Source organism: Citrobacter sp. CK199, from assembly GCF_030333285.1.
GTDB lineage: Bacteria > Pseudomonadota > Gammaproteobacteria > Enterobacterales > Enterobacteriaceae > Citrobacter_B > Citrobacter_B koseri.
Genome location: NZ_JAOWGF010000020.1, coordinates 1 through 54540, shown reverse-complemented (window position 1 = coordinate 54540; position 54540 = coordinate 1). Strand labels below are relative to the sequence as shown.

Genomic DNA, 54540 nt, shown 5'->3' with positions numbered 1-54540 from the left:
GTAAGCGCAGCGATGCGTTGAGCTAACCGGTACTAATGAACCGTGAGGCTTAACCTTACAACGCCGAAGATGTTTTGGCGATTTGAGAGACGATTTTCAGCCTGATTACAGATTTTGCGAAAACGAAAGATTTTACGCTGAGACAAGGCGGCAAGCGAAGGAAAGGAAGGAGCATACACAGGTATGTGACTGAGTTTACGGGCGCAGCCAACGCAGTATCAGGGTAAAAGATTCGTTTTAAGGGCACAAAGAATTTGCCTGGCGGCCGTAGCGCGGTGGTCCCACCTGACCCCATGCCGAACTCAGAAGTGAAACGCCGTAGCGCCGATGGTAGTGTGGGGTCTCCCCATGCGAGAGTAGGGAACTGCCAGGCATTAATTAAGTGAAGAGGCCATCCTGAGGGATGGCCTTTTTGCGTTTATGCGTCCGGGCGCAGCCGGATGTCGGCTGCGCCTTATCCGGCCTACGTATGAACCAGATTCAATAACGGATACGGTCTGCCAAGATCGTCTACCTCTGAACGTCCTGTCACTTTAAATCCCATCTTTTTGTAGAACCCAACCGCTTGTTCATTCTGTTCGTTAACGTTGGTTGTTAACTCGGGGGCCAGCGTAAACGCATGCTCAACCAGCAATTTCCCTACGCCGCAGCCACGAACGTCGGGATCGACAAACAGGGCATCCATGTGCTGCCCGGTCAGCAGCATAAACGCGACGGGCTCATCCTGCTCTGTCACTGCCACCCATAACGGCGCTTCTGGTAAAAAAGAACGCACCAGCTCTTCCAGCTCGCTCCGATAGGATGCAGACAGAAAATGGTGCGTAGCATCAACAGAACGACACCAGATAGCAATCAGTTTTTCCCCTTCATCCTGCCGCGATCGGCGAATGCTAATAACCATATTATCTCCTTTTCTTTGTGCTTATATTCTATCGTAAACACCGCCGTGAAACTTTCTCACCTTCAACATGCAGGCTCGACATTAGAAGAATTTCTGGGTATCTTCAGCTATCTGGATGTCTAAACGTTTAAACGTATGTAGTGAGGTTATCAGGTTATGCCAATTCGCGTGCTGGACGAGCTACCCGCCGTCAATTTCTTACGTGAGGAAAACGTCTTTGTTATGACGACATCCCGCGCTTCTGGCCAGGAAATTCGTCCGCTGAAGGTGCTTATCCTCAACCTGATGCCGAAGAAGATCGAAACGGAAAACCAGTTCCTGCGCCTGCTGTCAAACTCACCGCTTCAGGTCGATGTTCAACTCTTGCGGATTGATGCTCGTGAATCGCGTAATACACCGGCAGAGCATCTGAACAACTTCTACTGTAACTTCGAGGATATCTGCGATCAGAATTTCGATGGGCTGATTGTCACCGGCGCGCCTCTGGGTCTGGTGGAGTTTAATGATGTTGCGTATTGGCCGCAGATTAAGCAGGTGCTGGAGTGGGCAAAAGATCACGTCACCTCAACGCTGTTTGTCTGTTGGGCGGTACAGGCCGCGCTTAATATTCTCTATGGCATTCCGAAGCAAACCCGCACAGATAAACTTTCCGGCGTCTACGAACATCACATCCTTCATCCTCATGCTTTACTGACTCGTGGTTTTGATGATTCATTCCTTGCTCCGCACTCACGCTATGCCGACTTCCCGGCGGCGCTGATTCGGGACTATACCGACCTTGAGATCCTCGCAGAAACCGAAGATGGAGATGCCTACCTGTTCGCCAGCAAAGATAAACGTATCGCGTTTGTAACCGGTCACCCGGAGTACGATGCCCATACGCTGGCCAGTGAATATTTCCGGGATGTTGAAGCAGGTTTAAGTCCGAATGTACCGTACAACTATTTCCCGAAAAACGATCCGCAAAACAAACCTCGCGCGACCTGGCGTAGCCACGGTAATTTGCTGTTTACCAACTGGCTCAACTATTACGTCTACCAGATCACGCCATATGATCTGCGTCACATGAATCCAACGCTGGATTAATCTTCTGTAGCGCACGATCCTAAAGCGTTTCAGCATGTTGAAACAGGCACCTTCGGGTGCCTTTTTTATTTCTGAAATGCCGCTCATCTTGTAATTAAACTTTATTTTTATTGTTATCAATAAGTTAATTGATAATTAAATTAAAAATGGAAATTGTTTTTGATTTTGAAATTTAATTGAGTAGTCTTAGTTGTGCTGAACGAAAACCACACAACGATCCTTCGTTCGCATTGGGGATGTATTCGGATCAATGACGAGGAGCTGCATAATGAATCAACAGGCAACGACAACCGATGAACTGACCTTTACCAGGCCTTATGGTGAGCAGGAGAAGCAAATTCTGGCCGCAGAAGCGGTAGAGTTTCTGACCGAACTGGTGACGCGTTTTACGCCAAAGCGTAACAAACTCCTCGCTGCTCGTATTCAGCAACAGCAGGATATTGATGACGGTAAGTTGCCTGATTTTATTTCGGAAACAGCTTCCATTCGTGAAGGTGACTGGAAAATTCGCGGTATTCCTGACGATTTACAGGATCGTCGCGTGGAAATCACCGGCCCGGTAGAACGTAAAATGGTGATTAACGCGCTGAATGCTAACGTGAAAGTGTTCATGGCTGACTTTGAGGATTCACTGGCGCCGGAGTGGAGCAAAGTGATTGATGGCCAGATCAACCTACGTGATGCGGTGAACGGCACCATCAGCTACACCAACGAAGCCGGGAAAATCTATCAACTCAAGCCGGACCCGGCGTTACTGATTTGTCGCGTACGCGGTTTACACCTGCCGGAAAAACATGTGACCTGGCGTGGTGAAGCCATTCCTGGCAGCCTGTTTGATTTCGCTCTCTACTTTTTCCACAACTATAAAGCGTTGCTGGCAAAAGGCAGCGGCCCGTATTTCTACCTGCCGAAAACTCAGGCCTGGCAGGAGGCAGCCTGGTGGAGCGAAGTCTTCAGCTATGCCGAAGACCGTTTTAATCTGCCGCGCGGCACCATCAAAGCCACCTTGCTGATTGAAACGCTGCCTGCCGTCTTCCAGATGGATGAGATCCTGCACGCGCTGCGTGACCATATTGTTGGTCTTAACTGCGGCCGCTGGGATTACATTTTCAGCTATATCAAAACACTGAAAAATCACCCGGATCGCGTCCTGCCGGACCGTCAGGTGGTGACGATGGATAAACCGTTCCTCAGCGCCTATTCACGGCTGTTGATCAAAACCTGCCACAAGCGCGGCGCATTTGCGATGGGCGGCATGGCGGCGTTTATCCCGAGCAAAGACGCCGAGCGCAACAATCAAGTGCTCAACAAAGTGAAAGCGGACAAAGCGCTGGAAGCCAATAACGGTCATGACGGCACCTGGATCGCGCATCCGGGGCTGGCGGACACCGCGATGACGGTCTTTAACGAGGCGCTGGGCGAAAACCAGAACCAGCTGTTTGTTACCCGTGATGAAGATGCGCCCATTACTGCCGAACAGCTGCTGGCGCCCTGCGAGGGCGATCGTACCGAAGAGGGGATGCGCGCCAATATTCGCGTGGCGGTGCAGTACATCGAAGCATGGATCTCCGGCAATGGCTGCGTACCGATTTATGGCCTGATGGAAGATGCGGCAACGGCTGAAATCTCCCGCACCTCTATCTGGCAATGGATTCATCACGAGAAAACCCTGAGCAACGGCAAACCCGTCACGAAAGCGCTATTCCGCCAGATGCTGGCCGAAGAGATGCTGGTGATCCAGGACGAGCTGGGAGAGCACCGCTTCAGCAGCGGGCGCTTTGATGAAGCCGCGCGCCTGATGGAGCAGATCACTACCTCTGATGAACTGATCGATTTCTTGACCCTGCCAGGCTACCGCCTGCTGGCTTAACTCACCACATAACAATATGGAGCATCTGCACATGAAAACCCGTACCCAACAAATCGAAGAGTTACAGAAAGAATGGACGCAACCGCGCTGGGAAGGCATCCGTCGCCCGTATAGCGCGGAGGAAGTGGTGAAATTACGCGGCTCGGTCAACCCGGAATGTACGCTGGCGCAGCTTGGCGCGGCCAAAATGTGGCGTCTGCTGCATGGCGACGCGAAAAAAGGCTACATCAATAGCCTCGGCGCACTGACCGGCGGCCAGGCGCTGCAACAGGCGAAAGCGGGCATTGAGGCGGTCTATCTGTCCGGCTGGCAGGTGGCGGCGGACGCTAACCTGGCCTCCAGCATGTACCCGGATCAATCGCTGTACCCGGCAAACTCTGTTCCGGCGGTCGTGGATCGGATCAACAACACTTTCCGTCGTGCGGATCAGATCCAGTGGGCATCCGGCATTGAGCCTGGCGATCCGCGCTTTGTCGATTACTTCCTGCCGATCGTTGCCGATGCGGAGGCCGGTTTTGGCGGCGTACTGAACGCGTTTGAACTGATGAAATCGATGATCGAAGCCGGTGCAGCGGCTGTTCACTTCGAAGATCAGCTTGCGTCGGTGAAGAAGTGCGGTCATATGGGCGGCAAAGTTCTGGTGCCGACGCAGGAAGCCATTCAGAAACTGGTGGCTGCGCGTCTGGCGGCTGACGTGATGGGCGTACCGACGTTGCTGATTGCCCGTACCGATGCGGATGCGGCAGATCTGATAACCTCCGACTGCGACGCGTACGACAGTGAATTTATTACCGGCGAACGCACCAGCGAAGGCTTCTTCCGCACGCGTGCCGGTATTGAACAGGCGATCAGCCGTGGGCTGGCGTATGCGCCTTACGCAGACCTGGTGTGGTGCGAAACCTCCACGCCAGACCTTGAACTGGCGAAGCGCTTTGCCGATGCCATCCATGCGAAATACCCGGGTAAACTGCTGGCCTACAACTGCTCGCCGTCGTTCAACTGGCAGAAGAACCTGGACGATAAAACCATCGCCAGCTTCCAGCAGCAGCTGTCGGACATGGGCTACAAGTACCAGTTCATCACCCTGGCGGGCATCCACAGCATGTGGTTCAACATGTTCGACCTGGCACATTCCTATGCGCAGGGTGAAGGCATGCGCCACTATGTTGAGAAGGTTCAGCAGCCAGAATTTGCGGCGGCCAAAGACGGTTACACCTTCGTGTCCCATCAGCAGGAAGTGGGGACAGGCTACTTCGACAAAGTGACCACCATTATTCAGGGCGGTACCTCCTCAGTGACGGCATTAACGGGTTCTACTGAAGAATCGCAGTTCTGATTCATGCCGGATGGCGCTTACGCTTATCCGGCCTACCCCGAACCGTAGGCCGGATAAGGCGCTTGCACCGCCATCCGGCAACTGATGAGGACAAACCATGTCGCGTGGCCTGGAATTACTGATTGCTCAAACCATCCTGCAAGGCTTTGACGCGCAGTATGGTCGATTTCTGGAAGTGACTTCCGGCGCGCAGCAGCGCTTTGAACAGGCCGACTGGCATGCCGTGCAGCAGGCGATGAAAAACCGTATCCACCTCTACGATCATCACGTTGGTCTGGTGGTGGAACAGTTGCGCTGCATTACTGACGGCAAAAGCACCGATGCGGCCTTTTTACTGCGTGTCAAAGAGCATTACACCCGGCTGTTGCCGGATTACCCGCGCTTCGAGATTGCGGAGAGCTTTTTTAACTCCGTCTACTGTCGGTTATTTGACCACCGCTCGCTCACTCCCGAGCGGCTTTTTATCTTTAGCTCCCAGCCTGAACGCCGGTTTCGCACGATCCCGCGCCCGCTGGCGAAAGATTTCTTCCCCGATCACGGCTGGGAACCGCTGTTGACGCGTATTCTCAGCGATCTACCGCTGCGTTTGCCCTGGCAAAACAAAAGCCGTGATATTCATTACATCATTGCTCACCTGACGGAAGCGTTCGGAGCGGAGGCTTTGCACCGTAGCTATTTGCAGGTGGCGAATGAGCTGTTTTATCGCAATAAAGCCGCCTGGCTGGTGGGGAAGTTGCTGACCCCAGCCGGCACGTTGCCGTTTTTGCTGCCGATTCATCGCACCGATGAAGGCGAACTGTTTGTCGATACCTGCCTGACCACCACGGCTGAGGCCAGTATCGTGTTTGGTTTTGCCCGTTCCTACTTCATGGTGTACGCGCCGTTGCCCGCCGCGCTGGTTGAGTGGCTGCGTGAGATCCTGCCAGGTAAAACCACCGCCGAGCTGTACATGGCGATTGGCTGTCAGAAGCATGCGAAAACCGAGAGCTATCGCGAGTATTTACTGTATCTGGCGAACAGCGATGAGCAGTTTATTGAAGCGCCCGGTATTCGTGGCATGGTGATGCTGGTGTTTACGCTGCCGGGCTTTGACCGGGTGTTTAAGATCATCAAGGATAGGTTTGCCCCACAAAAAGAGATGTCGGCCGCCCATGTGCGCGCTTGCTATCAACTCGTTAAAGAACACGATCGCGTCGGGCGGATGGCCGATACGCAGGAGTTCGAGAACTTTGTGCTGGAGAAGCGGCGAATCGCGCCAGCGCTGATGACGCTGTTGCGCCAGGAGGCGCCGGAGAAAATCATCGACCTTGGCGATCAGATAGTGATTCGCCATCTCTACATTGAGCGTCGTATGGTGCCGCTGAATATCTGGCTGGAGCAGGTGGAGGGCCAGCAACTGCGTGACGCGATTGAAGAGTACGGCAATGCGATTCGCCAGCTTGCCGCCGCCAACATTTTCCCCGGCGACATGCTGTTTAAAAACTTTGGCGTCACCCGCCACGGGCGCGTGGTGTTCTACGATTACGATGAAATTTGCTACATGACGGAAGTGAATTTCCGCGACATTCCGCAAGCGCGCTACCCGGAAGATGAGCTGGCCAGCGAGCCCTGGTACAGCGTTTCGCCAGGGGATGTTTTCCCGGAAGAGTTTCGCCACTGGCTGTGCGCTGACCCAAGAATTGGGCCGTTATTTGAGGAAATGCACGCCGACCTGTTCCGTGCCGACTACTGGCGGGCGTTACAGACGCGTATCCGCGAAGGACATGTGGAAGATGTTTACGCCTATCGGCGCAAACAGCGGTTTTGCTTCAGATTTTCGGCTTGACGCCCGGTGGCGCTGCGCTTACCGGGCCTACACGTGACTGTAGGCTGGATAAGGCGCTTGCGCCGCCATCCGGCAAGCCTTGCTTATCTAAACCCGCCGTATGCCAGCGTGACTTCTTTCGCCGCTTTAATCACCATCGCGCCAAACTCGGTGACGCGATCGTCAGTGATGCGGGAAATCGGCCCGGAAATTGAGATCGCGGCAAACGGCTCGCGGTGCTCGTCGTAAATGCACGACGCAACGCAACGCAGGCCAAGCGCGTGCTCTTCATCATCAAAGGAATAACCGCGCTTGCGCGTCTGGGCGAGGTCGTCTTTCAGATGTACCGGCGACACCAGCGTGGCGTGGGTATAGGCATGCAGCCCTTTACGGTGCAGCAGGCCAGTCACCTGCTCTTCGCTGAGTTGCGCCAGAAACGCTTTCCCGGCGCCGGAAGCGTGCATTGGCAGTTTGCCGCCGATGGGCGCAGACATGCGCATCAGCTGTGTGCACTGTACCTGGTCGATAATAATCGCCTGGTGATCGCTCTGATCCAGCACCGCCAGATTGACCGTCTCGCCGGAGTCTTCCATCAGTTTGCGCAGGATAGGATGGACAATCGCCAGCAGATTACGGCTCTGCAAAAAACTGCTGCCGACGATAAACGCATGGGCGCCCACGGCCCAGTGGCCCAGCTCTCCCACCTGTCGCACAAAGCCCTGCTGCTGCATGGTGGTCAACAAACGGTGAGTCGTGGAGTTCGGCAGGCCCGCCTGCTGCGCCAGTTCGGTCAGCGCGACGCTGCCGTTGGATTCGGCAATCCACTCCAGCAGCTTCAGGCCACGGGTCAGCGACTGAACCTGCCCGGTTGCGGGCGCAGTGGCAGCGGCGGGTTTTCTACCGCGTTTCGCGGGGACAGGGGCAACCATGGCGGACTCCTTTTCTGTATCGTGGAAATCATTTTCGTTTTATTAAAATATAATGCAAGAATTCCTGCACTGATCGGAGGAGTGAAGCTGAACATGTCTCATGTTGCCCGTTGTTCTCTTTTCCGCCTGTCGTGTTTATGCCAGTATGGTTTGTTGGCCTTTTTTCGGTCCAGGTTGAGTGTTGTCGGGAGCAAGTCGTGAGCAGCAAAGTTGAACAACTGCGTGCGCAGTTAGATGAACGTATTCTGGTTCTGGATGGTGGCATGGGGACAATGATCCAGAGCTATCGCCTGAGTGAAGAGGATTTTCGCGGCGAGCGTTTTGCTGACTGGCCCTGCGATTTGAAAGGCAACAACGACCTGCTGGTACTCAGCAAGCCGGAGGTGATTACCGCGATTCATCACGCTTACTTTGAGGCGGGTGCGGATATCATCGAAACCAACACGTTTAACTCCACGACGATTGCGATGGCGGATTACCAGATGGAATCCCTGTCGGCGGAAATCAACTTTACCGCTGCGAAACTGGCCCGCGCCTGCGCCGATGAATGGACGGCGCGCACGCCGGAAAAACCGCGCTACGTTGCGGGCGTGCTTGGCCCAACCAACCGCACCGCATCCATCTCGCCGGACGTGAACGACCCGGCGTTTCGTAATATCTCCTTCGATCAGCTGGTCGCGGCCTATCGCGAATCTACCAAAGCGCTGGTGGAAGGCGGGTCAGACCTGATTCTGATTGAAACCGTCTTTGACACGCTGAATGCGAAAGCTGCCGTTTTTGCGGTGAAAGAAGAATTTGAAGCGCTGGGCGTCGAGCTGCCGATTATGATCTCCGGCACGATTACCGATGCGTCCGGGCGCACGCTCTCCGGCCAGACTACCGAAGCGTTTTATAACTCGCTGCGCCATGCCGAAGCGCTCACCTTCGGTCTTAACTGCGCGCTGGGGCCGGATGAACTGCGCCAGTATGTGCAGGAACTGGCGCGCATTGCCGAATGCTATGTCACCGCACACCCGAATGCCGGTCTGCCTAACGCCTTCGGCGAATACGATCTTGATGCTGATACGATGGCGAAGCAGATCCGCGAGTGGGCGGAGTCGGGCTTTCTCAATATTGTCGGCGGCTGCTGTGGGACGACGCCGGAACACATTGCCGCGATGAGCCGCGCGGTTGATGGTTTAGCGCCGCGTAAACTGCCCGATATTCCGGTTGCCTGTCGTCTCTCTGGCCTTGAGCCGTTGAATATTGGCGATGACAGCCTGTTTGTAAACGTGGGTGAGCGTACCAACGTCACCGGTTCCGCTAAATTTAAGCGGCTGATCAAAGAAGAGAAATACAGCGAAGCGCTGGATGTCGCCCGCCAGCAGGTGGAAAGCGGCGCGCAGATTATCGATATCAACATGGATGAGGGGATGCTCGATGCCGAAGTCGCGATGGTGCGCTTCCTCAACCTGATTGCCGGTGAGCCGGATATCGCCCGCGTACCGATCATGATCGACTCCTCAAAATGGGAGGTCATCGAAAAAGGGCTGAAATGCATTCAGGGTAAAGGCATCGTTAACTCCATTTCGATGAAAGAGGGCGTGGAAACCTTTATCCACCATGCGAAGCTGCTGCGTCGCTATGGTGCGGCGGTGGTGGTGATGGCCTTTGATGAACAAGGGCAGGCCGATACCCGCGCGCGTAAGATCGAGATTTGCCGTCGGGCGTACAACATTCTCACCAAAGAGGTGGGCTTCCCGCCGGAAGACATTATCTTTGACCCGAACATTTTTGCCGTAGCGACCGGTATCGACGAGCACAACAATTACGCGCAGGACTTTATCGGTGCCTGTGAAGATATCAAACGCGAACTGCCGCACGCGCTGATTTCCGGCGGCGTCTCTAATGTCTCCTTCTCGTTTCGCGGCAACGATCCGGTGCGCGAAGCGATTCATGCGGTGTTCCTCTACTACGCCATCCGTAACGGTATGGACATGGGGATCGTCAACGCCGGGCAACTGGCGATTTATGACGACCTGCCCGCCGAACTGCGCGACGCGGTGGAAGATGTGATCCTCAATCGCCGCGACGATAGCACCGAGCGTCTGCTGGCGCTGGCGGAAAAATACCGTGGCAGCAAAGCCGATGATTCAGCCAATGCGCAACAAGCGGAATGGCGCAGTTGGGAAGTGAAAAAACGCCTTGAGTATTCGCTGGTAAAAGGCATTACCGAGTTTATCGAACAGGATACCGAAGAAGCCCGTCAGCAGGCGACGCGTCCGATCGAGGTTATCGAAGGGCCGCTGATGGACGGTATGAACGTGGTGGGCGATCTGTTCGGCGAAGGCAAAATGTTCCTGCCGCAGGTGGTGAAATCGGCCCGCGTCATGAAGCAGGCGGTGGCGTATCTGGAACCGTTTATTGAAGCCAGCAAAGAGCAGGGTTCCAGCAACGGTAAAATGGTTATCGCCACCGTGAAGGGCGACGTGCATGACATTGGCAAAAACATTGTTGGCGTCGTTTTACAGTGCAACAACTATGAAATCATCGATCTTGGCGTTATGGTGCCGGCAGAAAAAATCCTCAAAACCGCAAAGGAAGTGAATGCGGATTTGATTGGTCTCTCCGGCCTGATTACCCCGTCGCTGGATGAAATGGTTAACGTGGCGAAGGAGATGGAACGTCAGGGCTTCACCATCCCGCTGCTGATTGGCGGCGCGACCACGTCCAAAGCGCACACGGCGGTGAAGATTGAGCAGAACTACAGCGGCCCGACGGTCTATGTCCAGAACGCCTCGCGTACCGTGGGCGTCGTGGCGGCGTTGCTGTCTGAAACCCAGCACGATGAGTTTGTCGCCCGTACCCGTAAAGAGTATGAAACCGTGCGCATCCAGCATGCGCGTAAGAAACCGCGCACGCCGCCGGTGACGCTGGCCGCCGCGCGTGATAATGACCTGGCATTTGACTGGGAAAGCTATACACCGCCTGTCGCTCACCGTTTGGGCGTGCAGGACGTTGAGGCCAGTATCGAAACGCTGCGCAACTACATCGACTGGACGCCGTTCTTTATGACCTGGTCGCTGGCCGGGAAATATCCGCGCATTCTCGAAGACGAAGTGGTGGGCGAAGAGGCGAAACGCCTGTTTAAAGACGCCAACGACATGCTGGATAAACTGAGTGCCGAGAAGACGCTCAACCCGCGTGGCGTGGTGGGGCTGTTCCCGGCAAACCGTGTGGGTGATGATATCGAAATTTATCGCGATGAGACGCGTACCCATGTGCTGGCGGTCAGCCATCATCTGCGTCAGCAAACGGAGAAGGTGGGTTTCGCCAACTACTGCCTGTCTGACTTTGTTGCGCCGAAACAGAGCGGCAAAGAGGATTACATCGGCGCCTTCGCCGTCACGGGCGGTCTGGAAGAGGATGCGCTGGCAGAGGCATTCGAGGCGCAGCATGATGATTACAACAAGATTATGGTCAAAGCGATCGCCGACCGTCTGGCGGAAGCCTTTGCGGAATACCTGCATGAGCGGGTACGTAAAGTCTACTGGGGCTATGCGGCGAATGAGAACCTCAGCAACGAGGAACTGATCCGCGAAAACTATCAGGGGATTCGTCCGGCGCCAGGCTATCCGGCCTGCCCGGAGCACACTGAGAAGGGCACCATCTGGCAACTGCTGGACGTGGAAAAACACACCGGCATGAAGCTGACCGAATCCTACGCCATGTGGCCGGGCGCTTCCGTTTCCGGTTGGTACTTCAGCCATCCTGACAGCAAGTACTACACCGTCGCGCAAATACAGCGCGATCAGGTGGAGGATTATGCGCAGCGTAAAGGGATGACGGTCGCGGAGGTGGAGCGCTGGTTGGCCTCCAACCTGGGCTATGATGCCGACTAGTTCATAAAACTGTCATTTTTCCTTACAACAAACAGGGTGCTCATCGGGCGCCCTGTCTCTTTATTGTTTTGAAACCCTTATACTGGAAGAAGGTTCACGGGGCTGCTTGCCGGATGGCGGCGTAAACGCCTATCCGGCCTACAAATATCCCCGTAAGCCGGATAAGCGCAGCGCCATCCGGTAAAAAGGCTGAACATCATAATAATGATAAGGAGTACCTGATTCTGTGTTAACTCTGCTACACCTGCTTTCTGCTGTTGCCCTGCTGGTGTGGGGCACCCATATTGTGCGTACCGGCGTGATGCGCGTTTTCGGTGCTCGTCTGCGTACCGTTCTCAGCCGCAGTGTTGAAAAGAAACCGCTCGCCTTCTGCGCGGGTATCGGCGTTACTGCGCTGGTGCAAAGCAGTAACGCCACGACTATGCTGGTGACGTCATTTGTCGCCCAGGATCTGGTCGCCCTGACGCCTGCACTGGTGATTGTGTTGGGGGCCGACGTGGGGACCGCGCTGATGGCGCGTATCCTTACCTTTGATTTGTCATGGTTATCGCCGCTGCTGATTTTCATCGGCGTTATCTTCTTTTTGGGGCGTAAGCAGTCACGCGCCGGACAACTGGGGCGAGTGGGGATCGGTCTTGGCCTGATACTGCTGGCGCTGGAGCTGATTGTGCAGGCGGTGACGCCGATTACTCAGGCGAATGGCGTACAGGTCATCTTCGCCTCGCTGACCGGCGACATCATGCTGGATGCGCTGATTGGCGCCATGTTTGCCATCATCAGCTATTCCAGCCTGGCAGCCGTCCTGCTGACGGCCACGCTGACGGCGGCGGGCATCATATCGTTCCCGGTCGCGTTGTGCCTGGTCATCGGCGCCAACCTTGGTTCCGGCCTGCTGGCGATGCTCAACAACAGCGCAGCCAATGCCGCCGCTCGCCGCGTGGCGCTGGGCAGTCTGCTGTTTAAGCTGGTGGGCAGCCTGATTATCCTGCCGTTTGTCCATGTGCTGGCCGATACGATGGATGCGTTACCGCTGCCAAAATCCGAACTGGTTATCTACTTCCACGTTTTTTACAACCTGGCGCGGTGTCTGGTGATGATTCCGTTCGCCGAACCGATGGCGCGTTTCTGTAAACGTATTATCCGCGATGAACCGGAACTGGATGCCCATCTGAAGCCTAAACATCTGGATGTCAGCGCGCTGGACACGCCAACGCTCGCGTTAGCCAATGCCGCCCGGGAAGCGCTGCGCATTGGTGATGCGATGGAGCAGATGATGGAAGGTCTGAAAAAGGTGATGCACGGCGAGCCGCGCGAAGAGAAAGAGCTGCGCAAGCTGGCGGATGATATCAACGTGCTTTACACCGCCATCAAACTCTATCTGGCGCGGATGCCGAAAGAGGAACTGGCGGAGGAAGAGTCACGGCGCTGGGCGGAAATCATCGAGATGTCCCTGAACCTGGAGCAGGCCTCAGATATCGTCGAACGGATGGGCAGCGAGATTGCCGACAAGTCGCTGGCGGCGCGGCGGGCGTTTTCCATTGAAGGGCTGAAAGAGCTGGATGCGCTGTATGATCAGTTACTCAGCAACCTGCAACTGGCGATGTCGGTGTTTTTCTCCGGCGACGTCACCAGCGCCCGACGTTTGCGTCGCAGCAAACATCGTTTCCGTATTCTCAATCGTCGTTATTCACATGCGCATGTGGATCGCCTGCACCAGCAGAACGTACAGAGCATCGAAACCAGCTCATTGCATCTGGGACTGCTGGGCGATATGCAACGCCTGAATTCGCTGTTTTGTTCGGTGGCTTACAGCGTGCTGGAGCAGCCGGATGAAGACGACGAGCGGGATGACTATTGATTGCTGATTGCCGGATGGCGGCGTGAAACGCCTTATCCGGCCTACGTTATAAGCACTATCCTGTAGGCCTGATAAGCGTAGCGCCATCAGGCATTTTACATTCTACATAGCGACGATCAGAAGCGATGACCGGCTTTAAGAGGAACCGCTTCTTCACCCGCGTTGAACACATACGTCGTGTTCGGGCCGCCGAGCGTCGCCTGCCCCTTGCTCACCTGAATCCAGTTGCCTTCCGGCAGGCCAATCACCGTTAACTCCGGCGCGACCACCAGCAGCTCGCGAATACGCTGTTCGCGGGTTTCTCCTTTGTGACCTTCCGGCAACGCGTTAGTGAAGTGCGGGTTAATCTGCAACGGGAACAGACCCAGCGCATCAAATCCTTGTGGGTCAACGATCGGCATATCGTTGGTGGTGCGAATAGTCGGACAGGCAAGGTTCGCGCCCGCGCTCCAGCCGATATACAACGCGCCACGTTTAACGGCAGCCACGATGGGCGCCAGCAGCCCACGTTCACGGCTCTCTTTTAGCAACTGGAAAGTGTTCCCTCCGCCGACAATCACCACTTCCGCATCGGCAATCGCTGCGACCGGATCGGCAACGCTATGAATACCGGTCACTGAAACGCCGAGCGGCGCAAGGACTGCGGCGGTTTTCGCTGTGTAATCGTCCCAGGTTTGCGTGACGCCAGCAAACGGGAGAAACACCGCTGAACGGCGGCCATGCAGTTGTTCCGCCACCAGCGGCAGCGCGTGTTCCAGCCAGGCTTTTCCCGGCAGAGTGGAGTTACTCAATAACAGCAGTTCCATGACATCTCCAGTAATCAAAAAGTAAAAACATCCGTGATGCTACCACCGCTCATCTTACCGCTTGCTGATGTGGCTCACGATGTGGTTATCGATATTCTGGAACGCGTCTCGCAGGGGGATTTCGTGATGTCATCGACTTTATGAGCAGCGGTGAGCCGCACTCCTGTCATTCGACGCTTTTTCCCTGACCGCAAGGTGCGGTATATTTCGCTTTTACAGGAGAATTTATGCTGCCCGACTCATCTGTCCGATTAAATAAATACATCAGTGAAAGCGGAATTTGCTCGCGTCGCGAGGCGGATCGCTACATTGAACAAGGGAATGTCTTCATTAATGGCAAACGCGCCACCATTGGCGATCAGGTGATGCCTGGCGACGTGGTGAAGGTGAATGGTCGGTTGATTGAGCCGCGCGAAGCGGAAGATCTGGTCTTTATCGCGCTGAACAAGCCGGTAGGGATTGTCAGTACCACGGAAGACAGCGAACGCGATAACATCGTGGATTTCGTGAACCATAGCAAACGTATTTTCCCGATTGGCCGCCTGGATAAAGACTCCCAGGGGCTTATCTTTCTTACCAATCACGGCGATCTGGTCAACAAAATCCTCCGTGCCGGTAACGATCACGAGAAAGAGTATCTGGTCACGGTTGATAAGCCGGTAACGGATGACTTTATTCGCGGTATGGGCGCAGGCGTCCCGATCCTCGGCACCGTGACCAAAAAGTGCAAGGTGAAGAAGGAAGCGCCGTTTGTTTTCCGCATTACCCTGATTCAGGGGCTGAACCGCCAGATCCGCCGCATGTGCGAGCACTTTGGCTATGAAGTGACGAAACTCGAACGCACGCGCATTATGAACGTGAGTTTATCCGGTCTGCCGCCCGGCGAGTGGCGGGATCTGACGGATGACGAACTCATCGCTCTGTTTAAGCTGATCGAAAACTCTTCATCAGAAGCCAAACCGACGTCGAAGGCGAAAGCGAAGCCGAAAACGGCGGGCATTAAGCGTCCGGTGGTGAAAATCGAAAAAACCAACGAGAAAGCGCGCCCGGCGTCAAACGGAAAACGCTTTACCTCGCCGGGGCGGAAGAAGAAAGGGCGTTAACGTCTGCCGCGCGTCGGCGTATTGGCCGACCAGGAAAACGACGCCTCAGTATCTGGTTTATAAGCCTGCTTTTTCTTCAACTGGCGGGCTTTTTTGGCCTCTGCTTCGCGCAGCGCCATTAACTTATCAATGTACTCCTTTTTCACGCTGTTGGTTTCCGCATTCGTGAGCGGACGGCCATGTGCAATGCGCGCGCGGTCGAGCAGCGTTTTCAGTTCACGCTGCTCGCGCTCGGTCATCTCTTTTTGGGTGATGCGTGGGAGTGCCATAAATGTACCCTCGGTCAGTCAGATAACCCAGTGTACGGCAAAGTGCAGAGGCTGTGTAGGCCGGATAAGGCGTTAGCCACCATCCGGCGACGTGCACGGATTGCGCCTGATGGCGCTACGCTTATCAGGTCTACACCTTCACCCTATCACGCGGCTTCTCGGCAATCGGCTTGCCTGACCAGTAACCGGCCAGCAGTGAGCCGGAGAGGTTATGCCAGACCGAGAACAGCGCGCCGGGGAGCGCGGCCAGCGGAGAGAAGTAAATTTTACCGAGCGCCGCCGCAAGGCCGGAGTTCTGCATTCCAACTTCAATCGCCAGCGTGCGGCAGGTGGACTCATCAAAGCCAAACAGGCGACCGCCCCAGTAACCGCCGAGCAGACCAATGGTGTTGTGCAGGATCACCGCCACAATCACCACAAAACCAACGGATGCGATATGCGAGGCGGAACCGGCCACCACTGCGCTGATGATCGCCAGAATGCACACCATTGAGAACGCAGGCAGATAAGGCTCCACGGTTTTTACCACGCGAGGAAACAGGTGGTGAATGACCAGCCCAAGCGCGATTGGAATCACGACGATCTGTAAAATGCTGAGCAGCATCCCCATCACATCCACCTGAATATGCGCATCCACATACAGGCGCGTCAGCAGCGGTGTCGCGACCACGCCAACCAGCGTGGAAACCGATGAGATAGTAACCGAAAGCGCCACATCCCCTTTCGCCAGATAGATCATGACGTTAGATGCCGTTCCGCTGGCGACGCTGCCCACCAGTACCATCCCGGCAGAGAGGTCCGGCGGCATGTTAAACAGTATCGCCAGTAGCCAGGCGGCGAGCGGCATCACCAGATAATGCAGGAAAATACCGGCAGCGACAGGCGCCGGGCGGGAAAGCACGCGTTTAAAGTCGTCGAGCTTAAGGTGTACGCCCATGCCGAACATAATCAGCATCAGCAGCGTGGTCACCCACGAGCCAATGGGGGTGAAGGTCGATGGCGTGTAATACGCAATAACAGAGAGCAGCAGCGCCCATAACGGGAACAGCCGGGTGATAACGGATAACATAATAAATTCCTTGCAGTATTGTCGTGTTGTTTAGTTATAAAAAAGCCGGGTTCGAGCCCGGCTATAGGTATTATTTATCGCGTGAGGAAATTTTATTCAAACAAATTATGATGAAGCTTCTGCACGACCTGCTCCGCTTCGGCGCCAGGCACCAGGAAACAGAGGTTATGGCTGGATGCGCCATAGCAAATCATGCGAATATTGAACGGCTCCAGTACGCCAAACACCTCTTTACCGACGCCGCAGGCTTTAGACAGATCGTTGCCAATCAGCGCGACCAGCGCGAGATTTTCTTCCACTTCTACCCGGCATAGCGCGGAAAGCTCCATCAGCAAAGACTGCGTCAGCAGCGTGTCGCCCGTTGAAGTGGAACCGGTGGTATCCAGCGTCAGCGCCACGCTCACTTCCGAGGTGGTGATTAAATCTACGGAGATATTGTGCCGCGCCAGAATGCCGAACACTTCCGCCAGGAAACCACGCGAATGCAGCATATTCAGGCTGTGCAGCGTTAACAGCGTCTGTTTGCGACGCAGCGCCAGCGCGCGGAAGAGCGGTGGGTTTTGGGTTTTATTGCATACCAGCGTCCCGCCCGCTTTTGGATCTTTACTGGAGCCGACGAAAACCGGGATATCGCTGCGTACGGCGGGCAGCAGCGTTGCAGGATGCAGCACCTTCGCGCCAAAGGTCGCCATTTCCGCCGCTTCTTCAAAGGCGATTTCATCGATACGCTGCGCGGCAGGCACCACGCGCGGGTCGGTGGTGTAGATGCCCGGCACATCCGTCCAGATATCGACGCGCGCCGCGTGCAGCGCTTCTGCAAGCAGCGCCGCCGTGTAGTCGCTGCCGCCGCGTCCCAGCGTCGTTGTGCGGCCTTTGCTTTCGCTGCCGATAAAGCCCTGGGTGATGACCAGACCCTCTGCCAGGCGTGGGGCAAGCTGTAGCGTGGCCAGCTCCGACAGCGCTGCGATATCCGGTTCCGCGCGGCCAAAACGATCGCTGGTGCGCATCACCTTACGCACGTCAAACCACTGCGCCTGAATATTGCGCTCGCGCAGGATCTCCACAAACAGCAGGGTGGACATCAGCTCGCCGTGACTCACCAGCTCGTCGGTCAGGGCCATTGACGTCGCCAGTGAAGCTGCTTCGGCAAGCGTGGTGATGTTTTCCAGCAGACGCTCGATCTCTTCGCGGATAACGTTCGGGTAACGCAGACGCTCCAGAATATCGAACTGAATTTTACGGATGGCGTCGAGCTTTTCGAAGCGCTCTGGCGGTTCCAGCCCTTCTGCCAGCGCTACCAGCAGATTGGTGACGCCCGCAGAGGCGGAAAGCACCACTAAGCGTGCGTTAGCATCGGAAAGCACCACGTCGGCGCTGCGGTTCATGGCGTCAAAATCGGCGACGCTGGTTCCGCCAAATTTGGCGACGACGAGCGGGGAAACAGCAGTTGTCATATCAACCTCGTGTCAGGGAATGAAAAAAGCGACCATGGCACAAGGGCAGAACAGAAACCGGTGCAGGCGCAAATACCGTATTTATAAATAAAATGTGTGGCTGGGACTGTCAACGCCGGGATTATGCGGATTTTTTATGCTGTCCTGGCCCTCAGTAACAGTGCTTATAACGACTATACCCGTCATACTTCAAGTTGCAGATGTGTTGGCTGCACTCAGAAACCCCAGTCACATAGTTATCTATGCTCCTGGGGATTTCTTCCCTTGCCGCCTTCCTGCAACTCGAATTATTTAGGGTATATACTTTTCGCTGCTTTTTATCCGCGTTTGATTCGCGTTCGGGCTAACGGCACTAAAACAATCACACTTTTTTGTGACTGGCGTTACAATCGATCTCAGTCACAATTCTCAAATCAGAAGAGTATTGCTAATGAAAAACATCAATCCGACGCAGACTTCTGCCTGGCAGGCACTACAAAAACACTACGACGACATGAAGGACGTTACTATCGCGGATCTTTTCGCGAAAGATAGCGACCGTTTTACCCGATTTTCCGCGACGTTTGACGATTTGATGCTGGTGGATTTCTCCAAAAACCGCATCACCGAAGAGACGCTGGCGAAATTGCAGGATCTGGCGAAAGAGACCGATCTGGCCGGTGCGATTAAGTCCATGTTCTCTGGCGAAAAAATCAACCGTACTGAAGACCGTGCCGTGCTGCACGTTGCGCTGCGTAACCGTAGCAATACTCCGATTATCGTTGACGGCAAAGATGTGATGCCGGAAGTGAATGCGGTGCTGGAGAAGATGAAAGCCTTCTCTGAAGCGATTATTTCAGGTCAATGGAAAGGTTACACCGGTAAAGCGATCACTGACGTGGTCAACATCGGTATCGGTGGTTCCGACCTGGGGCCGTTCATGGTGACTGAAGCGCTGCGCCCGTACAAAAACCATCTGAATATGCACTTTGTGTCTAACGTCGATGGCACCCACATCGCCGAAGTGCTGAAGAAAGTAAACCCGGAAACCACCCTGTTCCTGGTGGCGTCTAAAACCTTCACAACGCAGGAAACCATGACCAACGCCCACAGCGCGCGCGACTGGTTCCTGAGCACCGCGAATGATGAAAAACACGTCGCGAAACACTTTGCGGCGCTTTCCACCAATGCGAAAGCGGTGGGTGAGTTTGGTATCGACACCGCCAACATGTTCGAATTCTGGGACTGGGTCGGCGGTCGTTACTCTCTGTGGTCGGCGATTGGCCTGTCTATCATCCTGTCTGTCGGCTTTGACAACTTCGTTGAACTGCTGTCCGGCGCGCATGCGATGGATAAACACTTCTCCACAACACCGGCTGAGAAAAACCTGCCGGTGCTGCTGGCGCTGATCGGTATCTGGTACAACAACTTCTTTGGCGCAGAAACCGAAGCGATTCTGCCGTACGACCAGTATATGCACCGTTTTGCGGCCTACTTCCAGCAGGGCAATATGGAGTCCAACGGCAAGTATGTTGACCGTAACGGCAATGCCGTAGACTACCAGACTGGCCCAATCATCTGGGGTGAGCCGGGCACCAACGGCCAGCACGCGTTCTACCAGCTGATTCACCAGGGGACGAAGATGGTGCCTTGCGACTTTATCGCCCCGGCGATAACCCATAACCCGTTGTCCGATCACCATCAGAAACTGCTGTCTAACTTCTTCGCTCAGACCGAAGCGCTGGCGTTCGGCAAATCCCGCGAGGTGGTTGAGCAGGAATATCGCGATCAGGGGAAAGATCCGTCTCAGCTTGAGCATGTGGTGCCGTTCAAAGTGTTCGAAGGCAACCGCCCGACGAACTCCATCCTGCTGCGTGAAATCACGCCGTTTAGCCTGGGGGCGTTGATTGCGCTGTATGAGCACAAAATCTTCACTCAGGGCGCGATCCTGAACATCTTCACCTTCGACCAGTGGGGCGTTGAGCTGGGCAAACAGCTGGCTAACCGTATCCTGCCGGAACTGGGTGATGATAAAGCGATTTCCAGCCATGACAGTTCAACTAACGGTCTGATTAACCGTTATAAAGCATGGCGTGCCTGATGGCGTAACGCCCGGTGGCGCCAGGCTTACCGGGCCTACAAACGGCGCGTCCTGTAGGCCGGATAAGGCGTTCCGCCGCCATCCGGCAGAAAAGTGATATATCTGTAATTAGAGCCGATATTATTATCGGCTTTTTTTATAAGATAATTCCGGTTGTCTGTGCTATTCCGCAAAGATTTATATTGAGCTTAATCCTAAAATAATGAATAACCCGTAAGTTACTCGGTGTTATTTTCAGAGTATACGGATAATAAATATTGCATTGTTTTATTTTAATATGATGTTTTTAAAAGATATTTAATTAGCATATAAATGCTATTCCAGCCAAAAGTTTAATTATCCTAAAACCGCCTCGCTATTTAGACCTGTCGCAATCCACATGCTTTAGTTGTGTATACTCGATCCCGCCTGAAACGTTTTTCGGGTAAATCTCCATTCATTCAATGAAGGGATATTGTGATGAAAAAAGCTCTGTATGGCATTTTTGCCATATCCGCGCTTGCGGCGACTTCTGTCTGGGCCGCCCCCGTTCAGGTGGGTGAAGCAGCAGGGTCGGCGGCGACGTCGGTATCAGCGGGAAGTTCCTCCGCGACCAGCGTCAGCACCGTAAGCTCGGCGGTGGGCGTCGCTCTGGCGGCGACCGGCGGTGGCGATGGTTCTAATACCGGAACCACTACCACCACAACCACCAGTACCCAGTAACACCGGTACGTTTAATCATAACCACACTTCGGTGTGGTTATTTTAGCTTGCCTGAGCCTGTGGGACTTCCTGGCCGGGGCCACCCGGCAATAATGCGGAGAAGAGTCGTGAAGCGACCTGGAATTATCATCATTTGCCTGCTGTTACAGGCTTGCTCAGCCACCACTAAAGGTCTGGGTAATTCGCTGTGGGACAGTCTGTTCGGTACGCCGGGCGTACAACTGACGGACGATGACATTCAAAACATGCCTTATGCCAGCCAGTACATGCAGCTCAATGGCGGGCCGCAGCTGTTTGTGGTGCTCGCTTTCGCAGAGAACGGGCAGCAGAAATGGGTGACGCAGGATCAGGCCACCATCGTGACCCAGCATGGTCGCCTGATTAAAACCCTGCTCGGCGGCGATAATCTGATCGGTGTGAATAATCTGGCGGCTGACCCATTGGCCAGACCGGCACAAATCGTAGATGGCGCAACGTGGACGCGCACGATGGGCTGGACGGAACATAAACAGGTGCGTTACGCCACCGCCCGCTCGGTCTTTAAATGGGATGGCGCTGACAGCATTAAGGTCGGTAGCGATGTAACCGCCGTTCGCGTACTGGATGAAGAAGTTACAACCGACCAGGCGCGCTGGCATAACCGCTACTGGATCGACAGCGAAGGGCAAATCCGCCAGTCGGAGCAGTATCTGGGGGCGGACTACTTCCCGGTGAAAACCACGCTCATTAAGGCGGCAAAACAATGATGAAACAGACCATTGCAGCGCTGGCCCTGAGTTTGTGCGCTTCCTCATCTTTTGCCGCAGGCACCGTGAAGGTGTTTGCCGCAGGCAGCACAGAACCGAAGACGCTCACCGGCGCGGAACATCTGATCGATCTGGTCGGGCAGCCGAAACTGGCGAACAGCTGGTGGCCTGGCGCGGTTATCAGCGAAGAGCGGGCTACCGCCACGGCGCAGCGCCAGCAGCAGGAATTATTGGGCCGCCTGGCTGCGTTTGGCGCAGAGAAAAGCGGCGATGACGCCGCCGCAATCAATACGCTGCGCCAGCAGGTGCAGACATTGAAAGTGACCGGCAGACAGCTCGTTAACCTTGACCCGGATACCGTGCGCGTCAGCGAACGGGGCAATCCGCCGTTGCAGGGCCATTACACGCTGTGGGTTGGCGGGCAGCCGACAGATATTACGCTGTTTGGATTGGTTAGCCAGCCGGGTAAACGGCCCTTCAGCCCGGGGCGGGACGTGGCCAGTTACCTTGATGAGCAAAGCCTGCTCAGCGGGGCGGATCGCAGCTATGCGTGGGTTGTCTATCCCGACGGACGCACGCAGAAAGCGCCGGTCGCTTACTGGAACAAGCGTCACGTTGAGCCGATGCCTGGCAGCATCATTTTTGTCGGTCTTACGGATTCTCTATGGAGCAACACGCCGGATGCGCTTAACGCCGACATTCTTCGTACTCTGACGCAGCGGATACCCGAATAATGAAAAAAACACATCTGCTCAGCTTACTGGCGCTGGGCATCAGCGCAGCCTGCCATGCCGAAACATATCCGGCTCCCATTGGGCCGTCACAATCTGACTTCGGCGGCGTGGGGCTGCTGCAAACGCCAACGGCGCGAATGGCGCGGGAAGGGGAGATGAGCCTGAACTATCGTGATAACGATCAGTATCGCTACTACTCCGCGTCGATACAGTTGTTCCCGTGGCTGGAAACCACGCTGCGCTATACCGACGTGCGTACCAGACAATACAGCAGCGTGGAGTCGTTTTCCGGCAACCAGACCTACAAAGACAAAGCCTTCGACCTGAAACTGCGGTTATGGGAAGAGAGCTACTGGATGCCGCAGGTGGCGGTCGGCGCAAGAGATATCGGCGGGACGGGGCTGTTCGATGCGGAATACATTGTGGCGAATAAAGCCTGGGGGCCGTTTGATTTCTCGCTCGGTCTTGGCTGGGGTTATCTGGGCACCAGCGGCAACGTGAGCAATCCGTTTTGCTCATACAGCGATAAATTCTGTCACCGCGATAACAGTTATAAACAGGCCGGTTCCGTCAACGGCAGCGATATGTTCCACGGGCCAGCGTCGCTGTTTGGCGGGGTGGAGTATCAAACGCCCTGGCAGCCTCTGCGCCTGAAACTGGAGTATGAAGGCAACAATTATCAGCAGGATTTCGCGGGTAAGCTGGAGCAGAAGAGCAAGTTTAACGTCGGCGCCATTTACCGCGTCACCGATTGGGCCGACGTTAACCTCAGCTATGAACGCGGCAACACCTTCATGTTTGGCGTGACGCTGCGGACAAACTTCAACGATTTGCGCCCATCGTATAACGATAACGCGCGACCGAAATATCAGCCTGAGCCGCAGGACGCCATCCTGCAACACTCGGTCGTCGCTAACCAGTTGACGCTGCTGAAATACAACGCCGGACTGGCGGACCCTAAAATTCAGGTGAAAGGCGATACGCTGTACGTCACCGGCGAGCAGGTGAAATACCGTGACTCGCGGGAAGGGATCGAACGCGCGAATCGGATCGTCATGAACGATCTGCCAGAAGGGGTTCGCACGATCCGCGTGACGGAAAACCGTCTCAATATGCCGCAGGTCACTACGGAAACCGATGTCGCCAGCCTGAAACGCCATCTGGAAGGCGAGCCATTAGGACACGAGACCCCACTGGCACAAAAACGTGTGGAGCCGATCGTGCCGGAAACAACCGAGCAGGGTTGGTATATCGATAAATCGCGCTTTGATTTCCATATCGATCCGGTGTTGAACCAGTCTGTCGGCGGCCCGGAAAATTTCTATATGTACCAGCTTGGCGTGATGGGGACGGCGGATCTGTGGGTAACGGATCATCTGCTTACCACCGGCAGTCTGTTTGCCAATATCGCCAACAATTACGACAAATTTAACTACACCAACCCACCGAACGATTCGCATCTTCCGCGTGTGCGTACCCATGTGCGCGAATATGTGCAGAACGATATCTATGTGAATAACCTGCAAGCCAACTACTTCCAGTACCTCGGCAACGGTTTCTACGGCCAGGTTTACGGCGGTTATCTGGAGACCATGTACGGCGGCGCAGGGGCGGAAGTGCTGTATCGCCCGGTCGACAGCAACTGGGCGTTTGGTCTTGACGCTAACTACGTGAAACAGCGTGACTGGCGTAGCGCGCAGGATATGATGAAATTCACCGATTACAGCGTGAAAACCGGTCACTTGACCGCCTACTGGACGCCGTCGTTTGCTCAGGATGTGCTGGTGAAAGCGAGCGTCGGTCAATATCTGGCTGGCGACAAGGGCGGTACGCTGGAAATCGCGAAACGCTTTGACAGCGGCGTGGTGGTTGGCGGCTATGCCACGATCACCGATGTGTCGCCGGACGAGTACGGGGAAGGGGATTTCACCAAAGGCGTGTACGTGTCGGTACCGTTGGATCTCTTCTCGTCCAGCCCAACCCGCAGCCGCGCAGCGATTGGCTGGACGCCGCTGACGCGTGACGGCGGTCAGCAGCTTGGTCGGAAGTTTGGTCTGTACGATATGACCAGCGACCGCAACGTGAATTTCCGCTGATCGAGCCGTTGCCAGCCGGATGGCGCTACGCTTATCCGGCCTACAAACCGCATTCATTGTAGGCCGGATAAGGCGTTTACGCCGCCATCCGGCAATTTACAGGCGACGCAATAATTTTGCCGGGTTTCCGGCATATACGCCTTTCTCGGTGATCGATTTAGTGACCACGCTTCCCGCGCCGATCACTGTGCCGTCGCAAATGCTGACGGCCAGGATGGTCGCGCCGCTGCCGATGGAAACATTGCTGCCGATCTCAATTCGCCCCCAGTTCTGCCTGTTCGGGTCAGGCTTTCCTTCACGAAACATGTCGTTAGCGAACATTACGCCGTGGCCGATAAAGCAATCGCGTCCAATCGTGACATATTCGCAAACAAACGTATGGGACTGAATTTTTGTGTTTGCGCCAATCTGTGTATTACCCTGTATTTCGACAAAAGGTCCGATGAAAACATTGTCGCCAAGCTGGCAGTCGTACAGGTTTGCGGGCTCATAAATCACCACATTTTCACCGCAGGTGACGTTGCGGACGGTAGCGTGTTTTAACTGCATTTTCCCTTCTCTTTGAAACATGCCATGACAGAGATCATTCTCCGCTGACCTTTGCTGCACAAAACATAAACAAAAAATATAGATCTCCGTCACATTTTTGCGTTATACAGGAACCTTGCTACTGAGAAAGAGGGTGCTGCTATGACGTCACTATCTCGTCCACGCGTGGAGTTTATCTCCACGATCCTACAGACCGTGCTGAATCTTGGGCTGTTAAGTCTGGGCCTGATCCTGGTCGTTTTCCTCGGTAAAGAGACCTTACATCTGGCGGATGTGCTGTTCGCGCCGGAGCAAACCAGCAAATACGAGCTGGTGGAAGGGCTGGTGGTCTACTTTCTCTACTTTGAGTTTATTGCGTTGATTGTGAAGTATTTCCAGTCAGGTTTTCATTTCCCGCTGCGCTACTTTGTCTATATCGGGATCACCGCGATTGTGCGGCTGATCATCGTCGATCATAAATCGCCGATGGATGTGCTGATCTACTCTGCGGCGATCCTGTTATTGGTGATCACCCTGTGGTTATGTAATTCGAAACGGCTAAAACGGGAATAAAAAATGGCGCTCCGAGGAGCGCCGAAGAACAGTCACAAGTTGGGATAATATAAGTTGAGGGTTGCAGTGGCATTGCCCGTTTCCGGGCAGGTACATCAATGAAACTTAGCCTTTCACACCGCCCGCCGTCAGGCCGTTGACCAGCCAACGCTGGGCCAGCAGGAACACCAGCGTGATCGGGATGGCGGACAACACGGCTGCGGCGGCAAAATCACCCCACAGATAGTTTTGCGGGTTGAGGTACTGCTGCATACCTACCGCCAGGGTATAGCTGTTTACATCACGCAGTAACAGCGAGGCGACAGGAACTTCAGTGATGGCGGCAATGAACGACAGAATAAAGACCACCGCCAGAATCGGCACCGAGAGCGGCAGCAGCACCAGGCGGAAAGCCTGCCACGGCGTCGCGCCATCCAGCGCCGCCGCTTCTTCCAGCGAACCGTCGATGGTTTCGAAATAGCCTTTAATCGTCCAGACGTGCAGCGCAATCCCGCCCAGGTAAGCGAAAATCACCCCGCCGTGGGTATTCAGACCGATAAACGGAATGTACTGGCCGAGACGGTCGAACAACGCGTACAACGCCACCAGTGACAGCACCGCCGGGAACATCTGGAAAATCAGCATCCCTTTGAGCAACGTCGCTTTGCCGGGAAAGCGCATACGGGCAAACGCGTAAGCGCAGGTCGTAGAGAGCGCCACGATGCCAATGGCGGTGATCGCCGCGACTTTGATCGAGTTCCACAGCCATAACAGAACCGGGAAGGGGGGCGGCGTGACACGGCCATCAGCGTGTTCCACGCTGAAGCCCAATGCCAGCCGCCAGTGCTCCCAGGAGATGCGTTCCGGGATCAGGCTCCCGGTTGCGAAGTTGCCTTCACGCAGCGAAATGGCGACGACCATCAGCAGCGGGAACATGATTGCCGCGATAAAAATCAGCAGCCCTAAGTGCGTGATAAAGAGACGCAGCTTTTGAGATTTGGGTTGAACCATTGCCATTGTTGTTATCTCCCTTAATCAAACTTCATACGCGTGGCTTTCAGGTTCACGATGGCCAGCGCGCCAACCAGCAGGAAGATCAGCGTGGCGATCGCGGCCGCCAGACCGAAGTCCTGGCCCCCGCCGCCTTCAAAGGCGATGCGGTAGGTGTAGCTCACGAGCAGGTCGGTATAACCGGCTGGCGTAGTGGTGCCGAGGCGGTCCGGGCCGCCGTTGGTCAGAAGCTGAATCAGTACGAAGTTGTTAAAGTTAAAGGCAAAGCTGGCGATCATCAGCGGCGTCAGCGGCTTAATCAGCAGCGGGAATGTAATCTTAAAGAAGTTCTGGAACGGCCCCGCGCCGTCCATTGCCGAGGCTTCGTACAGATCGTCTGGAATCGCTTTCAGCAGGCCCATGCAGAGGATCATCATGTACGGATAGCCCAGCCAGGTGTTGACGATAATGACCATCGTGCGGGCGGTGTTCGGGTCGCTGAACCAGGCCGGTTTGAGGCCAAACAGCGCGCTCAGCATCATGTTGATCTCACCAAAGCTCTGGTTGAATAAACCTTTGAAGATCAGAATCGAGATGAACGACGGCACCGCATACGGCAGAATCAGCAGCACGCGGTAAATCGCTTTACCTTTCAGCGCTTCCCACTGTACGAGGCAGGCCAGCACCATCCCAACCGCCACGGTCAGCAGCACGGTGAGAACTGAGAACACCACGGTCCAGACGAAGATCGCGAAGAACGGTTTCTGGATACCCTCGTCAGTAAAGACGCGGGAGAAATTGTCCCAGCCGATGGTCACGGTGTAGCCTGGGCTCAGTTTTTCGTCGCCCCAGTTGCCGTCCGCGTTGATGGCCTGATAGTAGCCAATATCGTTGTTTGGCCGATACGCCACGCCGCTCTGGTTATTTGTCAGCGCGCCGTCGCTGGCGAGGGTATAGAGCGGCTGGGTGCCGGAAAACTGGCGCAGCGAGCTCATGATGACCTTGCTTTCATCGGGCAAAACGGCGGTAAGCTGGTTCAGCGCCTGACGATTTTGGGTGATGATGCGCAGGTTGGCGCGTTCACCGGTCGGCAGCGCGTCAGCCTCTTTCAGTTGCAGTTTTTGTTCGCCGCCGAATTTAAAGGCGTCGGAGAGATAATTCTTGCCGGTTTCGCCGTCGGTGAGGGCCAGTTGCCACTCGTCACCCGCCGGATACAGGCCAAAGTTATAGGTTTTGCCCGCCTGATAAGAACGATCCATCAGCACCTGCTGGGCGCGTTCAAAGGTGAGCTGGTTGGTGCTGCTGTAGTTGGTAAAGGCGATGGCGATAGTGCAGACCAGCGGGAACAGGACAAACAGCCCCATGCCGGCCATGCCCGGATAAACATAGCGCCAGGCATAGGTTTTACGATTCGCGAAAATATACAGGCCAGCAGAGCTTAAAATCAGCGTCATGATGGCAAACAGGTACTCCCCTTGTGCGTACATTAAAACTACAAGGTAACCCACCAGCAGGCCCAGCAGACCAATCGCTGACCACTTCAGCGCGTCGCTTTGCCACCAATGTTTCTTTTTAATGACATCCATGGGGATCTTCCTCTACAACTTTGAAATCCTGTAGGTCAGCGTGCCTGATGGCGCTGCGCTTCTCCGGCCTACTTGTTCTGTAGGCCGGAGAAGGCATTGATGCCGCCATCCGGCACACGACCTGAACATTACTTGGTGATACGGCCCTGCGCGTCTTTCAGCGCGGCGTCGACAGTCTGACGACCGCTGGCAGCGTTGATAACTGCCGTACGAACCGCATACCAGAAGGCTGACATCTGCGGAATGTTCGGCATAATTTCGCCTTTCTGGGCGTTATCCATCGTGGCGGCGATACGCGGATCTTTCGCTAACTGATCCTGGAAGGATTTCAGCGCAACCGCGCCCAGCGGTTTGTCCTTGTTCACGTCGTCCAGACCCTGATCGGTCAGCAGGTAGTTTTCGAGGAACTCTTTCGCCAGCTCTTTGTTCGGGCTGGCGGCGTTAATGCCCGCGCTCAGCACGCCAACGAACGGTTTAGACGGTTTGCCTTTGAATGTCGGCAGCAGTGTCACGCCGTAATTGATTTTGCTCTTGTCGATGTTTGACCACGCCCACGGACCGTTGATGGTCATCGCCGTTTCGCCTTTGTTAAAGGCGGCTTCCGCGATGGAGTAATCGGTATCGGCGTTCATGTGTTTGTTTTTGATCATATCGACCAGGAAGCCCAGACCGGCTTTCGCCCCTGCGCTGTCTACGCCGACATCTTTCACGTCATACTTACCGTTCTCAAACTTGAACGCGTAACCGCCATCGGCGGCAATCAGCGGCCAGGTGAAGTACGGTTCTTGCAGGTTGAACATCAGCGCGCTCTTACCTTTCGCCTTCAGCTCTTTATCCAGCGCCGGGATCTCTTCCCAGGTTTTCGGCGGGTTCGGAACGAGGTCTTTGTTGTAAATCAGGGACAGCGCTTCAACCGCGATCGGGTAGGCGATCAGCTTGCCGTTGTAACGCACCGCATCCCAGGTGAATGGATAGAGCTTGTCCTGGAACGCCTGGTCCGGGGTGATCTCAGCCAGCAGGCCAGACTGTGCGTAGCCGCCAAAACGGTCATGCGCCCAGAAGATGATGTCCGGGCCGTCACCGGTGGCCGCAACCTGAGGGAATTTCTCTTCCAGCTTGTCCGGGTGCTCAACGGTGACTTTAATGCCAGTGTCTTGTTCGAATTTTTTGCCCACTTCAGCGAGGCCGTTGTAGCCTTTGTCGCCGTTAATCCAGATAACCAGCTTACCTTCTTCAATCTTGGCGAGAGCCGAGGCGGAAAACATCATCGTCGTCAGTGCGGACAATGCGAGGATGCGTGCGCCAGTTTTGATTTTCATATCTCCCATCCTTTTTGGTGATGTGCTCGTGGATACACAGAGGTGGCTTAACGGTATCTAGTTTCTTTATACGACAACCTCTTTCCATCCTCCTTACCCCTACGCCCCACCCCTTCTTTATGTGATCTGTGTTGCATAAATGTGAGTAATGCGTGTTGGCGCACATAAAAACACCGCGATTTTTGCAGGTGACATCACGAAATTCCTCGGCGGGGCGCGGCCCGGGTCTCAGACGCTGCTCCCTCATCCTCCCGCCTCCTCCCCCATAAAAAAGCCGGGGGGTGGAGGATTTACGCAATCAAGGGATAACGCATAGTCAGGCCATCATGAATGTTGCTGTCGATGACAGGTTGTAACGAAGGGAGAAGGGCATGGCGAGCGTACAGCTACGAAATGTAACGAAAGCCTGGGGTGACGTGGTGGTATCGAAAGATATCAATCTCGACATTCACGAAGGGGAATTCGTGGTGTTTGTCGGACCGTCAGGCTGCGGGAAATCGACCTTGCTGCGTATGATCGCCGGACTTGAAACCATCACCAGCGGAGATCTGTTCATTGGGGAAGCCCGTATGAACGACATCCCGCCCGCCGAACGCGGCGTGGGGATGGTTTTCCAGTCCTATGCGCTCTACCCCCACCTGTCCGTGGCAGAAAACATGTCTTTTGGTTTGAAGCTGGCGGGGGCCAAAAAAGAGGTGATGAATCAGCGTGTGAATCAGGTGGCGGAAGTGCTGCAACTGGCGCACCTGCTGGAGCGCAAGCCGAAAGCGCTCTCCGGCGGCCAGCGCCAGCGCGTGGCGATAGGCCGCACGCTGGTGGCGGAACCGCGCGTGTTCCTGCTTGATGAGCCGCTGTCTAACCTTGATGCCGCACTGCGCGTGCAGATGCGTATCGAAATCTCCCGCCTGCATAAGCGTCTGGGCCGCACGATGATTTACGTGACCCACGATCAGGTCGAAGCGATGACGCTGGCCGACAAAATCGTGGTGCTGGATGCCGGCCGCGTGGCGCAGGTCGGTAAGCCGCTGGAGCTGTACCACTATCCGGCGGATCGCTTCGTCGCAGGCTTTATCGGTTCCCCGAAAATGAACTTCCTGCCGGTGAAAGTCACCGCGACCGCTATCGAGCAGGTGCAGGTTGAGCTGCCGAACCGCCAGAACGTCTGGCTGCCGGTAGAAAGCAACGGCGTTCAGGTCGGGGCAAATATGTCTTTAGGTATTCGTCCAGAGCATCTGCTGCCCAGCGACATCGCCGATGTCACCCTGGAAGGCGAGGTTCAGGTCGTCGAACAACTTGGTCACGAAACACAAATTCATATCCAGATCCCCGCCATTCGTCAAAACCTGGTTTACCGCCAGAACGACGTGGTGTTGGTAGAAGAGGGTGCCACATTCGCTATCGGTCTGCCGCCAGAGCGTTGCCATCTGTTCCGTGAAGATGGTTCCGCATGCCGTCGGCTGCATAAGGAGCCGGGCGTTTAAGGTCCCCATTAAAAAACAAAACGCAAAACCATTCGAGGATGCATCAAGGCGGCAAGTGAAAAACACCGCCAACAAAGAGGCAGTCCGAAGGGGGACGCGTTTAAAGAAAAGCAATGATCTCAGGAGATAGAATAATGATTACTCTGCGCAAACTTCCTCTGGCGGTTGCCGTCGCAGCAGGCGTTATGTCTGCTCAGGCAATGGCAGTGGATTTTCATGGTTATGCTCGTTCCGGTATCGGCTGGACGGGTAGTGGCGGCGAACAACAATGTTTCCAGGCAACTGGCGCTCAAAGTAAATACCGTCTTGGTAACGAATGTGAAACCTATGCGGAATTGAAACTGGGTCAGGAAGTGTGGAAAGAAGGCGACAAGAGCTTTTATTTCGACACTAACGTGGCCTACTCCGTAGCGCAACAGAATGACTGGGAAGCAACCGATCCGGCGTTCCGTGAAGCCAACGTGCAGGGTAAAAACCTGATTGACTGGCTGCCAGGCTCCACCATCTGGGCGGGTAAGCGCTTCTATCAGCGTCATGACGTTCACATGATCGACTTCTACTACTGGGATATTTCTGGTCCTGGTGCGGGTATCGAAAACATCGACCTGGGCTTCGGTAAACTGTCTCTGGCAGCGACCCGCTCTCAGGAAGCCGGTGGTTCCTACACCTTCAGCAGCCAGGATATTTACAACTCTTCTAAAGACACCGCCAACGACGTCTTCGACGTGCGTTTAGCCGGTCTGGAAACGAACCCGGATGGCGTGCTGGAACTGGGTGTCGACTATGGTCGCGCAAACACCACTGACGATTATCGCCTGGCTGACGGCGCATCTAAAGACGGCTGGATGTTCACTGCTGAACATACCCAGAGCATGCTGAAGGGCTACAACAAGTTTGTGGTTCAGTACGCCACTGACGCGATGACCACGCAGGGTAAAGGTATTCCTCAGGGTTCTTACGGCTCGACTTTTGATATCGGCGAAGGCGACGATCAGCTCCATTATGTCGATCGTTACGTCAATAACAACGGTAAGCTGTGGCGTATTCTGGACCACGGGGCGATCTCTCTGGGCGACCGTTGGGACCTGATGTACGTCGGTATGTTCCAGAAACAGGACCTGGATAACGATCTGGGTACTGACTGGTGGACCGTGGGCGTTCGTCCGATGTTCAAATGGACGCCGATCATGAGCACCCTGCTGGAAGTCGGTTACGACAACGTCAAATCTCAGCAGACTGGCGATCGCAACAACCAGTACAAAATCACCCTGGCGCAACAATGGCAGGCTGGCGACAGCATCTGGTCCCGCCCGGCCATCCGTCTCTTCGCAACCTACGCGAAGTGGGATGAGAAATGGGGCTATATCAAAGATGGCGATAACACATTGCGTTATGCCGCATCGAATAACTCCGGCTTTAACACAACCAGCCGTGGCGACAACGATGAGTGGTCCTTCGGCGCCCAGATGGAAATCTGGTGGTAATACGTGACATAACGAGGGGGGCGCAAGTCCCCCGGTAACGAGATGCAGGCCGGATAAGGCGTAGCCGCTATCCGGCATTATCTGCACCGTTTCTCGCGGTTTAGCGCGCTATTGCCTGGCCACCGCTGAACCCGTGCTATCTGAGGTGATAACAATGAAAATGAAGAAAAGTCTCGTCGCCCTTTGTTTATCTGCGGGGTTGCTGGCAAGCGCACCAGGCATCAGCCTGGCGGATGTAAACTATGTTCCGCAAAACACCAGCGCAGCGCCTGCGATTCCGACCGCCGCACTACAACAACTCACCTGGACGCCTGTCGACCAGTCCAGTACGCAGTCCACACAGCTTTCTACCGGTGGTCAGCGGCTTGACGTCGCCGGTATTACAGGCCCGGTTGCCGCGTATAGCGTACCGGCGAACATCGGTGAGCTCACGCTGACATTGAGCAGCGAAGTTAACAAACAAACCAGCGTATTTGCACCGAACGTGCTGATTCTCGACCAGAACCTGACGCCTTCAGCGTTTTTCCCCAGCAGCTACTTTACCTACCAGGCCCCCGGCGTGATGAGCGCGGATCGTCTGGAAGGGGTGATGCGCCTGACGCCCGCGCTGGGCCAGCAGAAGCTGTACGTTCTGGTGTTTACCACCAATAACGATCTCCAGCAGACCACCACGCTGCTTGACCCGGCAAAAGCGTATGCGAAAGGTGTGGGTAATGCCGTCCCGGATATTCCCGATCCGATCGCGCGCCACACGACTGATGGCCTGCTGAAACTGAAAGTGAAAACCAACAGCAGCTCCAGCGTACTGGTTGGCCCGCTGTTTGGTTCTTCCGGTCCGGGACCTGTCACCGTCGGCAACACTGCGGCACCGGCGACCGCCTATACCGCACCAGCCGTTGCCGCGCCAGCGCCTGCCCCGGCGAAGAAAAGCGAGCCAATGCTGAACGACACGGAAAGCTACTTCAACAATGCGATTAAGGACGCGGTAGCGAAAGGTGACGTTGATAAAGCTCTGAAACTGCTTGATGAAGCCGAACGCCTGGGATCGACATCTGCCCGTTCCACGTTTATCAGCAGTGTAAAAGGCAAGGGGTAAGCGTCTCCCCACATTGCTGATTTTGCAACAACTGGTGCGTCTCCTGGCGCACCTTTTTTTTAGCATTCCATGCGAGTTGTTACACTTCTGTTGCGCAACCGATCACTTAATTATGTTTACGCCTCCCGTAATCTCTTTTCTGCGATACAATGCCTTTACGTTATGAAACGGAGAGTACGGCATGTCACACCCTGCGTTAACGCAACTGCGTGCGCTGCGCTATTTTAAAGAGATTCCTGCGCTGGATTCCCGGTTGCTCGACTGGTTACTTCTGGAAGATTCCATGACCAAACGTTTTGAGCAAGAAGGGAAACGGGTAAGCGTGACATTGCTTCGGGAAGCGTTTGTTGGTCCACATGAAGTGGCTGAAGAGGTGGCGCTGCTACCGGTCGAATCCCGCTACTGGTTACGTGAAATTTTGTTATGTGCAGACGGCGAACCCTGGCTTGCCGGGCGTACCGTCGTGCCTGAATCAACGTTGTGCGGCCCTGAGCTGGCCTTACAAAATCTGGGAAAAACGCCGTTAGGGCGCTACCTGTTTACATCATCAACGTTGACCCGAGATTTTATTGAGATTGGTCGTGATGCCGCACTGTGGGGGCGTCGTTCCCGCCTGCGTCTGAGCGGTAAGCCACTGATGCTTACCGAGCTGTTTTTGCCCGCATCACCGTTGTATTAAGAGGAAAACAAAATGGAGTGGAGTCTGACGCAGAATAAGCTGTTGGCGTTTCACCGCCTGATGCGTACGGATAAGCCAATCGGTGCCTTACTGCTGCTCTGGCCGACATTATGGGCGCTGTGGGTAGCGACGCCGGGAGTACCGCAACTGTGGATTCTGGCGGTGTTTGTCGCCGGGGTCTGGTTAATGCGCGCCGCCGGTTGCGTGGTCAACGATTATGCCGATCGTAAGTTTGATGGACATGTGAAACGCACGGCCAACCGACCGTTACCCAGCGGGGCGGTCACGGAGAAAGAGGCGCGCACGCTGTTTGTCGTACTGGTAGTGCTCTCCTTCCTGCTGGTATTAACGCTGAATACGATGACCATTCTGCTGTCGATTGCGGCGCTGGCGCTGGCGTGGGTCTATCCCTTCATGAAGCGTTACACCCATTTGCCGCAGGTTGTGCTGGGCGCGGCGTTCGGCTGGTCTATTCCTATGGCGTTTGCGGCGGTGAGTGAGTCCGTGCCGCTGAGCTGCTGGCTGATGTTCCTGGCCAATATCCTCTGGGCGGTGGCCTACGACACGCAGTATGCGATGGTTGACCGGGACGACGATCTGAAAATCGGCATTAAATCGACGGCCATTCTGTTCGGGCGACACGACAAACTTATTATCGGGATTTTGCAGATTGCGGTGCTGGCGCTAATGGCGCTGATTGGCTGGCTGAACGGGCTGGGCTGGGGGTATTACTGGTCGGTGCTGGTGGCCGGCGCGCTGTTTGTGTATCAGCAGAAACTGATTGTCGGGCGCGAACGTGAAGCCTGTTTTAAAGCGTTTATGAACAATAACTACGTCGGCCTGGTGCTGTTTTTAGGGCTGGCGATGAGTTACGTTGGCTGAAAAAAAGCCCGGTAGCGCTTACCGGGCCTACATAACATATTGCGCAGAACGTAGGCCGGGTAGGGCGAAGCCGCCACCCGGCTTTTTATTGTCACTCGCCCTGCGTTGCGCTCTCAATGGTCAGACGCACATCCGACGTGATCAAATCGGCCAACATCTGATACACCTTCATCGTCTGCTCAGGCTCGGCGTCTCCGGTATCGCTGATGTATTTCTCATCACGCAGAGTCAGCACCAGGGAACTGAACACCGCTTTATCGAAGAACTCCGGCGCGTTAATGCCGTGCAGAACGGAAAGACGTTGCGCGACCGTGCGGCTCTCTTTTTCCAGCGTACCGCGGTTGATCGACGGATTCGCGCTCAGCAGCCAGAAGGTGATGGCATAGCGTTGCAGCGTTTCGCGCGCGCCAGCCGCCAGCAGTTGCAGCGTGCGAGAATGTGCCGGATTGATATGCAGCTCATCGTTCTGCACGGCGATCAGCCCCTGACGTTGCATCTCACTACTCAGCGCGTCAATCACGCTGGCAAGCTCATCGTGTTCCCAGCGCAGGAACAGTTCCGCTTTCAGCATCGGATAGAGCACGTCAACATGCTGCATCAGCGCGTCACGCGAGATGTGGCGGTGCTGGGTAATGATGGCCGCCATCAGGGAAGGCAGAACCAGCATATGCGCGATGTTGTTGCGATAGTAGGTCATCAACACGGCCTGCTCGCGCGGCAGAATGATGATATCGCCGATGGTGTCTTTCTCGACCTCAAACTTGTTCATCTGCAAGGCGTGGTCGATCAGTTCACTGGCGCTCTGCGCAGGAACCGTAGAATCCGCCGCGTACGGCACGTTGCGCAGCAGGCTCAGATAGCAGTCGAGCTGTTCAGTCAGCTGCTCACGGGTCAGAGAGCGCTGGCGGGAAGCCAGCAGCGCGGTGCAGCACAGGTTCATGGCGTTGGCGGCGCCTGCGTTGTTAATGCGCACCATCAGATCGGCGGCAATGTTATTCACCGTCGGCGTCAGCCAGGCCGGGCGGATAGACTCGATAGGATCAATGGATTCACGCCACTCCGGCACATGCTGGTTGAGGTAAGTCATCAATGGCATCGGTTCGCCAAAGTTGACGTAGCCCTGACCCAGATTACGCAGTTTGCTTAAACCGCGCAGCATCTGCGGCAGGCTCTCTTTCTCTTTCGTCGCGCCACGCAACTCTTTGGCGTAAGTGCCCACTTCCATCACATGCTCATAGCCGATGTAGATTGGCACCAGCGTGATAGGACGCGTGCCGCCGCGCAACATCGCCTGAATGGTCATCGACAGCGTGCCGGTTTTCGGGTCGAGCAGACGACCGGTACGCGAGCGACCGCCTTCCACGAAATACTCAACCGAGTAACCACGGCTGAACAGCTCGCCCAGGTATTCACGGAAAACGGTGGAGTAGAGCTTGTTGCCCTTGAAGGTACGACGAATAAAGAACGCGCCCAGACGGCGGAAAATCGGACCCGCCGGCCAGAAGTTCAGGTTGATGCCCGCAGCGATATGCGGCGGCACCAGCCCCTGGTGATACAGCACGTAGGAAAGCAGCATATAGTCCATATGGCTGCGGTGGCAGGGCACATAGACAATTTCATGCCCGTCGTGCGCCAACTGGCGAACGCGCTCGGCGTTATGGACGTTAATCCCCTGATAAAGACGGTTCCAGGTAAAGCCCAGAATACGGTCGGTCAGACGGATCATCTCGTAGGAGAAGTTGGCGGCAATCTCTTCCATCAGCGCAATGGCGTTTTGCTGCGCCTTTTCATGGGAGATTTTTTTGCTGCGCGCTTCATCTTCCACGGCGCGAGCGATGGCTTTTGAAGCCAGCAGCTTGTTAAACAGATCCTGACGGGCTGGCAGACGCGGCCCGACCGCCGCCAGACGTTGACGGGCGAAGTGCATACGCGCCACGCGCGCCAGTTTCTGCGCTATTGTCTTGTCAGTGCCGTGTTCGTCAGCCATCCGACGCAAAGACACGGACGGCGAGAAACGAACAAAGCTGTCGCGTCCCAGCCAGGAGACGGCAAAGAATTTCTGCACGCCGTTCAGCATACGTAAAGGCGGGTTCTCTTCTCCTTTTTCGCGCCCCGGAGAGCGGCCAAACATCACCGATACCGGCACCATTTGCACATCCAGATCGGGATTGCTGCGGTGGAGATCGAGATAGTTGTGGAAAAGCTTAATGGACTCTTCTTTTGGCGTGTAATAGGTGAAGACACGCGGCCCGCCGTGAATAAAGACATAACGCGGCAGCAGCGTTCCGTCGATCTCCAGCGGCTCCAGCGGGTCGGGAAGATCGTGCGCCAGACACTGGGCGCGCAGCGTCAGCAGGTCTGCTTTGGAGTTGTACGGCAATACGTACATAATAGGGCGCGATGTATCAAGCCCCAACTCCGGGGCAGGATCTGCCGGAATAGACTTGCTTTTTACCAGCACGCTTAATGGTAAATTCAGTAATTTGTAGTAAATTCGTGGCCAGCCGGACATAAACGATGTAAAGCCTCTGGTTAATAATGCAAATGCGCTGCAAGGATATCAGAAAGTCTGGTGAATTTCTGGTGTATCCCGTCATACTTCGCGCTGCGTTGCCGTCGCCCGAATCATACGGGCCAACGATATAATTTCATTGACGCTAATAATGCAAAAAGGTTCTTTTAATGGCCAATAATACCACTGGATTCACCCGAATCATTAAAGCCGCAGGCTATTCCTGGAAAGGTTTTCGCGCCGCATGGGTCAACGAAGCGGCGTTTCGCCAGGAAAGCATCGCCGTGCTGGCAGGTGTGCTGATTGCCTGCTGGCTGGATGTGGATGCCATTACTCGCGTATTGCTGATTGGTTCCGTGATGCTGGTGATGATTGTTGAAATCCTTAACAGCGCCATTGAAGCTGTTGTTGACCGTATTGGCTCTGAATACCATGAACTCTCCGGCCGCGCGAAGGACATGGGGTCTGCGGCGGTGCTGCTGTCTATTTTCGTCGCGCTGATGACCTGGGGTCTCCTGCTATGGTCACATTTCCGCTAAGGTTTTTTCGATAAAGATTCCATAACGGTATAAAACTCCTGTTTTCTGCGCAGTTTATGGTTCCAAAATCACCTTTAGCTGTATATACTCACAGCATAACTGTATATACACCCAGGGGGCGGAATGAAAGCGTTAACGGCCAGGCAGCAAGAGGTGTTTGATCTCATTCGGGATCACATCAGCCAGACAGGTATGCCACCAACGCGTGCGGAGATCGCGCAGCGTTTGGGGTTCCGTTCCCCAAACGCCGCTGAAGAACACCTGAAAGCGCTGGCGCGTAAAGGGGTGATTGAAATTGTTTCCGGCGCATCGCGCGGTATTCGCCTGCTTCTGGACGAAGAAGAAGGGTTGCCGTTGGTCGGTCGTGTCGCCGCCGGTGAACCGCTGCTGGCGCAGCAGCATATCGAAGGCCATTATCAGGTCGATCCCTCGCTGTTTAAACCCAATGCTGATTTTCTGCTGCGCGTTAGCGGCATGTCGATGAAAGATATCGGAATTATGGACGGCGATCTGCTGGCGGTGCATAAAACTCAGGATGTCCGTAACGGCCAGGTGGTTGTGGCGCGTATTGACGATGAAGTCACGGTAAAACGCCTGAAAAAACAGGGCAATAAAGTTGAACTTTTGCCAGAAAACAGCGAATTTAAACCGATCGTGGTTGACCTGCGTGAGCAGAGTTTCACCATCGAAGGGCTGGCGGTAGGCGTTATCCGTAACGGTGAATGGCTGTAATCAGGTGCCGGCACAACGCCTGATGGCGCTGCGCTTATCAGGCCTACAAATATCCCCGTAGGCCGGATAAGGCGTTTACGCCGCCATCCGGCAAATGTACCCGTAGAACCGTAGGCCGGATAAGGCATTTACGCCGCCATCTGGCAAATGTGCCCATAGTACCGTAGGCCGGATAAGGCATTTATGCCGCCATCCGGCGATTAATCGATTGGTTTATTTGACTTTTTCTCAGGCTCATCTGCATGCCTTTCTTCACATCCTCTGACAAAGCACTCTGGCGCCTCGCCTTACCCATGATTTTTTCCAATATCACCGTCCCCTTACTGGGTCTGGTGGATACGGCTGTTATTGGTCATCTCGATAGCCCCGTCTATCTGGGTGGTGTTGCCATTGGCGCAACCGCAACCAGCTTCCTTTTCATGCTGTTGCTCTTCTTACGCATGAGCACTACCGGGTTAACGGCGCAGGCCTTTGGCGCGAAAAATCCGCAAGCGCTGGCGAGAGCGTTGGTGCAACCACTCATCCTGGCGCTGAGCGCGGGGGCGCTGATTGCGCTGCTGCGCACGCCGATTATCGATCTGGCATTGCATATCGTTGGCGGTAGCGAAGCGGTGCTGGAGCAGGCAAGACGCTTTCTGGCGATCCGCTGGCTGAGTGCCCCGGCATCTCTGGCGAATCTGGTTTTGCTTGGTTGGCTGCTTGGCGTTCAGTACGCCCGTGCGCCGGTTATCCTGCTGATTGTCGGGAATATCCTGAACATCGTTCTCGACCTGTGGCTGGTTATGGGGCTGCACATGAACGTGCAGGGGGCTGCGCTGGCGACGGTCATCGCCGAATATGCCACGCTGTTAATTGGTCTGCTGATGGTACGCAAAGTCCTTCGTTTGCGCGGTGTCTCTTCCGGTATGTTGAAACAGGCCTGGCGCGGGAACTTCCGTCGTTTGCTGGCGCTTAATCGCGACATCATGCTGCGTTCGCTGCTGCTGCAACTCTGTTTTGGCGCAATCACGGTACTGGGCGCCCGTATGGGAAGCGATATCATTGCGGTGAATGCCGTTCTTATGACGTTGCTGACCTTTACTGCCTATGCGCTGGACGGCTTCGCCTATGCGGTAGAAGCCCATTCGGGTCAGGCTTATGGCGCTCGGGACGGCAGCCAGCTACTGGACGTATGGCGGGCGGCGTGTCGCCAGTCGGGAATTGTGGCGCTGCTGTTTGCGCTGGTTTATGTGCTGGCGGGGGAGTACATCATCGCACTGCTGACTTCGCTGCCGCAGATTCAGCTTCTGGCCGATCGCTATCTTATCTGGCAGGTGGTTCTGCCGCTGGTGGGCGTCTGGTGCTATTTGCTGGACGGTATGTTTATCGGGGCGACGCGGGCGGCTGAAATGCGTAACAGCATGGCTGTCGCCGCAGCCGGGTTTGCGCTCACCCTACTGACGATACCGCTGCTGGGGAACCACGGACTGTGGCTTGCGCTAACCGTTTTTCTGGCGCTTCGTGGGCTTTCTCTGGCATTTATCTGGCGGCGACACTGGCGAAAAGGGACCTGGTTTTCCTGAGTCCGGTGGTTAAAAACTCTGAATTAAAAAACGAAGGCCGAATCACTGACTACAATTAATCTCACGTTTAGCAGAAAACGTAATGCGTTTGAGCGACGTTCTCCCGCTATTCACAACCGAACGATGAGGACTTGATGATGAATAAAGACGAAATCGGCGGCAACTGGAAACAGTTTAAAGGTAAAGTGAAAGAGCAATGGGGCAAACTGACCGATGACGATATGACAGTCATCGAAGGTAAGCGTGATCAACTGGTGGGTAAAGTCCAGGAACGCTATGGTTACGCAAAAGATGAGGCGGAAAAAGAAGTGAAAGAATGGGAAAACCGTAACGACTACCGCTGGTAATCAACTTCTCCTGCCCGTGAGTACAAGGACGTACTCCCCTCTGTTCAACGTACTTGCTTTGGGCGGCGTCTGCGGATTAGCCGCCCGATTTATTTAACGTGGTTTCTTCTTCACCAGAATAGAATGGTCGTGCTGGCACTCGCCGGGGTGGCGACAGGCTTCGACTTCCACACACGCCGGGCATAACCCGTGTGCTTCAATTACGTTATGGCGCAGAGCGAACCCCATTTTTGCTGCCAGCGTATGCATAATGTCTTCCACGCCTTCAGCACACTCCTCTTTTACCACACCACAACGGTCGCAGATAAACATAGCCGAGCTATGGGTCGGCTGATCGAACAGGTGACAGAGCACGTAGCTGTTGGTGGATTCGACCTTGTGAACAAAACCCTGCTCAAGCAGAAAATCGAGCGCACGATACACCGTCGGCGGTTTGGCCTGCGGCTCCGTTTCACGCAGCAGATCCAGCAGGTCATAGGCGCTGATCGCGCCTTCCTGCAGACTCATCAGACGCAACACTTCGAGGCGCTGGGGTGTCAGCCGCACATTGCGTTGCGCACAGAGTTTTTCAGCTTGCGCTAAAAGCTCTTGCGTGGTGGTCTTTTCCATGTGGCACCTCGGATTGCGTGAAAGGTTAATCTTCTACTTTACCATGTTCTGCGTAAAACGCCGAGAAGCAGCCCTAACGATATATCGTCAGCTAATCTTTCAGTGGGCTGTGCTATAGTAGCGCCCCAAATTCACCAGATGCTTAAAATTTCGCCATGTCTACAGAATCACAGTTCGCTTTTCCTGCTCATCGTTTTTCTATCGCGCCGATGCTCGACTGGACGGACAGACATTGTCGCTACTTCCTGCGTCTGCTGTCTCGCCAGACGTTGCTCTATACCGAGATGGTAACTACCGGGGCGATCATTCATGGCAAAGGCGACTATCTGGCATACAGCGAGGAAGAGCATCCGGTGGCGTTGCAGCTTGGCGGCAGCGATCCGGCTGCGCTGGCGCAATGCGCGAAACTGGCGCAGGCGCGAGGATATGACGAAATTAACCTTAACGTAGGCTGCCCGTCTGACCGCGTACAAAACGGCATGTTTGGCGCCTGTCTGATGGGAAATGCGCAACTGGTGGCGGATTGCGTGAAGGCGATGCGGGACGTAGTGTCGATCCCGGTAACGGTCAAAACCCGTATCGGTATTGACGATCAGGATAGCTACGAATTTCTCTGTGACTTCATCAATACGGTCGCCGGTAAAGGCGAATGCGAGATGTTTATTATCCACGCGCGCAAGGCCTGGCTCTCCGGGCTCAGTCCGAAGGAAAACCGCGAGATCCCGCCGCTGGATTATCCGCGCGTTTACCAGTTAAAGCGTGACTTCCCGCATCTGACCATGTCCATCAACGGCGGTATTACGTCGCTGGAAGAGGCGAAAGCGCATCTGGAGCATATGGATGGTGTGATGATCGGGCGCGAAGCCTATCAAAACCCGGGCATTCTGGCCTCCGTTGACCGTGAGATCTTTGGCGCGACCACGGCGGATGCCGATCCTGTGGCTGTCGTTCGCGCCATGTATCCGTACATTGAGCGTGAACTGAGCCAGGGGACATACCTCGGGCATATTACCCGTCATATGCTGGGGCTGTTTCAGGGGATTCCTGGCGCGCGCCAGTGGCGCCGTTATCTGAGCGAAAATGCCCATAAAGCAGGCGCCGACATTGACGTGCTGGAACATGCGCTGAAACGGGTGGCGGATAAGCGTTAAGTTCTCACTAAAAGTTAGTCAATTTCACCACGCCCTGCGCACTGCCGCGGGGCGTTTTGTTTGCAAATCAATAGATTAATTTTGGCATGTTTCTTGTAATGGTCTGAATATGTCGGCCCGCAAAGCGCTACGCCACCGGGCATTCCATATTCAGGGGGAATCATGCTGGAACTACTTTTTGTGATGGGCTTTTTTATCATGCTGATGGCCACCGGCGTGTCATTGTTGGGGATTCTGGCCGCGCTGATGGTGGCGACCGCCGTGATGTTCCTGGGCGGGATGTTTGCGTTGGTGATCAAACTGCTGCCGTGGTTGCTGTTGGCTGTTGCCGTGGTGTGGGTCATCAAAGCGGTAAAAACGCCAAAAATCCCACAGTATCAGCGCAATAACCGTCGGTTTTACTAAGGTATTGTGCAGAGGATCACAACCTGTAACTTTCTTCTTAGAAGCAAATAGGAATTGATTATCAAATCTGTCACTATTGCGCGGCTAATGAATTCATCGAGCTGTACCCTACATACAGCCGAACTAAAAAAGAAAGGGCTTCCCGTGTGGAAGCCCTAATTCTTTTCCCCGTCATACTACGGAATGAGCAGGCTCGATCCCTGCGTTGCCCGGCTTTCCAGCACCTCATGCGCGCGCTGCGCATCTTTCAACGCGTATTTCTGATTCTCCGCGACCTCGACTTTTATCACGCCGCTGGCAATCAGTGAAAACAGCTCGTTGCTGGCTTCGGTCAATTCATCGCGACTGGTGATGTAACCCTGGAGAGAAGGGCGAGTGACGTACAGCGAGCCTTTTTGGTTCAGGATGCCTAAGTTAACGCCGGTCACAGGGCCGGAAGCGTTACCAAAACTCACCATCAGCCCCCGGCGTTGCAGGCAATCCAGCGACGCTTCCCAGGTATCTTTCCCGACTGAATCGTAAACCACCCGTACTTTTTTGCCGCCGGTAATCTCTTTCACCCGTTCAGCGATATTTTCTTCACGATAGTTAATCACTTTCCATGCACCAGCCTGTAAGGCAATTTGCGCTTTCTGCGCGCTGCCTACCGTGCCGATAAGTTTCGCGCCCAGCGCTTTGGCCCACTGGCAGGCTATAAGGCCCACGCCCCCGGCGGCGGCATGGAACAAAAACGGTTCGTCGGGTTTAACCTCATAGGTTTTGCGCAGCAGATAAAAGACCGTTAATCCTTTCAGAAAAGAGGCGGCAGCCTGCTCGAAAGAGATCGCTTTAGGGAGAATGGCGGCCTTATCGGCGGGAACATTGTGTACCGAACTGTAAGCCCCGAGCGCAGACTGGGCATAAACGACGCGGTCGCCCGCTTTAATATGTTTAACGTTGCTGCCGACTTTACTCACCACGCCCGCCGCTTCGGTGCCCAACCCGCTGGGCAGGGATGGCGGTGGATAGAGCCCACTGCGAATATAGGTATCAATGTAGTTGATGCCAATCGCTTTATTTTCGACCTGGATTTCGTTTTCCGCCGGGTCTACAGGGGTAAAGTCCACTGCTTTCAGGACGTCAGGGCCACCGTGCTTGTGAAATTCAATTCGTGTTGCCATGCTTCCTCCAGAACGTATCGTAAGGGTCCACTTATATGGTAAAGTTTCGACCCATTCTTTATCTCGGTAACTCCATTCACTATGGCAGGAAATAAACCCTTCAACAAACAACAGACTGATGCGCGTGACCGTGATTTGCAGGTTGACGGGCTAAAAGTGCCGCCGCACTCGATTGAAGCGGAACAGTCGGTGTTGGGCGGTTTAATGCTGGATAACGAACGCTGGGACGATGTCGCCGAACGCGTAGTGGCGGATGACTTTTATACCCGGCCGCACCGGCATATTTTTACCGAAATGCACCGTTTGCAGGAGATGGGGAAACCCATTGACCTGATCACGCTGGCGGAGTCGCTGGAAATTCAGGGGCAACTGGACAGCGTTGGCGGTTTTGCTTACCTGGCGGAGTTATCCAAAAATACGCCAAGTGCGGCGAACATCAGCGCTTATGCGGATATTGTCCGCGAACGTGCCGTTGTTCGCGATATGATTTCCGTCGCCCATGAAATTGCCGATGCGGGTTACGATCCGCAGGGGCGCAACAGCGACGAGCTGCTGGATCTCGCGGAATCTCGCGTTTTCCAGATTGCGGAAAACCGCGCCAATAAAGACGAAGGCCCGAAAAGCATCGATCAAATCCTCGATGCGACCGTGGCGCGCATTGAAACCCTTTTCCAGCAGCCGCATGACGGTGTGACAGGGGTCGATACCGGTTATCAGGACTTAAACAAAAAAACCGCCGGTTTGCAGCGCTCGGATCTGATCATCGTAGCGGCGCGTCCGTCGATGGGTAAAACGACATTTGCGATGAACCTCTGCGAAAACGCCGCGATGTTGCAGGAGAAACCGGTACTGATCTTCAGTCTGGAGATGCCCGGCGAACAGATTATGATGCGTATGCTGGCGTCGCTGTCGCGCGTGGATCAGACGCGCATTCGTACGGGTCAACTGGATGACGAAGACTGGGCGCGTATTTCCGGTACGATGGGCATCCTGCTGGAGAAGCGCAATATGTATATTGACGATTCATCCGGCCTGACGCCGACGGAAGTTCGTTCGCGTGCCCGTCGTATCTACCGTGAACATGGCGGGTTAAGCCTGATCATGATCGACTACCTGCAACTGATGCGCGTACCGTCGCTCTCCGATAACCGTACGCTGGAAATCGCGGAAATCTCCCGCTCGCTGAAAGCGCTGGCAAAAGAGCTACAGGTGCCGGTGGTGGCGCTGTCGCAGCTTAACCGCTCTCTGGAACAACGCGCTGATAAACGCCCGGTCAACTCGGATCTGCGTGAATCCGGCTCCATCGAGCAGGATGCCGACTTGATCATGTTTATCTATCGTGACGAGGTTTATCACGAAAACAGCGACTTAAAAGGCATCGCAGAAATTATTATTGGTAAACAACGTAACGGCCCAATCGGTACGGTACGTCTGACGTTTAACGGGCAATGGTCGCGTTTCGATAACTATGCGGGACCGCAATACGACGACGAGTAAATCTCCTTCATCATTCACGCCGCAGATGCGTTGACTGCGCCCGCTTACCCCTTCGGGGACAGCGCCGGCGCTGTTCAAAAACGCCAGAGCGTTTTTGTCCTGCAACGCGAATGATTTTGGCGATTCTTTTTATAAGGAATTCAAATGCAAGCGGCAACTGTAGTCATTAACCGCCGCGCTCTGCGACACAATCTGCAACGTCTGCGTGAACTGGCGCCTGCCAGCAAGCTGGTTGCGGTCGTGAAAGCGAACGCTTACGGACACGGTCTTCTGGAGACCGCGCGAACGCTCCCTGATGCCGACGCTTTCGGCGTCGCCCGCCTTGAAGAAGCCCTGCGCCTGCGGGCGGGTGGGATTACGCAGCCCATTCTGTTGCTGGAAGGTTTTTTTGAAGCCACCGATCTGCCAGTCATCTCTGCACAGCATCTGCATACCGCCGTGCATAACGAGGAACAGCTTGCCGCGCTGGAAGCCGCCGAGCTGGATGAGCCGGTAACGGTGTGGATGAAACTGGATACGGGAATGCATCGTCTGGGCGTGCGTCCTGAAAAAGCCGAAGCGTTTTATCAACGGCTTACGCAGTGTAAAAACGTGCGCCAGCCGGTAAATATCGTCAGCCATTTCGCCCGCGCCGATGAGCCAGAATGCGGTGCGACCGAGCAGCAACTCGATATTTTTAATACCTTCTGCGAAGGTAAACCGGGGCAACGTTCCATCGCCGCTTCCGGCGGCATCCTGCTGTGGCCACAGTCTCATTTTGACTGGGCGCGACCGGGCATCATCCTCTACGGTGTCTCGCCGCTGGAAAATCAGTCCACTGGCGAAGATTTTGGCTGCCAGCCGGTCATGTCGCTAATCTCCAGCCTCATTGCCGTTCGCGAGCATAAAGCGGGCGAACCGGTGGGTTACGGCGGCACATGGATCAGCGAGCGTGATACGTGTCTGGGCGTGGTTGCTATGGGCTATGGTGATGGTTATCCGCGCGCGGCGCCGTCCGGTACGCCGGTGCTGGTTAACGGTCGGGAAGTGACGATTGTCGGTCGCGTGGCGATGGACATGATCTGCGTCGATTTAGGCCCTCAGGCGCAGGACAAAGCAGGCGATCCGGTCATTTTGTGGGGTGAGGGTCTGCCCGTTGAGCGCATTGCGGAAATAACAAAAGTGAGTGCTTACGAACTTATCACGCGCCTGACATCAAGGGTTGCGATGAAGTACATTGATTAAATGCGTGCCGGGTGGCGCATTGATCCCAGGCCGGATAAGGCGGATACCCCGCCATCCGGCGATATTCACATCAACATCCTCTCGATCTTCTCTCGCTTCCGGTTTATTGTGTTTTAACCCCCTGCCTGTAAACCTGGAGAACCACAGCGTGTTTCAAAAAGTTGACGCCTACGCTGGCGACCCGATTCTTTCGCTTATGGAGCGTTTCAAAGAGGATTCGCGTAGCGATAAAGTGAATCTCAGCATCGGTCTGTATTACAACGAAGAGGGCATCATTCCTCAGCTTAAAGCCGTTGCCGAAGCGGAAGCCCGGATTAATGCGCAGCCGCACGGCGCGTCGCTGTACCTGCCAATGGAAGGTCTCAATACCTATCGCCATACCATTGCGCCGTTGCTGTTTGGCGCCGATCATCCGGTTCTTCAGCAGCAACGCGTGGCGACAATTCAGACGCTGGGCGGTTCCGGTGCGCTGAAGGTAGGGGCGGATTTCCTGAAGCGTTATTTTCCTGAATCCGCCGTGTGGGTCAGTGACCCGACCTGGGAAAACCACATCGCAATTTTTGAAGGCGCTGGTTTCGAAGTAAGTACTTACCCCTGGTATGACAACGCCACTAACGGCGTGCGTTTCAACGACTTGCTGGCGACCCTCAACACCTTGCCTGCCCGCAGCATTGTGCTGCTGCATCCGTGCTGCCATAACCCGACCGGTGCTGATTTAACCCATTCGCAGTGGGATGCGGTTATTGAGATCCTGAAAGCGCGCGAGTTGATTCCGTTCCTCGACATTGCCTATCAGGGATTTGGCGCCGGTATGGAAGATGATGCCTACGCGATTCGCGCCATTGCCAGCGCCGGATTGCCCGCGCTGGTCAGTAACTCTTTCTCGAAGATCTTCTCGCTGTATGGCGAGCGTGTGGGCGGGCTTTCGGTGGTCTGTGAAGACGCTGAGGTCGCAGGCCGCGTGTTGGGTCAGCTCAAAGCCACCGTGCGCCGTAACTACTCCAGCCCGCCGAATTTTGGCGCGCAGGTGGTTGCCGCCGTACTGAACGATGAGGCGCTCAAAGCCAGCTGGCTGGCGGAAGTGGAAGCAATGCGCACGCGTATCCTGGCGATGCGTCAGGAACTGGTGAATGTCCTGAACGCCGAGATACCGGGCCGTAACTTTGATTATCTGCTGCAACAGCGGGGCATGTTCAGCTATACCGGCCTGAGCGCTGCACAGGTGGACCGTCTGCGTGATGAGTTCGGCGTCTACCTGATCGCCAGCGGACGCATGTGCGTAGCGGGTCTGAATTCCGGCAATGTCCAGCGCGTGGCGAAGGCGTTTGCTGCGGTGATGTAAGTGATTGTGTTGCCGGATGGCGGCGTTGCCTTATCCGGCCTACAAAGCAGCCCGTAGGCCCGGGGGCGACCTGCCGGATGGCGGCGTTGCCTTATCCGGCCTACAAAGCAACTCGTAGGCCCGGTAAGCGGTAGCGCCACCGGGCGAGCAGCGCTGCCCCCCCATACATATGTGATCATCCTCTTTTTCTGTAACAAAACCGCAGAAAATTCTTCCTTTCACCTGCCGCTGGGGTTATGGTCAGAGAGTTTTTTGACCAGTCAATATAATTAAAAATCATAACTAACTGACTATTTAGGGAAAAATATGCGCAAGATAACCCTGGCCTTGAGCGCCTTTTGTTTACTTTTCACGTTAAATAATTCAGCAATCGCCCTGGCGTCCTCGCCGTCGCCGCTAAATCCTGGCACCAACGTTGCGAAACTCGCCGAGCAGTCTCCCATCCACTGGGTTTCTGTCGCGCAGATCGAAAATAGCCTGGCGGGTCGTCCTCCCATTGCTGTCGGGTTTGATATTGATGACACCGTGCTGTTTTCCAGCCCTGGCTTCTGGCGCGGCAAAAAAGTCTATTCGCCAGAAAGTGAGGATTATCTGAAAAATCCGGCATTCTGGGAGAAGATGAACAACGGCTGGGATGAGTTCAGCATTCCGAAAGAGGTGGCGCGTCTGCTCATCGATATGCACGTCCGGCGTGGCGACAGCATCTTTTTTGTCACGGGGCGGAGCCAGACGAAAACCGAAACCGTCTCGAAAACGCTGGCTGATGATTTCCACATTCCCGCAGCCAATATGAATCCTGTGATTTTTGCAGGCGACAAGCCGGGCCAGAACACCAAAACGCAGTGGCTACAGGAGAAAAATATCCGCATCTTCTACGGCGACTCCGACAATGATATTACGGCAGCCCGTGACGCGGGCATCCGTGGCATCCGCATCTTGCGCGCCTCCAACTCTACCTATAAACCGTTGCCGCAGGCCGGCGCGTTTGGGGAAGAGGTGATTGTGAACTCGGAATATTAAAACCGGCGGAACCTTTTGCCCCAGGACTGATAAAACGCATTAGCGTCGCCATCAGGCAATAAGCGGCACGGGTGCCGGATGGCGGTGCAGGCACCTTATCCGGCCTACAGTGGCATCATCCGGCAAGATTCTCAATTGCTGTTTTTTTGAACAAAATTGAGCTGCTGGCTTTTACCTTTGGCGGACTTGCTGCAAACTGAGTAAGAGACGTTCTCAGTGGGGCAATATGCTTAAAAGGGGAATAAGAAGATGACCAATTCGGAGTTACTGCAATATTGCATGGCAAAAACAGGCGCGGAACAGAGCGTTCACAGTGACTGGAAAGCCACACAAATCAAGGTTGAAGATGTGCTTTTTGCCATGGTGAAAGAGGTGGAAAATCGCCCGGCGGTATCTTTGAAAACCAGCCCTGAACTGGCGGAGTTGCTGCGCCAGCAACACGGCGATGTGCGACCAAGCCGACATCTTAATAAAGCGCACTGGAGCACCGTCTACCTGGACGGTTCGCTACCGGATTCGCAAATCTATTATCTGGTGGATGCCTCTTATCAACTGGCGGTAAGTACCCTGCCGGAGGACAAGCGTAAGCTGTTGGTGCAGCCGTGAGCCGTTTTGCCGGATGCGGCGCAAGCGCCTTATCGAGCCTACAAACTATTACGCATATTCTGTAGGCCCGATAAGCGCAGCGCCATCGGGCATTATTACAGCATTGGCTTGAGGAAACGGGCAGTATGTGACGCTTCACACTCTGCGACCGTCTCCGGCGTCCCGGAAACAAGAATTTCACCGCCGCCGCTGCCGCCTTCCGGGCCGAGATCGACAATCCAGTCCGCCGTCTTAATGACGTCCAGGTTGTGCTCAATCACCACAATGGTGTTGCCCTGGTCGCGCAACTGGTGCAGCACGTCCAGCAGTTGCTGAATATCGGCAAAATGCAGACCGGTGGTCGGTTCATCCAGAATGTACAGCGTCTGCCCGGTGCCGCGTTTCGACAATTCACGCGCCAGCTTCACGCGCTGTGCTTCACCGCCAGAGAGCGTGGTGGCGGACTGACCGAGACGGATGTAGGTCAGACCCACGTCCATCAACGTTTGCAGCTTACGCGCCAGCGCCGGAACGGCGTCAAAAAATTCGCGCGCTTCTTCGATGGTCATATCCAGCACTTCGTGGATAGTCTTGCCCTTGTACTTAATCTCCAGCGTTTCGCGGTTATAGCGCTTGCCTTTGCACTGGTCGCACGGTACGTAAATATCCGGCAGGAAGTGCATTTCAACCTTGATGACGCCGTCGCCCTGACAGGCTTCACAGCGCCCGCCGCGCACGTTAAAGCTGAAACGTCCCGGCGTATAGCCGCGTGAGCGTGATTCCGGCACGCCAGCGAACAGCTCACGTACGGGCGTAAACACGCCGGTATACGTTGCCGGGTTAGAGCGCGGCGTACGGCCAATCGGACTCTGGTCGATGTCGATGACTTTGTCGAAATGCTCCAGCCCCTGAATATCACGATACGGCGCAGGTTCCGCAATGGTCGCCCCGTTTAACTGGCGCTGGGCAATCGGGAACAGCGTGTCGTTGATAAGCGTAGACTTACCCGACCCGGATACGCCGGTAATACAGGTAAACAGGCCAACCGGCAGCGTCAGGGTGACGTCTTTCAGGTTGTTGCCGCGCGCGCCGGTCAGCTTCAGCACTTTCTCCGGGTTCGCGGGAACGCGCTGTTTCGGCACTTCAATCTTGCGTTTGCCGCTCATGTACTGGCCGGTGAGGGATTCCGGCACCGCCATAATCGCCTCCAGCGGCCCTTCGGCCACGACCTGACCGCCGTGTACGCCAGCGCCGGGGCCGATATCGATCACATGGTCGGCGGCGCGGATGGCGTCTTCGTCATGCTCCACCACAATCACGGTATTGCCGAGGTTACGCAGGTGAATCAGCGTTCCCAGCAAACGTTCGTTATCGCGCTGATGGAGACCGATAGACGGTTCATCCAGCACATACATCACGCCTACCAGCCCCGCGCCAATCTGGCTGGCCAGACGGATACGCTGGGCTTCGCCGCCGGACAAGGTCTCTGCCGAGCGGGACAGCGTCAGGTAGTTGAGGCCGACGTTTACCAGGAACTTGAGGCGGTCGCCAATCTCCTTGAGGATCTTCTCCGCAATCTTTGCACGCTGGCCTGCGAGCTTGAGATTGTTGAAGAAGTCCATCGCATGGCCGATGCTCATGTCGGAGATCGCAGGCAGCGGAGTATTCTCGACGAAGACATGACGTGCTTCACGGCGCAGACGCGTGCCTTCACAGCTGGCGCACGGACGGTTGCTGATGAATTTAGCTAACTCTTCACGTACCGCGCTGGACTCCGTCTCTTTGTAACGGCGCTCCATGTTGTGCAGCACGCCTTCGAACGGATGGCGACGCACGGAGGTGTCGCCACGATCGTTGATGTATTTGAACTCGATGCTCTCTTTGCCGGAACCGTACAGAACGACTTTATGCACGTTCTGACTCAGACTTCCCCACGGCGCTTCCACGTCGAACTTATAGTGTTCCGCCAGCGATTTCAGCATCTGGAAATAATAGAAGTTACGGCGATCCCAGCCGCGAATCGCGCCGCCAGCCAGAGAAAGCTCCGGGTTCTGGATCACGCGATCGGGATCGAAATATTGCTGTACGCCGAGGCCGTCACAGGTCGGGCAGGCTCCCGCCGGGTTGTTGAACGAGAACAGACGCGGTTCCAGCTCGCGCATACTGTAGCCGCAAATTGGGCAGGCGAAGTTGGCGGAAAAGAGCAGTTCTTCCGCTTTCGTATCGTCCATATCCGCGACGATCGCGGTGCCGCCGGAGAGTTCCAGAGCGGTTTCAAAAGATTCCGCCAGGCGCTGGGACAGATCGCTACGGACTTTGAAACGATCGATCACGACCTCAATGGTGTGTTTCTTTTGCAGCTCCAGCTTCGGCGGATCGGAGAGGTCGCAGACCTCGCCATCAATACGGGCGCGGATGTAGCCCTGGCTGGCCAGGTTTTCCAGCGTTTTGGTGTGCTCGCCTTTGCGCTCTTTAATAATGGGCGCCAGCAGCATCAGGCGTTTGCCTTCCGGCTGAGACAGCACGTTATCCACCATCTGGCTGACGGTTTGCGCCGCCAGCGGGACGTCATGATCCGGGCAGCGCGGTTCACCCACGCGGGCGAACAGCAGACGCAGATAGTCATGTATTTCGGTAATTGTACCTACCGTAGAGCGCGGGTTATGGGATGTCGATTTCTGCTCAATTGAGATAGCGGGCGACAGCCCCTCAATATGGTCGACATCTGGTTTTTCCATCAAAGACAGAAACTGACGCGCATACGCGGAAAGGGATTCAACGTAACGACGCTGCCCTTCGGCATACAAGGTGTCAAAAGCGAGCGAGGATTTGCCAGAACCCGAAAGCCCGGTGACGACAATCAGTTTGTCGCGCGGGATGACGAGGTTGATGTTTTTGAGATTATGGGTGCGGGCGCCCCGAACTTCGATCTTATCCATTCACCTTTCCCGGATTAAAACGCTTTTTCCCGGCCGCATGGCGCTACCGGCGATCACAAACGGTTAATTATGACACAACTCAACCTGAATGGATATACAGTATTGGAATGCAAAACACAGGCTACTGTGTAACAATGTCCGCCCAAGGTTGTTTACTGGAATCAGCCTCGCATCGTAGTAAAAACGCTATTGGTAATGCTACAATCGCGCGTTTACACTTATTCAGAAACGTTTTTCAGGAGACTCGATCATGGCCAGCAGAGGCGTAAACAAGGTGATTCTCGTCGGTAATCTGGGCCAGGACCCGGAAGTACGCTACATGCCAAATGGTGGCGCAGTTGCCAACATTACGCTGGCTACTTCCGAATCCTGGCGTGATAAGCAGACCGGTGAGATGAAAGAGCAGACGGAATGGCACCGCGTTGTGCTGTTCGGCAAACTGGCGGAAGTGGCCAGCGAATATCTGCGTAAAGGTTCTCAGGTTTACATTGAAGGTCAGCTGCGTACCCGTAAATGGACCGATCAGTCCGGTCAGGACAAATACACCACTGAAGTGGTGGTCAACGTTGGCGGCACCATGCAGATGCTGGGTGGCCGTCAGGGCGGTGGCGCTCCGGCTGGCGGCAATATGGGCGGCGGTCAGCAGCAGGGCGGTTGGGGTCAGCCTCAGCAACCGCAGGGCGGCAACCAGTTCAGCGGCGGCGCGCAGTCCCGTCCGCAGCAACAATCCGCTCCGGCACCGTCTAACGAACCGCCAATGGATTTCGACGACGACATCCCGTTCTGATGAATTAAAAAGGCTCCCTTTACGGGAGCTTTTTTTTGGCTGAAATAGCGTACAATTAAATAGCAGGCTTGTCAGTTTTGTCACCGGACGTAAATATATCTACAGACTTTATGGGTTATTTCCTTTCTTGCTTATGATCAAAAAAGACAGGGTATTATTGATTATTATTCCCCCGTTATTTTGGTCAAATGAATGCTGAATCTTGCCAGGTCTTTTCAGGGATATGTGATTGGCCTGTCAGCTAACTTAAGGAAATCATCATGAATAAAGTCATTTTAATGCCCGTTGATATTCTGGCGATGGATCTCTCTGACAAAGCCATTGCCTATGCTGATCATATGGTGGACAAAGAAAACGGCGTGATCCATCTGCTACATGTGTTCCCTAAACTGGGTACCTCCCCAATGCGTGGTTTTGCCTCGGATATCAGAAAATACGAGGAATACATGACGAATGATGCGCAAGAGAAAATGCTTAACCTTGCGAGAAAATTCAAAACGCCGTTGGAGAATATTCGTTTTGAAGTCCGTCATGGCAATATTCGTGATGAAGTAAATAACGCGGTAGAAGCGCATAACGCCGAGATGATTATCATCGGTTCGCGCAAGCCGGGTATTGTAACGCATTTGCTCGGTTCGGCTGCGGCGAATATTTTGCGATACGCGAAAATTCCAGTGATGGTCATTCGTTAATCTGTCATGCCCGGTGGCGCTTTGCTTACCGGGCTGACAAAATCCCTCTCCCGTAGGCCGGATAAGGCGTTTGTGCCGCCATCCGGCGTCATGCCCGGTGGCGCTTTGCTTACCGG

The 54540-nt window shown here is 55.0% G+C and carries 45 protein-coding genes, 1 rRNA gene and 1 pseudogene; 33 read left to right on the top strand and 14 right to left on the bottom strand.

What is annotated here, in order from left to right:
* Positions 1–257: 257 nt before the first annotated feature.
* A 5S ribosomal RNA gene (gene rrf / locus OGX75_RS01355) occupies positions 258–373 on the top strand.
* A gap of 90 nt (positions 374–463) precedes the next feature.
* Here the strand turns inward: rrf and OGX75_RS01350 are convergent.
* Positions 464–901, bottom strand: a complete 438-nt coding sequence (locus tag OGX75_RS01350) for an acetyltransferase (RefSeq protein ID WP_058668401.1) — start codon at positions 899–901, stop codon at positions 464–466.
* A gap of 156 nt (positions 902–1057) precedes the next feature.
* On the opposite strand from OGX75_RS01350, the gene metA reads away from it, so the two are divergent.
* From metA to aceK, 4 genes are all read left to right on the top strand, one after another.
* Entirely contained in the window at positions 1058–1987 is a 930-nt protein-coding gene (metA, locus tag OGX75_RS01345; RefSeq protein ID WP_012134677.1) for a homoserine O-acetyltransferase MetA, read from the top strand.
* Positions 1988–2255: 268 nt separating this feature from the next.
* On the top strand, positions 2256–3857 hold the full coding sequence (aceB, locus tag OGX75_RS01340; RefSeq protein WP_115182237.1) for a malate synthase A: 1602 nt from the start codon (positions 2256–2258) through the stop codon (positions 3855–3857).
* 31 nt (positions 3858–3888) lie between these two features.
* On the top strand, positions 3889–5193 hold the full coding sequence (aceA, locus tag OGX75_RS01335) for an isocitrate lyase (RefSeq protein WP_024130843.1): 1305 nt from the start codon (positions 3889–3891) through the stop codon (positions 5191–5193).
* A 97-nt stretch (positions 5194–5290) separates the two neighbouring features.
* Complete coding sequence (gene aceK, locus OGX75_RS01330; RefSeq protein WP_286450953.1) at positions 5291–7018, top strand: bifunctional isocitrate dehydrogenase kinase/phosphatase; 1728 nt, start codon at positions 5291–5293, stop codon at positions 7016–7018.
* A gap of 83 nt (positions 7019–7101) precedes the next feature.
* Here aceK and iclR read toward each other — a convergent pair whose 3' ends face one another.
* Positions 7102–7926: a glyoxylate bypass operon transcriptional repressor IclR gene (iclR, locus tag OGX75_RS01325; RefSeq protein ID WP_047459716.1), complete on the bottom strand. Its 825-nt coding sequence runs from the start codon at positions 7924–7926 to the stop codon at positions 7102–7104.
* Between the two features lie 197 nt (positions 7927–8123).
* Between iclR and metH the strand changes: the two genes are divergently transcribed.
* Both metH and OGX75_RS01315 read left to right on the top strand, forming a co-directional pair.
* The gene (gene metH, locus OGX75_RS01320) at positions 8124–11807 is read left to right on the top strand and encodes a methionine synthase (protein ID WP_024130842.1); all 3684 of its coding nucleotides are present in this window, start codon (positions 8124–8126) and stop codon (positions 11805–11807) included.
* Positions 11808–12033: 226 nt separating this feature from the next.
* Positions 12034–13665 (top strand): Na/Pi cotransporter family protein, encoded by a 1632-nt coding sequence (locus OGX75_RS01315; protein WP_024130841.1) that lies wholly within the window; start codon positions 12034–12036, stop codon positions 13663–13665.
* A 116-nt stretch (positions 13666–13781) separates the two neighbouring features.
* Here OGX75_RS01315 and pepE read toward each other — a convergent pair whose 3' ends face one another.
* Positions 13782–14471 (bottom strand): dipeptidase PepE, encoded by a 690-nt coding sequence (gene pepE / locus OGX75_RS01310; protein WP_110494811.1) that lies wholly within the window; start codon positions 14469–14471, stop codon positions 13782–13784.
* Positions 14472–14698: 227 nt separating this feature from the next.
* On the opposite strand from pepE, the gene rluF reads away from it, so the two are divergent.
* Entirely contained in the window at positions 14699–15574 is an 876-nt protein-coding gene (gene rluF, locus OGX75_RS01305) for a 23S rRNA pseudouridine(2604) synthase RluF (RefSeq protein WP_012134668.1), read from the top strand.
* Here rluF and OGX75_RS01300 read toward each other — a convergent pair.
* The 3 genes from OGX75_RS01300 to lysC form a co-directional block, all read right to left on the bottom strand.
* Positions 15571–15843 carry a YjbD family protein gene (locus tag OGX75_RS01300; RefSeq protein ID WP_012134667.1) on the bottom strand — a complete coding sequence of 91 codons (273 nt, stop codon included), beginning with the start codon at positions 15841–15843 and terminating at the stop codon, positions 15571–15573. The genes rluF and OGX75_RS01300 overlap by 4 nt on opposite strands.
* Before the next feature lie 130 nt (positions 15844–15973).
* Positions 15974–16912, bottom strand: a complete 939-nt coding sequence (gene panS / locus OGX75_RS01295; RefSeq protein ID WP_101744391.1) for a ketopantoate/pantoate/pantothenate transporter PanS — start codon at positions 16910–16912, stop codon at positions 15974–15976.
* A 92-nt stretch (positions 16913–17004) separates the two neighbouring features.
* A complete protein-coding gene (gene lysC, locus OGX75_RS01290) occupies positions 17005–18366 on the bottom strand; it encodes a lysine-sensitive aspartokinase 3 (protein ID WP_047459700.1) in 1362 nt (453 codons plus the stop codon).
* A 430-nt stretch (positions 18367–18796) separates the two neighbouring features.
* Between lysC and pgi the strand changes: the two genes are divergently transcribed.
* From pgi to OGX75_RS01260, 6 genes and pseudogenes are all read left to right on the top strand, one after another.
* Positions 18797–20446: a glucose-6-phosphate isomerase gene (gene pgi, locus OGX75_RS01285; RefSeq protein ID WP_012134663.1), complete on the top strand. Its 1650-nt coding sequence runs from the start codon at positions 18797–18799 to the stop codon at positions 20444–20446.
* 459 nt (positions 20447–20905) lie between these two features.
* The gene (yjbE, locus tag OGX75_RS01280; protein ID WP_012134661.1) at positions 20906–21148 is read left to right on the top strand and encodes an exopolysaccharide production protein YjbE; all 243 of its coding nucleotides are present in this window, start codon (positions 20906–20908) and stop codon (positions 21146–21148) included.
* A gap of 107 nt (positions 21149–21255) precedes the next feature.
* Positions 21256–21894: a YjbF family lipoprotein gene (locus tag OGX75_RS01275; protein ID WP_115615257.1), complete on the top strand. Its 639-nt coding sequence runs from the start codon at positions 21256–21258 to the stop codon at positions 21892–21894.
* A complete protein-coding gene (locus OGX75_RS01270) occupies positions 21891–22628 on the top strand; it encodes a capsule biosynthesis GfcC family protein (RefSeq protein WP_012134659.1) in 738 nt (245 codons plus the stop codon). Before OGX75_RS01275 ends, OGX75_RS01270 begins: the two co-directional genes overlap by 4 nt.
* A complete protein-coding gene (locus tag OGX75_RS01265; RefSeq protein ID WP_071257660.1) occupies positions 22628–24724 on the top strand; it encodes a YjbH domain-containing protein in 2097 nt (698 codons plus the stop codon). The genes OGX75_RS01270 and OGX75_RS01265 overlap by 1 nt, the downstream gene beginning before the upstream one ends.
* A gap of 15 nt (positions 24725–24739) precedes the next feature.
* Positions 24740–24838 (top strand): annotated as a pseudogene (locus OGX75_RS01260) (hypothetical protein); the annotation flags it as partial.
* On the opposite strand, the gene OGX75_RS01255 reads toward OGX75_RS01260, so the two are convergent.
* A complete protein-coding gene (locus tag OGX75_RS01255; protein WP_024130839.1) occupies positions 24821–25273 on the bottom strand; it encodes an acyltransferase in 453 nt (150 codons plus the stop codon). The pseudogene OGX75_RS01260 and the gene OGX75_RS01255 overlap by 18 nt on opposite strands.
* Positions 25274–25414: 141 nt before the next feature.
* Here OGX75_RS01255 and psiE point away from each other — a divergent pair, with 141 nt between their 5' ends.
* A complete protein-coding gene (gene psiE, locus OGX75_RS01250; RefSeq protein WP_012907714.1) occupies positions 25415–25825 on the top strand; it encodes a phosphate-starvation-inducible protein PsiE in 411 nt (136 codons plus the stop codon).
* 105 nt (positions 25826–25930) lie between these two features.
* On the opposite strand, the gene malG is transcribed toward psiE, so the two are convergent.
* The 3 genes from malG to malE all read right to left on the bottom strand — a co-directional run bounded on the left by malG (position 25931) and on the right by malE (position 29699).
* On the bottom strand, positions 25931–26821 hold the full coding sequence (gene malG, locus OGX75_RS01245) for a maltose ABC transporter permease MalG (RefSeq protein WP_012134654.1): 891 nt from the start codon (positions 26819–26821) through the stop codon (positions 25931–25933).
* 14 nt (positions 26822–26835) lie between these two features.
* Positions 26836–28380 carry a maltose ABC transporter permease MalF gene (gene malF, locus OGX75_RS01240; protein ID WP_286450952.1) on the bottom strand — a complete coding sequence of 515 codons (1545 nt, stop codon included), beginning with the start codon at positions 28378–28380 and terminating at the stop codon, positions 26836–26838.
* A gap of 128 nt (positions 28381–28508) precedes the next feature.
* Positions 28509–29699 (bottom strand): maltose/maltodextrin ABC transporter substrate-binding protein MalE, encoded by a 1191-nt coding sequence (gene malE / locus OGX75_RS01235; RefSeq protein WP_024130838.1) that lies wholly within the window; start codon positions 29697–29699, stop codon positions 28509–28511.
* 371 nt (positions 29700–30070) lie between these two features.
* On the opposite strand from malE, the gene malK reads away from it, so the two are divergent.
* From malK to ubiA, 5 genes are all read left to right on the top strand, one after another.
* Positions 30071–31180, top strand: coding sequence for a maltose/maltodextrin ABC transporter ATP-binding protein MalK (malK, locus tag OGX75_RS01230; RefSeq protein ID WP_012134650.1), 1110 nt, complete (start codon positions 30071–30073; stop codon positions 31178–31180).
* A 131-nt stretch (positions 31181–31311) separates the two neighbouring features.
* A complete protein-coding gene (locus OGX75_RS01225; RefSeq protein WP_024130837.1) occupies positions 31312–32664 on the top strand; it encodes a maltoporin in 1353 nt (450 codons plus the stop codon).
* Between the two features lie 154 nt (positions 32665–32818).
* Positions 32819–33760, top strand: a complete 942-nt coding sequence (malM, locus tag OGX75_RS01220) for a maltose operon protein MalM (RefSeq protein WP_012134648.1) — start codon at positions 32819–32821, stop codon at positions 33758–33760.
* Positions 33761–33941: 181 nt separating this feature from the next.
* Positions 33942–34439: a chorismate lyase gene (gene ubiC / locus OGX75_RS01215; RefSeq protein WP_012134646.1), complete on the top strand. Its 498-nt coding sequence runs from the start codon at positions 33942–33944 to the stop codon at positions 34437–34439.
* A gap of 12 nt (positions 34440–34451) precedes the next feature.
* Positions 34452–35321: a 4-hydroxybenzoate octaprenyltransferase gene (gene ubiA / locus OGX75_RS01210; RefSeq protein WP_110494805.1), complete on the top strand. Its 870-nt coding sequence runs from the start codon at positions 34452–34454 to the stop codon at positions 35319–35321.
* Positions 35322–35412: 91 nt separating this feature from the next.
* Here ubiA and plsB read toward each other — a convergent pair whose 3' ends face one another.
* Positions 35413–37833: a glycerol-3-phosphate 1-O-acyltransferase PlsB gene (gene plsB, locus OGX75_RS01205; RefSeq protein ID WP_049011993.1), complete on the bottom strand. Its 2421-nt coding sequence runs from the start codon at positions 37831–37833 to the stop codon at positions 35413–35415.
* Positions 37834–38003: 170 nt separating this feature from the next.
* Between plsB and OGX75_RS01200 the strand changes: the two genes are divergently transcribed.
* From OGX75_RS01200 to OGX75_RS01185, 4 genes are all read left to right on the top strand, one after another.
* Entirely contained in the window at positions 38004–38372 is a 369-nt protein-coding gene (locus tag OGX75_RS01200) for a diacylglycerol kinase (RefSeq protein WP_012134643.1), read from the top strand.
* Between the two features lie 123 nt (positions 38373–38495).
* Positions 38496–39104, top strand: a complete 609-nt coding sequence (gene lexA / locus OGX75_RS01195) for a transcriptional repressor LexA (protein WP_012134642.1) — start codon at positions 38496–38498, stop codon at positions 39102–39104.
* A gap of 242 nt (positions 39105–39346) precedes the next feature.
* Positions 39347–40666, top strand: coding sequence for an MATE family efflux transporter DinF (dinF, locus tag OGX75_RS01190; RefSeq protein ID WP_286450950.1), 1320 nt, complete (start codon positions 39347–39349; stop codon positions 40664–40666).
* Positions 40667–40803: 137 nt separating this feature from the next.
* The gene (locus tag OGX75_RS01185) at positions 40804–41013 is read left to right on the top strand and encodes a CsbD family protein (RefSeq protein ID WP_024130835.1); all 210 of its coding nucleotides are present in this window, start codon (positions 40804–40806) and stop codon (positions 41011–41013) included.
* A gap of 93 nt (positions 41014–41106) precedes the next feature.
* On the opposite strand, the gene zur is transcribed toward OGX75_RS01185, so the two are convergent.
* A complete protein-coding gene (gene zur, locus OGX75_RS01180) occupies positions 41107–41622 on the bottom strand; it encodes a zinc uptake transcriptional repressor Zur (protein ID WP_012134638.1) in 516 nt (171 codons plus the stop codon).
* A gap of 155 nt (positions 41623–41777) precedes the next feature.
* Here zur and dusA point away from each other — a divergent pair, with 155 nt between their 5' ends.
* The gene (dusA, locus tag OGX75_RS01175; RefSeq protein WP_047459672.1) at positions 41778–42773 is read left to right on the top strand and encodes a tRNA dihydrouridine(20/20a) synthase DusA; all 996 of its coding nucleotides are present in this window, start codon (positions 41778–41780) and stop codon (positions 42771–42773) included.
* Positions 42774–42935: 162 nt separating this feature from the next.
* Positions 42936–43178 (top strand): envelope stress response protein PspG, encoded by a 243-nt coding sequence (pspG, locus tag OGX75_RS01170; protein ID WP_012134631.1) that lies wholly within the window; start codon positions 42936–42938, stop codon positions 43176–43178.
* A gap of 176 nt (positions 43179–43354) precedes the next feature.
* Here pspG and OGX75_RS01165 read toward each other — a convergent pair whose 3' ends face one another.
* Entirely contained in the window at positions 43355–44338 is a 984-nt protein-coding gene (locus OGX75_RS01165; protein ID WP_012134630.1) for a quinone oxidoreductase, read from the bottom strand.
* A gap of 81 nt (positions 44339–44419) precedes the next feature.
* Here OGX75_RS01165 and dnaB point away from each other — a divergent pair, with 81 nt between their 5' ends.
* The 5 genes from dnaB (at position 44420) to OGX75_RS01140 (ending at position 50027) form a co-directional block, all read left to right on the top strand.
* The gene (dnaB, locus tag OGX75_RS01160; RefSeq protein WP_012134629.1) at positions 44420–45835 is read left to right on the top strand and encodes a replicative DNA helicase; all 1416 of its coding nucleotides are present in this window, start codon (positions 44420–44422) and stop codon (positions 45833–45835) included.
* A gap of 144 nt (positions 45836–45979) precedes the next feature.
* Positions 45980–47059 (top strand): alanine racemase, encoded by a 1080-nt coding sequence (alr, locus tag OGX75_RS01155; protein WP_047459665.1) that lies wholly within the window; start codon positions 45980–45982, stop codon positions 47057–47059.
* Positions 47060–47207: 148 nt separating this feature from the next.
* A complete protein-coding gene (gene tyrB, locus OGX75_RS01150; protein WP_286450948.1) occupies positions 47208–48401 on the top strand; it encodes an aromatic amino acid transaminase in 1194 nt (397 codons plus the stop codon).
* 306 nt (positions 48402–48707) lie between these two features.
* On the top strand, positions 48708–49421 hold the full coding sequence (aphA, locus tag OGX75_RS01145; RefSeq protein WP_012134616.1) for an acid phosphatase AphA: 714 nt from the start codon (positions 48708–48710) through the stop codon (positions 49419–49421).
* A 249-nt stretch (positions 49422–49670) separates the two neighbouring features.
* Positions 49671–50027 (top strand): MmcQ/YjbR family DNA-binding protein, encoded by a 357-nt coding sequence (locus OGX75_RS01140; RefSeq protein WP_214143988.1) that lies wholly within the window; start codon positions 49671–49673, stop codon positions 50025–50027.
* Between the two features lie 95 nt (positions 50028–50122).
* Here OGX75_RS01140 and uvrA read toward each other — a convergent pair whose 3' ends face one another.
* On the bottom strand, positions 50123–52945 hold the full coding sequence (uvrA, locus tag OGX75_RS01135) for an excinuclease ABC subunit UvrA (RefSeq protein WP_286450947.1): 2823 nt from the start codon (positions 52943–52945) through the stop codon (positions 50123–50125).
* 250 nt (positions 52946–53195) lie between these two features.
* Between uvrA and ssb1 the strand changes: the two genes are divergently transcribed.
* Together ssb1 and OGX75_RS01125 are read left to right on the top strand one after the other, a co-directional pair.
* Entirely contained in the window at positions 53196–53732 is a 537-nt protein-coding gene (ssb1, locus tag OGX75_RS01130) for a single-stranded DNA-binding protein SSB1 (protein ID WP_047459655.1), read from the top strand.
* 260 nt (positions 53733–53992) lie between these two features.
* Positions 53993–54424, top strand: coding sequence for a universal stress protein (locus OGX75_RS01125; RefSeq protein WP_115609762.1), 432 nt, complete (start codon positions 53993–53995; stop codon positions 54422–54424).
* Positions 54425–54540 lie beyond the last annotated feature (116 nt).

What these genes read in the sequence shown, in the direction of transcription:
- OGX75_RS01350 (WP_058668401.1), bottom strand. Translation starts at nt 901, where the DNA reads ATGGTTATTAGCATTCGCCGATCGCGGCAGGATGAAGGGGAAAAACTG.
- metA (WP_012134677.1), top strand. Translation starts at nt 1,058, where the DNA reads ATGCCAATTCGCGTGCTGGACGAGCTACCCGCCGTCAATTTCTTACGT.
- aceB (WP_115182237.1), top strand. Translation starts at nt 2,256, where the DNA reads ATGAATCAACAGGCAACGACAACCGATGAACTGACCTTTACCAGGCCT.
- aceA (WP_024130843.1), top strand. Translation starts at nt 3,889, where the DNA reads ATGAAAACCCGTACCCAACAAATCGAAGAGTTACAGAAAGAATGGACG.
- aceK (WP_286450953.1), top strand. Translation starts at nt 5,291, where the DNA reads ATGTCGCGTGGCCTGGAATTACTGATTGCTCAAACCATCCTGCAAGGC.
- iclR (WP_047459716.1), bottom strand. Translation starts at nt 7,926, where the DNA reads ATGGTTGCCCCTGTCCCCGCGAAACGCGGTAGAAAACCCGCCGCTGCC.
- pepE (WP_110494811.1), bottom strand. Translation starts at nt 14,471, where the DNA reads ATGGAACTGCTGTTATTGAGTAACTCCACTCTGCCGGGAAAAGCCTGG.
- rluF (WP_012134668.1), top strand. Translation starts at nt 14,699, where the DNA reads ATGCTGCCCGACTCATCTGTCCGATTAAATAAATACATCAGTGAAAGC.
- OGX75_RS01300 (WP_012134667.1), bottom strand. Translation starts at nt 15,843, where the DNA reads ATGGCACTCCCACGCATCACCCAAAAAGAGATGACCGAGCGCGAGCAG.
- panS (WP_101744391.1), bottom strand. Translation starts at nt 16,912, where the DNA reads ATGTTATCCGTTATCACCCGGCTGTTCCCGTTATGGGCGCTGCTGCTC.
- lysC (WP_047459700.1), bottom strand. Translation starts at nt 18,366, where the DNA reads ATGACAACTGCTGTTTCCCCGCTCGTCGTCGCCAAATTTGGCGGAACC.
- pgi (WP_012134663.1), top strand. Translation starts at nt 18,797, where the DNA reads ATGAAAAACATCAATCCGACGCAGACTTCTGCCTGGCAGGCACTACAA.
- yjbE (WP_012134661.1), top strand. Translation starts at nt 20,906, where the DNA reads ATGAAAAAAGCTCTGTATGGCATTTTTGCCATATCCGCGCTTGCGGCG.
- OGX75_RS01270 (WP_012134659.1), top strand. Translation starts at nt 21,891, where the DNA reads ATGATGAAACAGACCATTGCAGCGCTGGCCCTGAGTTTGTGCGCTTCC.
- OGX75_RS01265 (WP_071257660.1), top strand. Translation starts at nt 22,628, where the DNA reads ATGAAAAAAACACATCTGCTCAGCTTACTGGCGCTGGGCATCAGCGCA.
- OGX75_RS01255 (WP_024130839.1), bottom strand. Translation starts at nt 25,273, where the DNA reads ATGCAGTTAAAACACGCTACCGTCCGCAACGTCACCTGCGGTGAAAAT.
- psiE (WP_012907714.1), top strand. Translation starts at nt 25,415, where the DNA reads ATGACGTCACTATCTCGTCCACGCGTGGAGTTTATCTCCACGATCCTA.
- malG (WP_012134654.1), bottom strand. Translation starts at nt 26,821, where the DNA reads ATGGCAATGGTTCAACCCAAATCTCAAAAGCTGCGTCTCTTTATCACG.
- malF (WP_286450952.1), bottom strand. Translation starts at nt 28,380, where the DNA reads ATGGATGTCATTAAAAAGAAACATTGGTGGCAAAGCGACGCGCTGAAG.
- malE (WP_024130838.1), bottom strand. Translation starts at nt 29,699, where the DNA reads ATGAAAATCAAAACTGGCGCACGCATCCTCGCATTGTCCGCACTGACG.
- malK (WP_012134650.1), top strand. Translation starts at nt 30,071, where the DNA reads ATGGCGAGCGTACAGCTACGAAATGTAACGAAAGCCTGGGGTGACGTG.
- malM (WP_012134648.1), top strand. Translation starts at nt 32,819, where the DNA reads ATGAAAATGAAGAAAAGTCTCGTCGCCCTTTGTTTATCTGCGGGGTTG.
- ubiC (WP_012134646.1), top strand. Translation starts at nt 33,942, where the DNA reads ATGTCACACCCTGCGTTAACGCAACTGCGTGCGCTGCGCTATTTTAAA.
- ubiA (WP_110494805.1), top strand. Translation starts at nt 34,452, where the DNA reads ATGGAGTGGAGTCTGACGCAGAATAAGCTGTTGGCGTTTCACCGCCTG.
- plsB (WP_049011993.1), bottom strand. Translation starts at nt 37,833, where the DNA reads ATGTCCGGCTGGCCACGAATTTACTACAAATTACTGAATTTACCATTA.
- OGX75_RS01200 (WP_012134643.1), top strand. Translation starts at nt 38,004, where the DNA reads ATGGCCAATAATACCACTGGATTCACCCGAATCATTAAAGCCGCAGGC.
- lexA (WP_012134642.1), top strand. Translation starts at nt 38,496, where the DNA reads ATGAAAGCGTTAACGGCCAGGCAGCAAGAGGTGTTTGATCTCATTCGG.
- dinF (WP_286450950.1), top strand. Translation starts at nt 39,347, where the DNA reads ATGCCTTTCTTCACATCCTCTGACAAAGCACTCTGGCGCCTCGCCTTA.
- OGX75_RS01185 (WP_024130835.1), top strand. Translation starts at nt 40,804, where the DNA reads ATGAATAAAGACGAAATCGGCGGCAACTGGAAACAGTTTAAAGGTAAA.
- zur (WP_012134638.1), bottom strand. Translation starts at nt 41,622, where the DNA reads ATGGAAAAGACCACCACGCAAGAGCTTTTAGCGCAAGCTGAAAAACTC.
- dusA (WP_047459672.1), top strand. Translation starts at nt 41,778, where the DNA reads ATGTCTACAGAATCACAGTTCGCTTTTCCTGCTCATCGTTTTTCTATC.
- pspG (WP_012134631.1), top strand. Translation starts at nt 42,936, where the DNA reads ATGCTGGAACTACTTTTTGTGATGGGCTTTTTTATCATGCTGATGGCC.
- OGX75_RS01165 (WP_012134630.1), bottom strand. Translation starts at nt 44,338, where the DNA reads ATGGCAACACGAATTGAATTTCACAAGCACGGTGGCCCTGACGTCCTG.
- dnaB (WP_012134629.1), top strand. Translation starts at nt 44,420, where the DNA reads ATGGCAGGAAATAAACCCTTCAACAAACAACAGACTGATGCGCGTGAC.
- alr (WP_047459665.1), top strand. Translation starts at nt 45,980, where the DNA reads ATGCAAGCGGCAACTGTAGTCATTAACCGCCGCGCTCTGCGACACAAT.
- aphA (WP_012134616.1), top strand. Translation starts at nt 48,708, where the DNA reads ATGCGCAAGATAACCCTGGCCTTGAGCGCCTTTTGTTTACTTTTCACG.
- OGX75_RS01140 (WP_214143988.1), top strand. Translation starts at nt 49,671, where the DNA reads ATGACCAATTCGGAGTTACTGCAATATTGCATGGCAAAAACAGGCGCG.
- uvrA (WP_286450947.1), bottom strand. Translation starts at nt 52,945, where the DNA reads ATGGATAAGATCGAAGTTCGGGGCGCCCGCACCCATAATCTCAAAAAC.
- ssb1 (WP_047459655.1), top strand. Translation starts at nt 53,196, where the DNA reads ATGGCCAGCAGAGGCGTAAACAAGGTGATTCTCGTCGGTAATCTGGGC.
- OGX75_RS01125 (WP_115609762.1), top strand. Translation starts at nt 53,993, where the DNA reads ATGAATAAAGTCATTTTAATGCCCGTTGATATTCTGGCGATGGATCTC.